Raw genomic sequence first — 56504 nt, 5'->3', positions numbered from 1 at the left:
ACTTGCCCTGTACATTTCCAAGATTAAGTCTGCGCCGCACCAGGCACATCATCCCCCGGTATGAAATGCCGCAGCACCACAAGAAGCAGGTTTTAACCCCAAGCCGTTTTCCGGTGCCCCGCCATGACCAAGTTCGGGTTAACACCATCCAGGGTGAGGCCTCCCGGGATAGCCGCACATAAGTAAAACGAGAAAACGGTAACTCCTAGCGTGAGCCAGAAGCTACCGAGGTATCGCCGAGTCATAAATTATGACGTTGGCGGAGACGGCGGGATTTGAACCCGCGGAGGTATTACCTCGCCGGTTTTCAAGACCGGTGCATTCGGCCGCTCTGCCACGTCTCCAAGTTGCGTATCGAAGGCAATCTCCTTGCCCAAGAAGCAACTTGGTCAGTCTACTAAATAGATGGCCTGGTTTCCCAAAAATCCACCTGTAGTTCTGAAATACAGCCCCTTTCGTGGCGCAGGACACATGAGCTCCGTTAGATTGGGCCCTATGACTACAACAAAGATGAAGGCAATCGTGCAGACCGATCCCCAGGAGCGTCGCTCCTTGGAACTCCAAGAGGTCGACGTTCCGCAACTGCAATCAGGCGAAGTGCTCGTCAAGGTGCAGGCAGCGGGCGTTAACCGCGGCGATATCCTGCAAACGATGGGAGCTTATCCGCCACCACCGGGGGCGTCGGAAATCTTAGGCTTGGAGGCAGCAGGCACCATCGCGGACGCCGGGGATACCGACTGGGAGGTGGGCACCGAAGTGGGCTGTTTGCTCGCTGGTGGTGGCTACGCCGAATACGTTGCGGTCCCACAGGGCCAGCTACTCCCTCTACCCCAGGGGTATAGCGTTGAGGAAACCGCGGCGGTAGTCGAGGTTGGATGCACCGTCTGGTCCAACTTGGGCATTGAGGCGAACCTCCACGAGGGCCAGCGCGTGCTTATCCATGGTGGAGGCGGTGGCATTGGTACTTTTGCCATTCAGGTAGCCAAGGCGCTAGGAGCAGAAGTGGCGGTAACGGCCGGTTCGCAAGAGAAGTTGGAGCGTTGCCGCGAGCTGGGCGCCGACATTCTCATCAACTATAAGAAGCAGGACTTCTTAGACGAGTTGAAGGGAAGCTGCGATGTCATTTTGGACATCATCGGCGCAAAATACCTTGAAAAGAATATGAAGTGCCTAGCTAAGGACGGCAAGCTCATCATTATTGGCATGCAGGGCGGCACCAAAGCAGAAATTAACTTGGGCGCCATGTTGCCCAAGCGTCTGACTATTCAGGGTACGACGCTGCGCGCCCGCGACTTAGACGATAAGGCCCAGATTGTGGCCGGCACGGTAGAAAATGTCTGGCCCATGTTGGAGGATGGCCGGGTAAAGCATGCGTTGCACGCCACTTACCCGCTTGCCGACGCCGCCCAAGCCCACACTGCCCTAGACAGCGGCGAGGTCACCGGCACCTTGGTGCTTGCCGTTTAAGCCAGCGAGGCTACGACGCGGATGAGATGCTCGACGTCGTGATAGGTATTGAAGGGGCCAAGCGCAACCGTCACGGCACCACCGATTTCTTCCACACCCATCTCCGTAAGCAACGGGGTCTGCGGGGCAAGCGTGGTAACAAGGCCGTTATCAAAGAGGCGCTTATAAACCGTCTCGGCCGGAACACCCTTTACTGCGAAGGTGAGGCGCGGCAGGCGATCGTCGGAGGCACCCGCGGCCGCTTCCCCGGTCACGCCAAGGATATGCACGGCGGGCAGGGTGCTCAAGAAGGAATAAAGGTCCCCGCGCAGGTCCTCGAGGTAGGCGCTAAGCGCATCCATAGAGGTGCGCAGGCGCTTGCGACGGGAGCCATTCTCCCCACCGGCGAGGGCGGCAAGATGGTCCACGAGTGGTCCGACACCGCCGGCCAGGCCAGAGGAAATTGGCGTTTCCAGCTTGCGAGCGCCCTTGCTGGCATGCACCGGATCGAGGGCATCGAGGCGGCGGAACATACGGGTATCGCGGAATACCAAGGCCGCTAGCTGCGGGCCGCCCAGCAGACCAAGGTCGAGACCCAAGATATCGGCACCGAGCTCATCGAAGTTGATGGGACGGTAGGGGGCGATCCCAGAGACGTCGAGAAGCGTCCAGGCGCGAGAGCGTTCATGCACGGTGTCTATGATCTCAGCCGTCGGGGAGACCGTACCCAAAAGCTCGTGGGCGGCAGAGAAAGCGACGAGTCGCGTGGAGCCGTCGACAAGCTCGGCGAATTGGAAACCCGGCAACTCACCCGTACCTAAGTCCGGCTGGGCCCAGCGGGTTTCTGCTTTAACCTCAGAAAATGCTGAATACAAGGAAGGCGGGTCCAGCTTTGAGAGCACTAGTGAGGAATTGCTGCCGAGCAGCGGGCGCGCCGCATGCGCCAAGGACTGGTATAGCACCGGCAGGGAGGGACCGAGCACCACGCGGTCTGCTTTGGAACCGGTCAGATCTGCTACGGCCATGCGCGCAGCGGTGTAATTCCCATCTCCTTCCAATCGCCCCGGGGCGGGTGTGGCAGAGTGGGCGCCGCCCGGCCCTTCCTGGGGCGCCACCGCGGTAGACATACGGAAAGAGCGGGCCACGCCGGAGGCTACTCTCTCAGAAATCTGGGGAACCGCGTGCGCGTTGAGGTAGGTCCAACCATCAGATAGCCCGGTGTATAAACCGCGCACACTGAATACGTCATAGTGCGCCGAAGCTCCTGCTGGCATTTCGGTCCCTTCTTTTTCGCGCTAGGCATCGCCACTCAGTGGCGGTCGATTCCCTACTGTATACGCGTTTGCCGCAAGTTTCCCAAATCTGGATTTTCGCTGAATATGGCCGTTTTCGCAGGCTAGCGGCGTGTAGTTCCCGTTTGCGCAGCCCGCGCGCTAGGGTGTTGAGCGTGCAAGATAACAATCAACTGCGCGCTGATATCGCCCGCATGACCTCCCAGCCAGACGGCGAGGCCACCCCAGCGTCCCAGTCCGAGACCCTCAAGGCCGCCTTCGCGGACCTTGCGCAGGGTGCACAGCAGCGCGAGCTGTGGTTCAAACTGGGTATTCAAGATATTAAGCAGCGCTACCGCCGCTCTGTCCTGGGCCCGTTTTGGATCACCATCGCCACCGGCGTGATGGCCCTCGCCTTGGGCCTTTTGTACTCCATGCTCTTCCAGATTCCCGTCGCGGAGTTCCTCCCCCACGTCACCGTGGGCCTTATTATGTGGACCTTCATTTCGGGCTGTATCAAGGAAGGCTCCACCGTCTTCATTGATAATGAGGGCTTGATTAAACAGCTTCCCGCCCCTCTTTCGGTGCACGTCTACCGCTTGGTGTGGCGCCAAACATTATTTTTGGGCCATAACCTCATCATCTGGCTGTTGCTTATCCTCATCTTCCCGCGCAGCCTGGGTTGGGAGTTCTTCCTCTTTATCCCAGGCTTGGCGTTGTTGTTGGTCAACGGCGTGTGGGTCACGATGTTCTTTGGCATCATTGCCACCCGCTTCCGTGACGTAGCCCCGCTGCTGGAGGCTTTAACCCAGCTCTTGTTCTACGTCACCCCGATTGTGTGGATGACCAATACCCTGAAGGATCAGGGCGGTGCCGTGGCCGGGCGAGCCCGCATCGCGGAGATCAACCCGCTCTATCACTACCTAGAAATCGTCCGCGCACCCATGATCGGTGAGCCGGTAGCCGCCTACCACTGGTGGATCGTTATCGGCTGCACCGTGCTCGGCCTGCTCATCGCCGGCTTGGTCATGCGCAAGTGGCGCTTCCGCGTCAGCTACTGGGTCTAAGCCCACGCCCTGTACTTGTGGAGATTCCTCGAAAGGATACTGACTGATGGTCTCGATTGATACGTATAACGCGTGCGTGGACTTTCCCATCTTTGATGCCAAATCTCGCTCACTGAAGAAGGCCATGCTCTCTTCTGCCGGTGGCGCCATTGGCAAAAATGCCCAAAACACCGTCGTGGTGGAAGCCCTGAAGGACGTTAACCTGCACCTGCGCGAGGGCGATCGTGTGGGTTTGGTGGGCCATAACGGCGCCGGCAAATCCACCTTGCTGCGCCTCTTGTCTGGGATCTATGAGCCCACCCGCGGTTCTGCCGATGTGCGCGGCCGGGTGGCCCCCGTTTTTGATTTGGGCGTAGGCATGGACCCGGAAGTTTCTGGCTACGACAACATCATTATCCGCGGCCTGTTTTTGGGCCAGTCCATCAAGCAGATGAAAAAGAAGATGGATGAGATTGCGGAGTTTTCTGAGCTCGGCGATTATCTCTCCATGCCGCTGCGCACCTATTCCACCGGTATGCGAGTGCGCTTGGCACTCGGCGTGGTGACCTCCATTGAGCCGGAAATCCTGTTGTTGGATGAGGGCATTGGTGCGGTCGACGCCGCCTTCATGGCCAAGGCACGCGTACGCCTGCAGGAGCTGGTGAAGCGCTCCGGCATCCTGGTCTTTGCCTCCCACTCCAATGACTTTTTGGCCCAGCTATGCAATACCGCCTTGTGGATCGACCACGGTGAGATCCGCTCGGTAGGCGAAGTTTCCGAGGTCGTCGGTGAGTACGAAGGACCTGAGGTGGGCGACTACGTCCGCGACCTGCGCGAGCGTTTTGAAAATGAGGACACCAGCGGCAACTAGCTGAGCATATGCAGCAGCGGGTCCCCCACACCCGTCACGTCCACCTGCACCCCTTCCGGCCGGTGATAGTCCGCAGCGCTTAGGCGCGCGCTGACCACCGGCCGGTTAATTTTTCCTGGGCCCGCAGGCTCTTCCTTTTCCTCGGTGCTAACGCGGTAGCCCAACTTTTCACTCACCCGGGCTGAGGCGCGGTTGGTTTTTATCCAACTGGTGCACAGCGAACCCGCATCGAGGTGCAAGAAGGAAAACGCCGCCATCGCCTGGCGGATAAGCGTGCCATAGCCTTGGCCTTGAAAGCGGTGCAGCACCCATGATGCAGTTTCTATTTCCCGTGCGGCCGCAAAATTTTCTGCCGCCAGGTCCACCACGCCTACTAATTCTTGGGTTTCTACCTGGCGAGCGATGAAATCCAAGGTCCACTTCTGGGGGCACAGCTTCGCTCGGTGCTCCCATCGGTGCTGGGCCATGGCGGCGGGGGTATTCGTCTTCTCATCAAAAAGCCAGGGAAATGCATGTTCTGGAATGTCGTCGCCATAGATATCTTCCGCACACACCTGCGCTCCCTGTGCGATGTCCTCATCGCGCATGACACGCAGGTCAACTCCGCGGCCCGTATCATCGCAGGCCCGAATGGTCACCGCAAAAGGCGGCCAGAAGTTTTCCATAGGCTTCACAGTATCCGCAAAGCTGCGCCTATATCCACTTTTCGCTCCACCAATGCGGAGTGTTTCTGCGCTGGTCCCCCACCCCGGTGGCAAGATGGAACCCATGACTGCCACCCTGACTTCTACCGGTTCTACCGCCGCCGTCATTGTTACCCATCAGCGCGCCGAACTGCTGCGGGCATCGCTCGAACAGGTGGTACACCAAACCCACCCCGTGCAGTGGGTGATCGTGGTGGATAATGGTGCGGAAAATGCAGTGCGTGAACTTGTCGAGTCCATGGCGGGAGACCGCGGCGTCTACGTGCCTTCGGAGACCAATCTAGGCGGAGCTGGCGGCTTTGCGCTGGGCTTTCTCACCGCCCTTTCTTTGGGCGCGGATGCCGTGTGGTGTGCCGATGACGATGGCCGCCCCGCCGATCACACGGTACTTGCGGAGCTGTATCGGGTGGCCGAGGCCAACCGTTTGCATGAGGTCTCGCCAGCGGTATGCAATATCAACGATCCCGACCAGCTCGCCTTCCCCCTGCGCCAAGGTCTGGTGTGGCGCCGGCGAATGGATGAGCTGGAGGGCGATTTCCTGCCTGGCATTGCATCGCTATTTAACGGCGCGCTGATTTCCGCAGCGGCCATGGAGATCATTGGTGTACCGGACTATCGGCTCTTCATCCGCGGCGATGAGGTGGAATACCACCGCCGGCTGGTCAATTCCGGGCTCTCTTTCGGCACGGCTCTGACCACGAGCTACCTGCACCCAGATGGATCGGATGAGTTCAAGCCCATTTTGGGCGGCAAGATGCACACCCAGTTCCCAGAGGGTGAGTTCAAGCGGTTTTTCACTTACCGCAATCGCGGCTATTTATTGTGGCAGCGCGGCATGCGCAAGCTACTGCCACAGGAATTCGCCCGCTTTGGCTGGTTCTTCCTGATCCAGCGCCACGATCCGGCCGGCTTTATCGAATGGCTCAAGCTTCACAACCGCGGGCGCAGGGAAGATTTCCGGCGCCCTAGCTAGGCCGATGCCGAACTGCAGGGGCTGGGCAAGGGGGGCATCGATAAGCGCGGCACATACCCGCCACCACCGAGAGCTTGACACCCCGCGCGCAGATTGGTCGGGCTCGATTCCCGTGGTGAGGTTATTTTTCTTTAAAAATGAAGGCCCTCTGAATGGCAAAATTGGTCACTGTGGCCACGCCCTGGGCGATGACAAAGGCGATGGTGTCTTTAAGCACGCCTTCTAAGCCAAGGGATAAAAGCGGCTCATTGAGCACCCAGTATAGGAAGTTTTGAACCGCGAAAGTGGAGGCGTACAAGATCCCCACGGTGACGGCTGTACGGCCAGAGACCTTGACCCCAAAGGTCCACCGCGCATTAGCCAGGTAGGCGGCAATGGTGCCAAAGACCCAACCGATGGCCTTGGCGGCGGAACGGTGCAGTCCCAAGTACGTCAATAAAAGCGTCAGGCCATAGTCAATGGCGGCGGCACCTACACCCACGGAAATAAATCGCACCAGTTGGGTGTGCAGCGAGGTGGACGAAGGTTTTACTTCTACGGCGTCATCAGCGGAGTTAGTCACGAGTGAGTAGCCTACCCGCGCAAGAGCGCTCGGTACATGTCCAACCGATCCACCGGCGCGGCGGATTCCGCACCATAGGCGCCTATCCCCGCCAATTGCTGCAACGATGCCGCACATAACTCCCGCACTTCAGCCCCGGTCAGCGCCGAGCCATCGTCATTGACCCAGCCGAGGGCATCCATGGTGGTCTCCACGACGGAATCGGTCAGCTCCGCGCCACCCATGCACGATAGGGCTAGTGCCATGGACCAAAAGGCGTCTTTGCCTTCATGGGTAACCTCGCGCGGCAGGCTGGCGAGCACGCGGGCAGTTTGCGGTGACAATTCGGTACCCCTGCTTAGGTCCATCGCCTGCAGCAGCGGAACAAAGTCATAGAGTTTGGTGCGCTCAATCAAATCACGCACAGGGGACGCTACCGCGGAAAGGACCTCATCGGTGACTTCTTGCCCGGTCAATTCCCGGTTGACGCTGGTTAATTCAAAGGGTGCAAAGAGCGAGCCCGAACCGCCTACGCATAGCGCTTCCGGGGTGCCATTATCGCGCGGATAAATTTCAGCTACCACCAGCTCGAAGTCCCATAGCCCCCAGGCGAAGTCGATTTGATCGCCTTCGCGCCAAAGGAATTCGGAGGCCTGACGTTCCGGATCGATGCGCGGGCCACGCGCCTCGGTGTGTTCATAAAAGTGCCAGGGGGATTCCTCCTCCGGCAGGCCAAAGCAAATGCGCAGCACACGGTGCAACTCGGTGAAGGTCAGGGCATCGCTAAAGCCAATCTGGCGGTGCACCTCGCCATCGGCGCGGATATTCGCGGCTTGGCAAATGATTGTTAGGGGCTCGCGTTTGAGGGATACCACGCTATTGGCGCGTTTGGCCCGCGCCTGTGCGATATCGGTGACCCCTGCGTTCATGAGCCCCACCATACGCAAGTTTTAGGCTGCTAGTTTTGCGATATCGCGCGCTTCCAACTCACTAATTAGGAACGTCAGTGCCGCACCAACGGCGCCCAACAGAGTCCAGGGCCGCTTGGCACCGCGCTTGCGCAGGAACTTTACCATTCGGCGGGAAATTGCAACGTTCATCCAGCCGCCTAGGATGAGCAGCAGTACCACCGCGGCAAAAATGGCCCAGGGTTTGAGGCCCTGATCGGATGCATCTTGCGGGGAGCGCGGCTCATCACCATCCTGTTCCGCGTGCGCGTTGGTATAGGCCACCAGGGCACCAAAACCAAAGAAAGACAAGGTATAGGCAGTAATCAAACCGCCTTTGGATGTGATCCAATCCGGATAAGAGGTCGCGATACCCACGGCAGCGGCTTGGGTAATGCGGCCCGCCAGGGTGTCATCGAGGGCGTAGTTGTCTTGGCGCTGATCTTGCGTCTCGTGGTTGTTGGTCATAGCGACCACTTTAAGCGGCGGTAAGCTAATGCGCATGTACTCGGATAAGACAGAGCACATGACGCCAGCGCAGCAGGCGGCTCAGGATGTGCGTGCGGAAGACGATAAGCGCAACGGCCACTTCGAGGCCACGGAACACACCGATGTGCCGTTGAGTCCTTTCATGACTCGCCTGATGGCAGAGGAATTGCCCATGCTGGATTCCTCCTCGCGCGCTCGTGTCTATGACCTTTTGCGGGAGTACGATGGCCCGATTATTGAATCTCAGGAAGAACTGCCGGAGGAAATCCGCGCGCTTATGGATCTATAAACGGACACATTCGGGCAGTACAAGCGTCCGTTTTGTTCTGAATATCACTCGCGCCACTCCGTCTACCCTCGTGTGAGCTAGGTAGGCTAGGGAGGCGACACAAATCCGTCGAGCAAAGAGTAAGAGATGGAATTACATACCACTGAAAAGTCCCTGCACGGCTGGGGCCGCACCGCCCCGACGACCGCCCATGTTCTCGCCACCGAAGACGTGGACGTGATCAAGAAGGCCGTGGCCCAGGTTGCAGAAGATAACTCGGATAAGCCCGCCCACCTGCGCCGTGGCGTCATTGCCCGCGGTATGGGCCGCTCCTACGGTGACCCCGCCCAAAATGGCGGCGGCCTGGTCATCGACATGCAAAAGCTCAATAAGATCCACTCCATCGACCCGGAGTCCGCTCTGGTGGACGTCGATGGTGGTGTCACCCTAGACCAGCTGATGAAGGCTGCCCTGCCTTATGGCCTGTGGGTTCCGGTTCTGCCGGGTACCCGCCAGGTCACCATCGGTGGCGCGATCGGCCCGGATATTCACGGTAAGAACCACCACTCCGCCGGCTCCTTTGGTGACCACGTGGTCTCCATGGAGCTGCTCGTGGCCGATGGCCGCGTGCTGCACCTGACCCCGGAAGGCTCCGAGGATGACCCCAGCGGCGACCTCTTCTGGGCCACCGTTGGCGGCATGGGCCTAACCGGCATCATCCTGCGCGCCACCATCCGCATGACCAAGACGGAAACCGCTTATTTCATCGCGGATACGGACCGCACCGATAACTTGGATGAAACCATCGCCTTCCACTCCGATGGTTCCGAGCACAACTACACTTATTCTTCCGCCTGGTTCGATGTCATTTCCCCAGAACCAAAGCTGGGTCGCTCCACCATTTCCCGCGGTTCGCTGGCCACCTTGGCACAGCTGGAAGAGCTAGCCCCGAAGCTGGCTAAGGATCCGTTGAAGTTCAATGCGCCGCAGCTGATGACGGTGCCGGATATCTTCCCGTCCTGGACCATGAATAAGCTTTCCCTCTCCGCTGTGGGATTGGCCTACTACACCATGGGTGCACCGGCCAAGAACCAGGTCAAGAACCTGACGCAGTTCTACCAGCCGTTGGATCTCATCGGTGAGTGGAACCGCGGCTACGGTTCCAAGGGCTTCTTGCAGTACCAGTTCGTGGTACCGACCGAGGCCGTGGAGCCGTTCAAGGAGATCATCCGCGATATGCAACGCTCCGGCCACTACTCGGCCCTCAACGTGTTCAAGCTCTTCGGTGAAGGCAACCGCGCGCCGCTGTCCTATCCAATGCCGGGTTGGAACGTCTGCGTGGACTTCCCCATCCGTCCGGGCCTGGGCAAGTTCCTGGATGACTTGGACCGCCGCGTGATGGAATTCGGCGGCCGCCTCTACTTGGCCAAGGAGTCCCGCACTTCCGCGGAGAACTTCCACAAGATGTACCCGGGCATGGAGGGCTGGCTGAAGACCCGCAATGAAATCGACCCGACCGGCGTCTTCGCCTCCGATATGTCCCGCCGCCTCGAGCTGCACTAATCACTGGAAATAACACCTTTAAGGAGATTTACTGACCATGCTTAATGCAGTAGGCCAAGCACAACACATCCTGCTTCTGGGCGGCACCTCTGAGATCGGCCTCGGCGTCGTCTCCGAATTCCTGCAGCGCGGCCCCGCCAAGGTCACCCTGGCTGCCCGCCCGGAGTCCCCGCGGATCGCCCAGGCCAAGGCAGACCTGGAATCTCGCGGCGCTGACGTAGAGGTTCTAGACTTCGACGCCACTGACTTTGACTCCCACCCAGAGGTAATCAATAAAGCCTGGGCACGTGGCGACGTAGACGTGGCCATCGTTGCCTTCGGCACCCTGGGTGACCAGGAGGAGCTGTGGCAAAACCACGACAAGGCCGTCGCCTCCGCGCAGACCAACTACACCGCCCCGGTTTCCGTGGGCGTGCTTCTGGGCGAGAAGTTCAAGCACCAGGGCCACGGCACCATCGTCGCCATGTCCTCCGTGGCTGGCATGCGCGTGCGCCGTTCCAACTTTGTCTACGGTGCTTCCAAGGCAGGCGTGGACGGCTTCTACATCAACCTGGGAGAGGCTCTGCGCGGCACCGGCGCCAACGTGCTGGTTGTCCGCCCGGGCCAGGTGCGCACCAAGATGTCCGCCGAGGCTGGCGACGCCCCGTTGACCGTCAACGTCTCCGATGTTGCCGAAGCCACCGTGAAGGCCGTGCTCGATGGCAAGCAGTCCATCTTCGTGCACCCGCTGTTTGAATACGTTTCTTTGGCATTCAAGTTCATTCCGCAGGCCATTTTCCGCAAGCTGCCGTTCTAAATCACCGCGGTTTCTGCACTGGCGCCTGCCAGCCGCCTCGCCCCCGCTCCTCCGTCTCGCTGCACGCCCGCGGCGGGGAGGGGCGGGGGCGGTGGTGTATAAGGGGGCGTCGGAAAGCAAGTGTTTTCCTGCCCGCGCCAAATCTGGGTTGTGGCGCTTGGGTATGCGAAACTAATGGGCATGACAAGCACAGCTATACCCACCCAGTCAACGCCCGTGAGCGAAAATCCGCGCACCGAGGCCTACCGCGCCGATGCGCTGACTCATCGCGCGACCCTGCTGGGTATTGTGTTGACCGCCCTAGCCAGTGGTGTGGTCACGCTGCTGGGCTGGTTTGCCTTCAAGACGGTATCTCTGCCTTCTTTTAATACCTCCATGGTCACCCGCGCGCTGAGCACAGTGGGCGTAGTGGTCACGCTGGCTCTAGCCGGCGGGCTGTGCGTGTGGTGGCTTTATGACCACTACAAGGATTGCTTTACTCGGCCGCGCTGGCGGGTCTGGCTGACCTACGCGGTCACCTACCTCTCCCCCGCGCTGCTGACCTTGGCTGCCGTGGGCCTGCCGCTGTCCGCCTCCCGTTTGTGGCTCGACGGCGTGCAGGTGGATCAGGCTTTCCGCACCCAGTTCCTCACCCGCTCAGTGGATGAGATGGGCTATGCGGATATGAACTACCAGGATATGCCGTCCTTTTACCCCATTGGCTGGTTCTGGCTGGGCGGCCGCTTGGGAGCGCTATTGGGCATTCCGGGATGGGAGGTCTACCAGCCCTGGGCGCTTATCTCCATCGCTGTAGCCGGCTGCATTTTGGTGCCCCTCTGGCAGCGCCTCACCAGCTCCCTACCGGTCGCCACCGCCATCGCCCTAGTCACCACCGCGATTACGCTCACCATCGCGGCCGAGGAGCCCTACTCCGCGGTCATCGCCATGGGCCTGCCCACCGTCGCAGTGCTCAGCGCCCGCGCCTTCCGTGGCTCTTGGCTCTCCACCCTGGGTGTGACACTCTACCTGGGCATTTCCGCCACGTTCTACACGCTTTTCACCGGTGCGGCCGCGCTCACCGTGGTCAGCCTCATCGCGCTCTTTACCGCGCTATATGAGCATACGTGGCGCCCCATCGTGCGCTTGGCGGTAATGGCGGCAGGCTCCATTGCCATTGCGCTCATCGCCTGGGGCCCCTATATATGGGCGGTCATGCACTCGCCAGTACCGCTGCAGACCACCGCGCAGCACTACTTGCCGGAGGAAGGCACCCAGATTCCGGTGCCATTTTTGTCCTTTAGCATTGTGGGCTTCCTCTGCCTTATGGGACTTATCTACATGGTCATTCGTCTCAATGACCAAGAGGTGCGCGCGCTGGGCATCTCCCTCATTGGCAGCTATCTATGGATCGTTGTGTCTATGGTGGCAACGCTGGCCGGCACCACGCTGCTGAGCTTCCGCCTGGAAATCATCGTGGTACTCCTTTTTGCTACCGCCGGTGTCCTAGCCTTAGCCGAGGTTCGCCTCTTGGGCGTACACCGCCTCTACCCGGCGCGCTTCTCCCATACCACCAATAAGCAAATCACCGCGGTCTTGGGCATTATCCTTGCCCTGGCCGGCGTCTTCTATGCGCAGCAGATTCCGGAGGCCAACGAGGACGCCATCGACCACGCTTATAGCGATACCGATGGCTATGGCGAGCGCGCCGACCGCTTCACTAGCGATTCTGCTCATTACTACCTGGATATCCACAACTTCATCCAGGACCAGGGCTATACGCCGGATGACACGGTGGTGCTTACTGATGAAAAGATCTTCATGTCTTACTACCCTTATTGGGGTTTCAACGCCTTTACCAGCCACTATGCCAATCCACTGGGTGAGTTCAGCACCCGCAATGAGCAGATTGAAACCTGGGCCAACGATTCCTGGGACATGAAGCCGGATGAGTTCCGCAAGGCCCTGGATTCCGCTGCGTGGCGCAGCCCAGATGTCATGATCTTCCGCGGTGATTTAGAAAATAAGGACGATGGTTTCAAGCTACATTTGGCAGAAGATATCTACCCCAATCAGCCGAATATTCGCTATCGCGCGGTCTTCTTCAACGCCGATGTCTTTGACAAGGGCTGGAAGCTAAAGCAGACCGGCCCCTTCGTAACAGCCGTTCGCACCAAGTAAGTTCACCCACACTTCCCGCCCGTGGCAGGGTGTGCCCGCGGGCGGAGAGGGTTATCTGACGTAGACTAATCGCCGTGTCAGATAGCCTCACTACGAATACCACCCAAGCGCGACCTGCTAGCTCCCGCTTCACCGCCGCCCCCGCGGGCCTGCGGTGGACCGCGATCATTGCCGGACTGATTGGTTTCCTGTGTTTTGTAGCCACCCCGCTACTGCCGGTGACCCAAACTCAGTCCTCTTATGACTGGCCGCAGCATGATTCCGTGCAATCCATCAACGCGCCACTCATTTCCGTGGCGCCGGAGGATCTTCAGGCCACTATCCCTATCTCCGCAGTTGATGAGCTGCGTGAGGGACAGTCCATGGTCTACGGCACCGTCCCGCCGGAGTCAAAAAAGGCCTCCAACCGCGGTCTTTTCGTCCGCGCGAATGAGGAGGGCCTTTCCGTTGTCTCCTTGGATGAGGTTCTGCTTACCCTCAACTCCAAAGAGGTAGCCAAGCTCCCTAAGGACGCCAAGATTGAGATTTCCGCTACGGGCGATGGCACCAGCGTGCGCGTGGGGGATCATGAAAAGACCACCGAGGAGGATCTTCGCCCGCAGGTCACCGGTGTCTATACCGAAATAGACGATAAAGCGGACGTGCAGGCCCTGCTTGACGACGGCCTCAATGTGCACGTCGATATCAACTCCCGCTTCACCTCCTCCCCGACGGTGCTCAAGACCATCGCCATGTGGCTGGGCACCGCCATGGTGGTCGTATCCCTGTTCTGCCTATGGCGCATCGACCGCCTCGATGGCCGCCGCTTTGGCTTCATGCCTAAGACGTGGAAGAAGGTGCGCCCGCTCGATGGCGTGGTGGCCGCCGTCTTGGGATTTTGGTATATCTTCGGCGCCAATACCTCCGATGATGGCTTCATCTTCTCCATGAGCCGCGTCTTCGATCACGCGACCTACATGGCCAACTACTACCGCTGGTACGGCGTGCCAGAGGCGCCCTTCGGCGCCCCCTATTATGACCTGGTTGCCGTTCTCTCCCAGATTTCCACCGCCTCGGTCTTCGTGCGCTTGCCCGGCCTGATTTCTGGGCTCATCATCTGGTTTATCCTCTCCCGCGAGATACTCCCGCGCTTTGGCCAGCTTGTCGACGGCCGCCGGGTCGCTCACTGGACCGCGGCGCTTATGTTCTTGGCCTTCTGGCTGCCCTATAACAACGGCACCCGCCCCGAGCCCATCGTGGCGCTTGGCGTGATGTTTACTTGGGCCTCTTTTGAGCGTGCCATTTCCACCCACCGCCTGCTCCCGGCGGCCGTGGGCACCATCGCCGCAACCATCACCTTGGCCGCCGGCCCCACCGGCCTCTTTGCCGTGGGCGTTTTCCTGGTCAGCCTGCCGCACCTCTTCCGCGCCATGGCCGAGCGCGTACCGTCCATGGGCGGTGGCACCTTGGGCTGGCTCGCGCTCATTGCGCCATTCCTTAGCGCTGGCACCGCCATCATGGTTGCCGCCTTTGGTGACCAGACGCTATCGACCGTGCTGGAGTCCACCCGCGTGCGCTCCGAGGTTGGCCCCTCCCTGCCGTGGTACGCGGAGTACGCGCGCTACTCCACCCTCTTCCAGGAATCGGTGGATGGCTCGCTCACCCGCCGCTTCGCGGTCTTCACCATGCTCTTCTGCCTAGTGCTCATCGTGGCGGCCTTCATCAAAGACCGCCGTGTCGTCGGTGCTGCCGTTAGCCCGACCCAGCGCCTGCTCATTATTGTGGCGCTGTCCATGTTCTTCCTCATGTTCACCCCCACCAAGTGGACCCACCACTTTGGCATCTACGCCGGCGTGGCCGGTGTTATCGCCGCCCTCGGTGCCGTGGTGCTCTCCCAATTCGCACTGCGCTCGCCGCGCGCTCGCACCTTCGCTATCGCCGCGGTGGTCTTCTTATTGGCCATCTCTTTCGCCGGCTGGAACGCTTGGTGGTACGTTTCCTCCTTTGGCATCCCGTGGTGGGACCGTACGGTGCAATTCAAGGCCATCGAGGCCAATAAGGTGCTCCTTGCCATCGCGCTGGTCATCTTCGCTATCGGCATAGTGCAGTCCCTGCGCCATAGCTACCGCAAGTCCCAAGCAGAAGAGGCCGGCACCCTGGCGGAATTTGAGAAAAATGCCGCCGCTAAGGTTTCGCGCTCCGCCGGTATCATGTCCGCGCCCATCGCCTTGGCCTGTGCCATCGTGATAGCGCTATCGTGTGCTTCCTTTGCCAAGGCCACCGTCTCGCAGGCGGATTCCTACTCCGTGGGCAAGGGCAACGTGGCCTCCCTGCGCGGCAATACCTGCGCTCTGGCGGATCAGACCATGGTGGAGACCAACACCAATGATTCCTTCCTGACCCCGGTTGAAGGCGACTTGGGCGATTCCCTGGTGGACCAGGACGAGACCCACAAGGGCTTCGATCCAAACTTCATCCCTGAATCCATCGAGCCGGAAAACCAGAATTCCGCCTCCGTAGGTGCCATCGCGGATGGCTCCAGCGACTCCTCCTCCGATAGCGCGGAGACCGCTACCTCGGGTGCGGATACCGAATCCGGCGGTAACAGCGATTCCGCGGATTCCCAGGAGACAAAGAATAAGCAAGACAAAAAGGACAAGAAGTCCAAGGAAACCACCAATACCTCGGAGGGTGGAGTACGCGGCACTGAGGGTGTCAATGGCTCTACCATGCACCTGCCGTTCAACCTGGATTACACCAAGGTCCCGGTGCTCGGCTCCTATTCCGAGGAGCAAGACTCCACCTCTGAAGTGACCACCAAGTGGTACAACCTGCCAGAGGCCAAGGACAATACTCCCGTGCTCGCCGTATCTGCAGCCGGCAATATCTACCACCACGACGTCAACGGGGTAGAGCAGGAAGGCATGAAGCTTAGCCTCGAGTACGGCACCATCGATGACTCCGGAAAGGTCACCAATACTGGCGAGGAAGAACTCTCCGCCGTCGGTGCCACGCCAAAGTGGCGCAACCTGCGCCTGCCACTGGATAAGTTGCCAAAGGATGCCAACGTGGTGCGCCTGGTAGCAACGGATGACTCCACCGATGAGGATGACTGGCTGGCCTTTACTCCACCGCGCGTCCCAGAGCTAGACACCATCAATAACCAGTTCTCCAAGGACACCCCGGCACTATTGGACTGGGCCGTAGCCCTACAGTTCCCGTGCCAGCGCACCTTTGACCACTTTGCCGGCGTTACCGAAATTCCGCAGTACCGCATCCTGCCGGACTCCTCGGCACAGACCTCGCTGACGGATTTCCAGTCCTTCTCCGGCGGTGGCGCCATGTCCACCGCGGAGGCGGTCAACTACTCCTATGAGATCCCGAGCTACCTCAATAATGACTGGGCCCGCGACTGGGGTGCCATCGAAAAGTACGAACTGCGTACCGATTCACAGGGCAATGCCCCAGTCCCAGCCGAGATTGATTATGAGGACATTACCCGTTCCGGACTGTGGAAAGACTCCGAGATGAAGATTCGCCCCGAGGGCGAGGAGTAACCTCCCCAGCGGCCGCGCCCCGATCCCGCTTCGGGGCGCGCAGGCGCCGCACGATCCAATCACCTACGAAAAAGAGCAATAGCGAAGCGCCAAAGAGCGGCGCGATGATTGAGTAGGCCACCGCCCCCGCCAGCACGGCGGGGGTAATTTTTAGCTCGGGCAGGCTGCGGCGCGGTTTCTTCCACCACATCCACAGGCCCGCAATGCTCACCACGAGCAGGCCGAGGGCGAGTACCGCCAATGCAACCTGGCTATAGATTCCAAAAAGCGTCCCCATGTGCAGCTGGATGAGCCACGAAGTAAGCTGCGCGGCAAGCGGCCAATCGGCGGAATTGATGCGGTCGATGACCTCGCCGTTCGGAGTAACCGCTACGGCGTCGCTGCGTAACTTGAAGGCCGCACGAGCCTCCCGCACGCCCCACGCATCGCCGGGCTTTTCCGGCGGAGTCATTTCCAGCACCCCGGTCAAACCCTGGCTACGGGCGGTCGATTCTGCAGTTTGGGCTCCGGCGAGTTCTGCGGCATCGTGGTTTCCCGTATGCCCAGCGTGCCCCGCGTGCCCCACGTGCTCGGCGTGGTTGGCATGCTCCCCCGCCCCAGTGCTAGCCCCCGCTTCTGCAACGGAGGTGGCCACGGACGGTTCCTTCCAATTAAGTTCCTCCCGCACCTTGCCAATACTTGTGCCCGCTACCAGCGACCATGTCAGGCCAGTAACCGTAAGAAAGAGGAAGCCCGGCAACAACCAGGCACCCACGCGGGCGTGCAGCGCCAGTACCTTAGAGGGCTGCTTCTTATTCCTTTGTTTACGCTTGAGCCACAGGTAGAGACCGAGGATGCTCAGCGCGCCGAGCCACGAGGCCGCAAGTTCGGCATAGAGACGGCCAGGCTCGCCCAACCATAGGGTGCGGTGGCCATTAGAGGCCCACGTACGGAAAGGCAGCGCCCGCGAGCCGCCATATTGTTGTAGTTCGCCAGTGATGTGCAGATCCACCGGGTCTACAAAGACGGCGTGGGTATAGCTGGAATTGGGAGCGGTGGGGTCGTCGAAAAGCACGCGGGTGGTCTCCTGCGGATCTTCGGAAGGCTCGACTCGAACCACGGTCCCATCCGGGTGCTGGCGCTGGGCGGCGGCAATCTGTTCATCAAGGCTGCGCGGGCTGCCTTGCGCGGTGGCTGTCACCTCATCGTGGTAAATCCACGGTTCAAAGGTGGGCGCCAAGGCATAGAGAAACCCGCTTAACGCTGCGACGATGAGAAAGGGCGCAATGATTACGCCGGTGAATTTATGCAGGCGCGATAGCGCGCCATGAGTGGATATGGTCATGCGGAACTAGTCGCGATCCTATTGAAACTAGTTCCCTTTTAGCATGGAACCGCCAGGGAATTGTTATTTTTCCAACTCCTCTGCCAGAAACGCGGCCGCATCCCGCACGCGCTGACGGGCAACCGCCGGGGTAGACACGCGGTGGGTGGAAACATAATCGCGCGCCACGGCGCCGGGCACAGAAACACGCGCAGCAATCTCATCCTCGGTCGCGGTCTGGACGAAAATATCCGTGCAGAGCTTAGAAAGGTCCGCAGGAATTGCATAGCCGGCACGGAGATCCTCAGGCAGATTTTCCAGGGCACCGAAATCGGGGAAGGTGAGCAGGAGGGCGTCGGCAGGCGCAAGCGCCGCTAGTGCCCCGCCGGAGGAATATCCCCAGGTAGTAACGCTGGAAGCATCCTGCGCGCGGGCATAGTCGATGGCCTGCTGCACGGCAGTGACCATCTCCGCCACGGTGTGCGCAGGCGCGAGCGGATAATCCACATCAATGATGGTGGTACCGGATAGCTGTGCGGCGGCTGCTACCTCAGGGCGCCACTGCATCTCCAGCGCCTGGCCAGCACCGCGCCACCAGCCGCCCGAGTGGAGCGACACCGCCCAGCGGCCGGTGGACTTTGTGGGCCGAAAAATGGTTCCCACCTCGGATTCTTCCACGCTGATGCCCTCCGTATAGGCGGTGCCCGGCAGCGCATGATCCACCGCAGTGCCGAGCACCATCATTGCCGCGTGTGTAATCCGGTCCGGCAAGAGCGCGCAATATTGATCCGCCTCAGGAGAGCCGCCCCCAGCCCACGGCGGGCGGAAATCCGGGGTGTCGTAGTGGGCATCGATATAGGCAACGAGCTGCTCAAGCTGCTCCTTGTCGTCCATCTGACGGTCCTGGCCGCCGATGTGCCACTCCTGTCCCGGCTCCAGCGGGCGGTGCGGATCCTGGTTAGCATCTGCGTTAGTCATGCCACCGAGCCTACGCGCACCGCCTACCGGCGGAAAGGTCTACCAAATGGTGACGCGATCCTCCGGCGCAATGTACATGGAAGAATCTTCTGCCACGTCAAAGGCCTCGTAAAACTCCGCAATATTGGCCGCAATGAGGTTGCAGCGGAACTCCGCCGGCGAGTGCGGGTCAATGGCTAGGTACTGGGTGGCCATCTCCGGACGGATGGCGGTGCGCCATACGCGGGCCCAGGACAGGAAGAAGCGCTGTAGGCCATTGTAGGTGTGCTCAGCCAGCTCTGGCTCGGCACCGTCTACCTCGAACTTTTCCTCCTTGCCCTGCAGGTCGATGCCCTTATCGGCGCAGTAGTTCTTAAAAGCCACCACGGCGATACCCAGGCCGCCTAGGTCACCGATATTCTCGCCCAGGGTAAAGCTGCCGTTCACCCCAGTAGATTCGATGCCGGCCTCCTTGAGCACCGTCGGTACCTGGCCATTGAACTGCTCCACCAGCTTGGCGGTGAGCTTTTCAAAGGCGGCGCGATCCTCATCGGACCACCAGGAGTTCAGGTTGCCCTGACCATCAAACTGCGAGCCCTGGTCATCAAAGCCGTGGCCGATCTCGTGGCCGATGACAGCACCGATGGCGCCGAAGTTTTCTGCGGCATCGGCCTTCGGGTTATAGAACGGCGGGCGCAGGATTGCCGCTGGGAAGGTGATGTCATTGACCACTGGGTTATAAAAGGCGTTGACCGTTTGCGGGGTAGTCACCCATTCATCGCGATCGGCCGGCTTGCCAATCTTGGCCAGCTCGAAGTCGTGAGAAAAGGCAGAGCCGGCACGCGCATTAGCCAACAGGTCCGCGCCCTTGCCGGAGACCTCGAGGCCGGAGTAATCGCGCCAGGAATCCGGGAAGCCAATCTTGGCCTTGAACTGGGAAAGTTTCTCCAAGGCACGCTCGCGGGTGGCCGGGGTCATCCACTCCAGCTGGGAGATGCGCTCACGGTAGGCGGCGATGAGGTAGTCCACCAGCTCATCCATCTCTTGCTTGGAGGAGTCCGGGAAGTGCTTATCCACGAATACCTGGCCAATCTCTTCGCCCACGAGGGACTCAGCCAGGCCTACCGCGCGCTTCCACCGGTCGCGCTGCTGGGTGGCGCCGGAGAGCTTGGTGCCGTAGAACTCAAAGTTCTTCGCGCCTACTTCCTCCGGCAGCATGGCCGCGCGGGAGCGCAGGATGTGCCAGGTGGCCCACAGCTGCCAATCGGCCATGCGCTCGGAGGTAAAAAGGCTCTCGAAGTGCTCGAGGTAGGACGGCATCATATTGACTACGCGGTGCTCCGGCAGGTTGCCGCCGGAGAGCACGGCCCGCGCCATGGCGGGCAGCTCGCCAAACTCACACGGGTTATAGGTCTTGACCGCATCGCGTGTGGAGACCACATCCCAATGGCCAGCGGCAAGTTCCTTTTCCAAGCCCACGATGCGCTGGGCGGCTACCTCGGCGCCTAGGCCAAAGAGGCGGGCTGGGTCGAGGAACTCCAGCATCTCTGCCACATGCTTTTCATAGGCGGCCAGTGTTTCGGCGTGAGCTTCCTCGCGGTAATAAGCCTCATCCGGCAGGCCCAGGCCGGATTGAATGACATAGGCAATGGCGTCCTCGGAACCAGAGTCCTTGGATACCCAAAAGGTCACCGGGGAGCCGACACCGGTGCGCTCGAGTTCACCCAGGCGTTGCGCTAATTCCTCTGGGTCGGCCGCGCTCAGGCGGTCCAGATCCGCATCCAATGGAGCCATGCCGGCCGCATTAACCCCTTCGGTATCCATAAAGGAGGCATAGAGCTTGCCCGGTCGGCCGGTGTCCTTTTCCACGATTTCGTGGACGAGTTCTTCAGCTTCGTCGCGCAGCGCGTGAAAGGTGCCGTCCACGCCGCGATCATCGGGAATAACGTGGCTTTCCAGCCAGGGTCCATTGACTAGTTGATAAAGATCTTTCATGCTTGCCACTCTAGGGCAAAGCGACAAGATAAGGTGTGGTCCATGAATTTTTATCGCTTTCCTCCAGCGCATCCGCGGCGCCTTTTCTGCGCCGTCATTGCGTTCGTGGCGGTGGTTCTTGCCCTGCCCATGATCGTGCAGGCGGCGCTGGGGGATTCTTCCGCAGACGTCGAGCAGGTCACCCTAGCCGAGCCCAGCCAGGACTGGGAGATTGACGTTCCCGATCTTTATTGCGAGCGCGACTATGAATCCCTCGCCAGCATCGGCTGGAACTGCGGCGATGTCAGCGTACAAGCCACCCTTACCGAAGATGCCAAAGACGATGCCACCACCTTGCGCCGCATGGTCCGCGCCCTAGCCATGGCGCCCTTGCCGGCCGATGCCCCTACCTTCGACGGCACTAACGGGGCACTCCTGCTTGCCGACGCCCCCTCCTCCACCGCCGCCCTCTCCCTCGACGGCACCGGCGAGGACGAAAACAAGGATTGGGTGGTCACCGTGACCGGCAAGGGTGAGCAGGCCCGCGCCACCGCCTCCCGCATTTGGCATGCCTTCGGCCAAAAGGATCTACCCGCCGATGCCGATTCAGAATTCGCTGATTTCTCCGGGGAGTTGATGTTCTAGATGTCTAAGCTCTTTCGCACCACGCTGTGGATCTTATCCGCCATTGGACTCATCGCCTTCTTTTTCCAGACGCTAAGCACATTTTTGATTTCTCCCCTGATGGGCCTGCTCAGCCTGCTCATCGCCGCCATACTCGTGGCGCTGGTCATCTACCTGCTGCAACGCAGCCCCATGTGGGCCCGCCCGGCGCGCCTATGGGCCACGCTGGCTTTCCTTTGGGGCGGCGGAGTAGCCGTTGCCTTGGCGCTTATCAGCGCTGGGCCGGTCATGCAGCTCGCCATTGGCTCCGGCTGGGTCGACGCCATGATGTCGTGGAGCGGTGCCTATCCGGAAGAAATTTCTAAGGCCACCGGCGTAATCTTCGTGCTCATGTCCTTCCGCCAGCTCAACCGCCCGTGGCACGGCTGGATGGTGGGCGCAGTGGTGGGCCTTGGCTTCGAGGCCTGCGAAAATATCCTCTACGGCGCCATGGGCGCCACCATGCATCCTGATAGCGATATCCAGGGGCTTTTTGAAATGTGGGGCCTGCGCCTTATCGCCGGTCCTGGCCTACACGTATTGCTCACCGCGCTGGCCGGCTGGGGCATCGGCTGGGCACTCTATGCCGCCGCCAAACCCTGGTGGTGGCGCATCGGAGTCTTCCTCGGCGCCCTAGCCGCCTCCTTTACACTGCACTTCTGCTGGAATTACCTGCACGATTCCGAGGTGGCCTCGATCATCCAAGCCGTTGTCGTGGCGCTTATTCTTTACCCGCTGAGCATCTGGCTGGTGCTGCGCGGTAATAAGCTTGCCAAAACCGACGAGAGCTACAGCCACAGCACCGCCGAAGACGCCCTCGCCTTCATCCGTTAAAGCCGCCTGCGCCATCCAACCCCAGCACGCTTTGTAGTTCTGTCGAGCTCTGCAAGTCCTAGTTGCACACACGCATCGGCGTTACCTGCGCCAATGCCTGGTTCGCGCTCGCGCAGGCTTGACGCTCGTAGCTCGCTGCCGTGCGGGTGGCATCGCGAACGGCCTGACGCGCGGGGCCTTGTAGATTCAAATCGCGTTCGATGCGCGCGCCAATAGCTTGGCTAGAACCGCCCGCTGCGGGTAGTGCGCCTGGGTCATTATGTACGGCCCGGGTGACATCTGCGGTATGAGTGCCCGCGTCACCGTAGGTATTGGCGGCTACGGTAAATCCAGGGGCGGTGGATACCGAGGCATGGATGCGGCGATTATCGGACCAGCCAAACTTGGTACCGATAACGCCCGGAATTCGTGAGGTACCAAAATCTTGGCGGTAGCCATCGGCAGCCACAGGGGCGGCGTTGGCCATACCGGTCATGATGGGTGCGGCAATGGGATCGTGCTGAATACGCGAGGTAAAACGCGCTACGTCCTCGGTGGACGTAGTGGTCGTTCCCCAATACCCGGTGTAGTGCGTTTCGCGCAGTCCAAACTCGTGGATGGTGCTGGGGATGGCTTGCGGGTAGCGGCGATCCAAGTCGGTAGCCACGTTGTCATCGCTGACGCGGATCATGTGCTCCACGCGGGCTTTGTCGGCCGGCGCACCGTATTTTAGGACCCAATAGCCCAAGTAGAGCTTGCTCAATGACAGCGCGGGACGAGACTCATGGGCATTAGCGGTGGACACAGTCGCGCCAGAATCATGCCGGACGGTGATCTGGGTGCGCGCGGGCACAGCGTGCGGATCGAGGGTGACAGCCTGGGCGGCAGGGGCGATTGCGAGGGAGAGTGCGGTAACCAGGGAACCTACCGCCAGCTTTTTCATCATGAAAATATAGTAGCGCCCCCGCAGGTGCTACGCACCAGCTTCTACCAGCAGCACTCCCCCGACGATCAGAACCACTCCGAGGGATTTTAACCAGGTGAATGGCTCCTTGAAGAGGAGATATGAGGCGACGGCGGTAAGCGCGACACCAGTGGCAGCCCAGATGCCATAAGCCACGCCCAAGTCCATGCCGGCCTTGAGCACGAGCGCCAAGAAACCATAGGCGCTGACATAACACAGGGCGACGAGCACAACCCAGAAGCGACGACCGGTCACCGCGGACATGCGCAGGCACAGCGTGCCGGTGACCTCAATGGCGGTAGCGAGGAAAAGCAGAAACCAGATCATTGCGGTGCCACCTCCACCGTGCGGTTTTCATCCTCGTGCGGTTTAGCGCCCATTTCCACGCAGAATACGCCGGCCATAATGAGCGCGATGCCAGCGAGTTTTACTGCTCCGAGCGGCTCGCCAAAGAGCGCGGCGGAAAGCAGCGCGGTGGAAATTACTCCGCCGGATGCCCAGAGGCCGTAGGCCACGCCCACATTGACGCCTTTTTGCATGACGCGGTGCAGGAGCACGAAGGCGAGGATGAAACAAAGAGCGGCAACACCGTAGATCCAGAAATGGTCCACGGCGTATTTCAGCGCGATGGTACCCACGACTTCGCTCGCAATCGCGAGAAAAAGGATGACCCAGGCCCTCACTCCATCAACTCCTGTAATTCGCGGGTGTCGATTCCGTGCTCGTGCATTTTAACGCGGCCGCCAGCGTGGGCGATGGCCTCCCGGTCCCAGTAGTCCGCCGCGCGGACGGGATCATGAGAGGTGCCATCGGCGCGGACCACGCGCCACCAGGCGGTACCGGCACCGTGGCGCTTTAACACGGTACCGACATTGCGCGCGCCGCAACCGGCCACCTTAGCCACCTCACCATAGGAGGTGACGTTGCCGGGTGGAATCACGGCCACGACCGCCAATACGCGCTTGACCAGTGGCGACTCACTCATCGCGATTACTGCGGGTCGAGCCCCAGCACGTCATCCGCTTCGGTTGGCTCCTCTTCAGGGGCGTCTTCGACCTCGGTGAGGGTGATGGTCGCACCAGTGGAATCGGCCAAGAGGCACATGCGGCCAAAGGGCGAATCCCATGGTTCGCGGATGACCTCGCCGCCTAGTTCCACGGCCTTCTTCGCAGCGGCGTCGATGTCACGCACGCCCAAGTAGGTCTGCCAGAAGCTCGGCACCTGCGGCGGGAACTGGCCCTCGGCGTTCCACAGGCCGGCAAACGGCGCACCGTCTTCTTCCGCGGTGGCGTAAATGAAGTTCCCATCCTCGGACTGCATGGCGCGAATTTCCCAATTGAAAAGCTCGCCATAAAAATCCATTGCGCGCTGGAAACCCGAGGTAGCGGTGAGCTCGTGCCATACCGGGGTGCCGGGCTCGCCGGCAGCGACAAAGTGTTCTGGGCCGGTGGGTTGAATGAGGCCGAACATACCGCCGGCGGCGTCGACAAGCAAGGCCATATGACCTAGCTGCACTTGCTGCGGCTGCACCAGGATGCGCCCGCCTAGGCTCTCGGCGCGCCGGCAATCACCTGCGATGTCCTTAGAGAGGAAGTAGGTCACCCAAGTATCCGGCATGGGTGCTTCTTCCGGTTGCGGGATAAGTCCGGCGATGGGCAGGCCCTGCAAGCGCGCCATCTGATAAGACTTTTCCTCCGCGGACTCGGCGGAAATCTCCCACCCCAGGACTTCCTCGTAGAAGCGTGCAGACTTGCGCGGGTCCGAGGTGGTCAGGTCAATCCAGTAGGGCATGCCCACTTCAGCTTCGAATGCTGGCATCTACATATTCCTCCACTTTTCCGGATCAAAGTCATCATCGGCCGTGGCCTCATCAAAGTAATCATCGTCATCGTCCGGCTCGCCCACACGTGCGCAGGCATCCTCGATGCACACTTCGTCACCCGGGTGGAGCGTGGCGCCCCGGCGCGTTTCGGGCTCGCCATTGACCGTAACCACGCCTTCCGCGATGAGTTCCTTGGCCTCGCCGCCGGTAGCCACCAAGCTGGCCAGCTTGATGAACTGCCCCAATTTGATGGAGTCGCCGTTGATAGGAATGTCTAGCATGCCGCCCAGCTTACCCAGCCCGCGCGCTGCGCTGACTACGGGTGGGCAATATGGAAGAAATCCAGCACCGTATCGGTGGTCCATTCTGCCTTAACTAAGCCGGAATGGTCCGTGGCCCCACCGTTCCACGTGTGCGTGCCGCCGTGGATGGTGTACTGCTCGGTGCGCGCATCACATACCCGCCAGGTGAAGTGCTCCACTGCTTCTTTCCGACGCCTCTTTGGAAACGGATTGCACCCATTCTCTTTCGCAATCCCGCGCAGCGATTGTTTGACCGAGTGGTAGTGCGCTCCGTGTTGGCGCCCACCGCCATATTTCATCAGCGCGTCCTTAGTGCCGTGGATATCCAGGTAATCGGTGGGCTCGCTGGCACAGTCTTTTTCCACGCGGTCATATTTTGCCGCCGAAACCGTGGCCACCGCATCGAATAGGCCCGGCCGCTTGCAGGTCACCGCGCGGGCGAATCCGCCGCCATTGGAAAAGCCCACGCCATAGGTGGTGTCCGTGGCGGGATAATGGCGCCGGACGAAATCAATCGTGTCATCCACGTACTTGAGGTCATCTTCCAAGCTGGTTACCGCATAGGGTGCCGGTGCCCACGCCTTGCCCGCACCTTGGACAAAGACGGTAATGGCATCGCCTTGGGAAAGGTCAGTGCCTTTAAACATATTTCCGGCGTCCATCTCATAGCCGTGCATCGCCACGACCACGGGCAAGCGGTGGTGCTTATCCGCATTAAACGGCACGTGGACTACAAAACTGCGATGATTTTGTAGGTTAATGATCTGGTAGCGGCCATTGGCCGTTGTGCCCTGGTCCGGCAGCGTGGTGATATAGCCATCGGCCGCGCCTTGCGATTCATTTGGCACGCTGCCCGGCTGCGGCGGTTCTTCCTCGCAACCCGCCATGAGTCCGGCGGCCGCGCATAACCCAGCGCACAGGGCCAGTGTTTTCTTGCCGATTTTAATCACGAGCGCGCAGCTTCACCGCCGTGCCAGTGGCCGTGACCATCAACATGTCATTCGACGTTCCCATGGGCGAATAATCGAAGGCGATGCCCACCACACCATCGGCCCCGAGCTCCTGACCGCGCCGCCACAATTCATCGAGTGCCGCTTCGCGTGCTTTGATGGCCTCGCTTTCGTACCCGGCGGAGCGCCCACCGGTGATATTGCGGATGGATGCCCCGAAATCCTTCAGCATATTAATACCGATGACGGTTTCCCCGGCGATAATGCGGATATAGTCCGTAATCTCATAACCATCAACGGTATTGGTAGTGGTAAAAATCATGGCCCCAGATTACATGGCTATAAGTCCACGCACGCCCTCAAAAAGGATGATGACACCCAGCAAGAGGAAGACCACACCGCTGACAATATCCACCCAGGCGGAGTTCTTAGCCATCCACTTTGAAACCGCACGAGTACTCAAAGCCACGCCCACAAACAGCACGAGGCTTTCCAGAATCAATACGGCGCCCACCATGAGAGTGGCGTCAATGCCCATACCGGGATCAATGAAATTGGCAAAGATGGCGCCGAAGAAGATGACCACCTTAGGGTTCGAGAGATCGCAGATAAATCCCATGCGGTAGGCAGTGCCCGCCTTGATAATGCCGTCCGGTGTAAACCCGCGCGGCTGCGGAGCGCGGGTTTCGGTGCCCACGACGGTTGCGGGCGCGCGACGCTCCTTGATTCCACCGGTAATGGCGGTATAGGCCATCCACAGCAGGTAACAGCCACCGAGAACCTGCAGCGCCACGAGGATCCCAGGGTGCGCGGAAATCAGCGCGGACAGCCCCGCCAAGGAGGCCACGGTCCAAATGGTAAGGCCGGTGGTACTACCAAGCGCCGCCCAGACGGCTGCGCGCGTAGAACGCGCACCTAAGCGAATGATTTGCACTACGTCTGGCCCCGGCGAAGCCATCGCCGCGAACCACACGCCCATCAGGGTCACTAGGGCGCTAATAGCCACCTAACACCTCCATACTCGCATGCCATTGGATCAACGCATGCCACTATAAGGACGCTCTCACCTGCAGCGAAACAGGTAAGTCCTGTGATTTAGGTAGCTCCTATATCAACTCTTTTATAGAAATCCGCCACCTGCACTAACCAAAGAGCTCGATGACGCCCTCCACGGCCATAACCAGTCCCAGCACCGCAAAGATAAGACCGGAAACGATATCGATGGCCGCGGAATGATGCGCAATCCAGCGCGATGCCGCGCGCACAATGAGAGCAAAGGTAGAAAACCACGTCACGGACATCGCCAAGAGGATCACCGCTACCGCAACGGTCCAAGCGGGCGACATATCAGGGCGAATAAACTGCGCGAAAACCGCGCCGAAGAACACGAGTGCTTTCGGATTGGATAGGTTCGTGACCACCCCGAGCTTATAGGCGCGCCACCCAGTCATGTCATTAATGCTGCCGGCCGCGATGGCCTGATCCGTATAATCCTCGGTGCCCACCACCACCGTAGGTGCGCGGCGGGAGGCGAAACCGGAGCGAACCGAAGATACACCCATATAAATAAGGAATAGCCCGCCAATGAGTTGCAGCGCACCCAACACACTAGGCCGTGCAGTGATCACCGCGGAGAGCCAGCCAACAATGCCGTGACCCAAAACACTGTGCCGCTGCACACCCCAACGCGCACATCAACCCGGCGCCGGTCGACCGCGGGGCCACGCGGATGACTTGAACCAAGTCGAGTTCAAGTTCAACGTGTAGCTAGGCCCCGGGGTTACCCACGCAGAACTCGTTGCCTTCCGGGTCCTGCATGACGGTCCACACCAATCCCGGCGCTTCGTGGGTGGTGAGTTCGGTGGCGCCTAGGTCTTTGAGGCGTTCTATTAAAGTTTCGCGCTCCGCCCCGCCAACGTCGACGTGCATGCGGTTTTTCCCAGGTGTCGGCTCCTCAACGCGCTGAAATCCCAGCGCCGGGGTGGAATCAACCATCACGAAATCGCCGTAATCCGCGGCGATTTCGCAGCCGGTTGCGGCGGACCAAAACTTGGCGAGCTTTGAGGGATCGTGGCAGTCGAAGGTGATCTGGCGGATCGTGAAGTTGGGATCGCTCATGGTTTCCATGATGGGCGCGCGTCAGCGCGCCTGCAACAATGCGGGGTGTTTCTGGTGGGGGTATCAGACCAGTTCTCTCCGGCCATGTCAGCCCCATACGTCATAATGGAGGCATGGCCGAGCTGGACCCCGAGTGGGCGATCAATGAGATAGACGCGTTCCTGCAAGTCACAGCGAAGGTAGTCCCCGACATGGGCCCGGGCATCGCCTACCTTGGAACCGTTATGAGTGGATCGCCGACTGAGGCTGCGGCACGCGCCCATGTCGTTGAAATGATCCTTGACCGAGTGCTTCCCGGGTGGAGACAAGGACGCCCGGTCCAGGACAAGGAGTATAGCTGGCTGAGGGGTCAAGCGGCCCGGGCCAAGACAGCGCTTGAACGTCGGTCTGAACTCGCTGAAAAGCTCGGAGAGAATACGCCAGACTTAGATGCAGCCAATCTGCATCCGTGGGCGTGGGAAAATGGCAAGGGTTACTGGAATCACGGACACTACCATCAAGCCGTGATGCAGGCTGCCATCCGCGTCAATGCAGAGACCCAAGCGAAACTGAACCGCCTAGACGTATCTGAAACAGCACTTTTCAACGAGGCGTTTTCACTCCATGATCCGAAGCGTAATGCGCCGCGCCTTCGGCTTATGGAAAATGATGGCAGTAAGACGTTTGAGAACCTGCATCGGGGCGCCCGCGCCTTTGCAGAGGGCTTGTACGCGGCTATCCGCAATCCCGGGATGCATGTTCCACACGACGGTGGTGAGGAGCAAATCGCGTTGGAGCAGCTCGCGGCTTTCAGTCTATTGGCTCGCTGGGTTGATAAGGCTACCGTCCTGGAGGGGTGACAACATCGGTTTACGGGATAGAAGTCCGCTTGAGCGAAGGATGTGGGGAGCACGAACGCCTGTGATGGAGGTGCCGGGTGCTCAGTCAGCAAGGCCGTCCAGGACCATCGCCGTAGTTTTGTGCAAGGTTAACGCCAGCGACTGGGCTGGGTCCAAGAATGAATCTCGCACCCGTTAAACTGCGCCGACACTCTGTGGAGTTCAAATTAAACGTGTAACGCGAGGCGTTGATGGCGCTTCGCGTTATTGGGGGGTAAGTTGAAGCGCGGTCTGTTCGTTCGCCGACGCGGCCGCCGCCGGATGCTCGGCGGCGATTCCGGCCCGAACCTCGGGGACATCCCCCATCTTCGATAGCTTTAGTGAGCACGACCACGACCATCTGATCTGGTGCGCTGGTTTTCGTTCGGCTCTCGGTCTATTCCGCCACCTCATGCGCGGCCGCGAAACCGCGGTGAAGAATCTGCATCTAGTCGGTTACGGCAACTGGAACGGCGAGGGCTCGTCAATGCTGATGAGGGTGGGGTCCTTTGTCAAACACACTGCCCAGGTAGTCGCAGGCTGTGTCGATGAGACTCGGCAACACTCCGAATGGATGTCCGCGGTATCAAGGCCGCTGAACTATTCAAGTTGCGGGACAAAAAGAGTCTCGCAGTGACGCTTGGTCCCTGAGCAAGTTCGATCCTTCCACGATCTGCGCTGGAGACGCCGAGCGCTCGGGGCCCTTGACCGGCTGGGGCACGTGCCGGGTGGTGGCTCGCCCACAGCCCCGTGCCCACACGCACCGAGAAGGGACAGATCACCGAGTACGATCCCGATTCCACGGAGACGGACCGTAAACTCGAATGACGTGCCTGGCCCATGGTGTGTCCGCTCGGCGTGTGTGGTTTAACCCTTATGAGACTTGCCGGTCACAGCCTCAGCGCTTCGCTTGCGCAGCCCGCAGGCCGTTCAAGATCACGATCACTTCGGCGACCTCGTGAACCAACACGACGGCGGCCAGGCCCAGCACGCCGCTGATCGCCAGTGGCAACAACACGATGATGATGGCCAGAGACAGCACGATGTTCTGGTTGATGATCCGGCTTCCTCGGCGGGCGTGCTGCAGCGCCTTCGGGATTAGCCGGAGGTCGTGGCCGGTGAAGGCGACGTCAGCGGACTCGATCGCGGCGTCAGAGCCGGTCGCTCCCATCGCTATGCCCACCGTCGCGCCCGCCAGTGCCGGCGCGTCGTTGATGCCGTCGCCGATCATCGCCGTCGGCGTCTTGGAGGAGAATTCGGCGACGATGCTTGCCTTGTCCTCAGGGCGCAGCTCGGCGCGCACGTCGTTGATTCCGGCGATTCCAGCCAGCGCCCGGGCGGTGCGAGTGTTGTCGCCGGTGAGCATGCTTACTTCCACGTCGTTGGCGTGCAGGGCCTGCACGGCTTCGGGCACCTCGGGCCGCAACTCGTCGCGGACCCCGATCGCCCCGGCGAGAGCGTCATCGACGGTGACCAGGACGCAGGTCTGGCCCTCGGACTCCATGCGCTCAACGTCCGCTTTCAGTGGCCCGGCGTCGATCCATCGGGGGCTGCCCACCAGCACCCGTCGGCCTTCGACGGTGCCGCCGATGCCATGCCCAGCTTCCTCACTGATGTCCGAGGCGGTGGGCGCTTCGGACCCCGCTGCCGCGATCGCCGCGGCGAGGGGGTGCGTCGATTGCTGCTCAACTGCTGCCGCGAAGGAAAGCACCTGCGTCCGATCGAATCCGTCTGCCGGGACCACTCCGGTAACCTCAGGCTGGTTGCGGGTAAGGGTTCCGGTTTTGTCCACTGCCAGGTGACGGATGCCGCCGAGTCGCTCGAACGCCGCGCCGGACTTGATGACAACTCCGAACTGGCTGGCCGCGCCGATCGCGGCCACGACCGTCAGCGGCACGGAGATTGCCAGCGCGCACGGCGACGCTGCGACCAGGACTACCAGCGCACGGGTGATCCACGTCTCAGGGTCGCCCAGCAGTGAGCCGATAACGCCGACCAGCACCGCCAGGATCATCACCCCGGGCACTAGGGGTTGGGCAATCCGGTCGGCGATCCGGGCGCGGTCGCCCTTTTCCGCCTGCGCTTGCTCGACTAGGTCCACGAGTGTGGTCAGCGAGTTGTCCGTTCCAGCTGCGGTCGTCTCGACCTCCAGCACCCCGGCGGAGTTGATCGCTCCCGCAGGCACTTCGTCGCCGGGCGCAACCTCCTCCGGAATGGATTCTCCGGTGATCGCTGAGGTGTCAAGGCTGGAGCGCCCGGACCGAATGATGCCGTCCGTGGCGATCCGCTCCCCGGGGCGCACGAGCATTAGCTCGCCAACCTCGAGGTCCTTCGCTGCGACCTCGGCCGCTGTGCCGTCGCGCAGCACCGTCGCGGTCTGCGGTACCAGCTTCAACAGTGCCCGCAGTCCGCCTTGAGCCCGGTCCATCGCCTTGTCTTCCAGTGCCTCGGCGATCGAGTACAGGAATGCTAGCGCCGCGGCTTCTCCGACGAATCCGAGGATCACCGCGCCGACCGCGCTGATCGTCATTAGCAAGCCAATGCCGAGCTTGCGCTTCGTGACAAGGTTCCGGATCGCTCCAGGCGCGAACGTGTAAGCGCCCAACAGCAGGCCAACCCAATACAGTACCGTCGCGGGCGTCTCCAAGTCGGACCAGTCCAGCGCCAGTCCTGTTATGAGGGCTACGCCGGAGAAGATCGGCAGCAGTAGCTCAGGGTCCTTCCACCATGGCCGATCGAGCTCGTCGATCTCCGTGGCGGGTTCGTGTTCGCATCCACATGCTGAACTCATACGTCCGCTCCTTTCTCGCCGCAGCCGGGCACCGAGCACTCAGTGTCGATGCAGGGGGCATTCTCGTCGACGGCCAGTGTCGCGTTGACTAGCGCTTCGAGCGCTGCCGCGACGTGCGGATCGGCGATTTCGTAGCGGGTCTTGCGGCCCTCCGGCTCAGCGACGACAATGCCACAATCGCGCAGGCAAGACAGGTGGTTCGAAACGTTCGAGCGGGTCAGATCCAAGCTTTGCGAGAGCACAGCCGGGTAGCTCGGACCGTCTAGTAGGGTTATCAGGATTCGGGAGCGCGTCGGATCAGCCATGGCCCGGCCGAGCCGGTTCATGACGTCGAGGCGCGAAGCAATAGTCAGCATGTGCTGAACTATACAGTGTGCGATGAACTATTTAAAATGGGCTGAACTAACAGTCACGCGAAAGTCCTGCGACCTGCAAGAATTAGTCGATGGGATAGCCGATGACTAGTCCTTCACGGTTCGCCTGCCAACCCAACGAGGGGCGACGTGGGCGGCGAAATTCTCCAGAATCTTCACGTGGATGTCCACACCCACCCCTGTGGGGATGGTGATGAACAGGGTGTCGGCGGACATGACGGCGGCGTAGGTGCGGCCAGCGACACTGACACCAGGTTCTCCATCAAGAGCTAGACACTCACGGACATTGCGTACGGGTCAAACCACACGTAGCGAAGCTTTCTAATAGCCAAATGACTATCTCTTTTCGCTGGTATCCGGGAATGATACTTCCTTGAAGTCGGCGGTGTTGGCTACCCCGCGTACGAAGTACTGGAACTGCTGCTTGGAAACCACTTTGGTCTACGAAGACATAGCCCTTCAAACTACATCGCAGGAAAATTCCATTTCACGGTCGGTATGGGCCTTTTGCAGTTGGTTAATTCGAAATTCGTTCACCATCTCCTTAGCCACCCGCACGATTAACGCGGTGTTTCGCCATCTTCGCGCGAGGAGAGCAGCTCCTTCAGGTGCCTATCGATGTCATCGAGCTTTCTCAGAACGGATACGGCGAAAACGATACTAATTACTAAGGCGATAATGCTGAGCATCAATGTCTTCCTTTACTCTGTCACTTCAATCCAGCGGAGCCGATTCCTTGCCCGACGATTAAACCATGGTTCTGGCCCAGCAGAGAGGTGCACGGGAAAGGGGGCGTCGACAAGCAAAAGCACCGCGCCCCAAGAATGGGAAACGCGGCGCTAGAGCAATCCGGCGGCAGGCTGCTTAGTGGTCAGCGCCCTGGATGGAGTGCTTGTGATCGCGGACTGCTTCGCCCTCAGCGTAGAGCGGCATATCGTGCTTAGCCTTGTACCACTCGGCGTAGTTTGGCTCCAGCGGGGTGCGGCCGGCGATGAGGTCGGCAGCCTTCTCGCCCACCATCATGGTTGGGGCGTAGATATTGCCGTTGGTCACGGATGGGAAGACGGAGGCATCCGCAATGTAGAGGCCTTCGACGCCCCATACACCCATGGTGTCCGGGTTAACCACGGCCATAGGATCGGACTCCGCGCCCATCTTGGCGGTGCAGGATGGGTGCAGCGCGGTCTCGCCGTCGTTGCGAACCCACTCCAGGATTTCCTCGTCGGTCTGGACATCCGGGCCCGGGCTGAACTCGCGGGCGCCTACTTCTTCCATGGCCTTGGTATCCAGCAGGGAGCGGGCAACGCGTACGGCCTCAACCCACTCGCGGCGGTCCTGGTCGGTCTTCAGGTAGTTGAAGAGGATGGACGGCTTGTCGTGGATATCGGCGCTCTTGATGTGAACGTGGCCCTTGGTATCGGAGAACATCGGGCCAACGTGCCACTGGAAGCCGTGCTTGACGTCCGCCTTCTGGCCGTCATAACGCACAGCCATCGGCAGGAAGTGGAACATGAGGTTCGGGTAGTCCTCATTCTCATTGGAGCGCACGAAGCCGCCTCCCTCGAAGTGGGAGGTAGCAACCGGGCCCTTGTGGGTCAGCAGCCACTGCAGACCCATGAACGGCCAACGCCACTTATCCAGGTAAGGCTGGGAGGACGCGGTGGACTTGGTGGTCTCATACTGGATGTAGACCTCGAGGTGGTCCTGCAGGTTCTCGCCCACACCCGGCAGGTGCTTGACGACGTCGATGCCGTGCTTCTCCAGAATCTCACGGTCACCAATGCCGGAGATCTCCAGCAGCTGCGGGGTGTTAATGGCACCGGCGGACAGCACGATCTTCTCGGCATAGACGCGGTGAACGCCGCCCTGCCACTCATACTCGACGCCGACGGCCTTCTGGCCCTCGAAGAGGATCTTGGTGGTGAAAGCGCGGGTGCGGATCTCGAGGTTCTCGCGATCCATGTTGGGGTACAGGTAGGCGCGGGCAGCGGACCAACGCTTGCCGTTCTTAATATTGCGATCGAACGGAGCGAAGCCTTCCTGGCGGTAACCATTGACGTCATTGGTCAGGTTGTAGCCGGCTTCCTGCACAGACTTGAACAGGGCCTGGAAGAGCTCGGAGGTAGCCGGACCGCGGGAGAGGTACAGCGGGCCATCGTGGCCACGGCGCGGATCGTTTGGCTCAGCCGCAGCGGCGGTTTCCATGCGGTTGAAGTACGGCAGGCAGTGGGCGAAGTCCCAGTTCTCCATGCCCGGGTTCTGGCCCCACTTCTCGTAGTCCATCGGGTTACCGCGCTGGTAGATCATGCCGTTGATGGAGGAAGATCCGCCAAGGACCTTGCCGCGAGCATGGTAGACACGGCGGCCGTTCATCTCTGGCTCTGGATCGGACTCATACATCCAGTCATAGTTCTTTGCGCCGATTGGGAAAGAGAAGCCGGATGGCATGTGAATGAACAGATCCCACAAGGAATCTGGGCGGCCAGCCTCAAGGACCAGCACGCGGGTGTTCTTGTCTTCGGTCAGGCGTGCGGCGATGACGGAGCCTGCGGAGCCACCGCCAACGACGACTACGTCGCTTACTTCATCGGTGACCTTTTTAGCGGAACGCTTCTTGGTCAGCTTGTCCATAAAACCCATAAATCCCCTTCTTTCTGTGAAATATTTCACACGTCAAGATTGCCCCACCGGAAGTGAAAATATTGTAATTTATACAAAAGTCTGTAATTATTCACATCGCCTTATGTGCGGGCACTGCCTCCAGAGTACACATCCCGCTAGAAGTTTGCCCATCTTAATGTATATTTACCTTGTCCGGATGGATTTCTCTGGAGATGAAATCCGCAGTCTTTGCGCATAGTTCGCCCGAATATGATTCATTTCACTCACCTATCTCTCCCTGCGATCTTGTGAGCATTTTGGGGCACTCGTGCGAAAGATTCGGCCCAAAACAACCAGCAATAGGAGAAGTAGATGGCTAACTTTGATCCTCACAATCCTGAGGAGTCTCTCACTTCACATAAAGACCCCCAAGAAGGGGGTAAAAACACCTCTCTCGCAACCCCCTCTGGAGAGCCCAAGAAGCGCAGCCCGCGCTACCAAGTCCGCGCCCTCGTCGGCAGCTACAAGGCCGAAACCGGCGATGCCGTAGGCGCGGATCAGGTCCCTGCTCCCAAGACAAACTGGCCGGTATTTATCATCTCTGGCGTCCTCATTATTGCCATGGCGCTCTATGCCGGGCTCGGCCGCGATTCCGCGGCAGAAACCCTCGCCAGTGTGACCGGCTGGATCGGCCACAACCTTGGCTGGTTCTACGTTCTCACCGCCACCATCGCCGTGGTCTTCGTGCTCTATATTGCCTTTTCCAATGCCGGCAATATCCGCCTCGGCCCGGATCACTCGCGGCCGAAATTCAATACCTTCTCCTGGGCGTCCATGCTCTTTGCCGCCGGCATCGGCGTGGACCTCATGTTCTTCGCCGTGGCCGAGCCGGTCACCATGTATATGCAGCCACCGGTCGGTGACGGCGAGACCATGGAGGCCGCCAAGGAAGCCGTGGTCTATGCCATGTTCCACTATGGCCTCACCGGCTGGGCGCTTTATGCACTTATGGGCATGGCCTTTGGCTACTTTGCCTACCGCCTGAACATGCCGCTGGCTATCCGCTCCGCGCTCTACCCGCTCATCGGCAAGCGCGTGCACGGTCCTATCGGCTCCGCGGTAGACATCGCCGCCATGTTGGGCACCGTCTTCGGTGTGACCGCCTCCCTGGGCATCGGCGTGGTGCAGCTGTCCTATGGCTTCCACCTCATCTTCGGCATCGAGCAGGGCCTTGGACTGCAGTCCGCCCTCATCATTATTGCGGTGGCCATTGCCACGCTGTCGGCTGTATCCGGCGTCGATAAGGGCATTCGCTTCCTCTCCGAGCTCAACGTCTATTTGGCCATCGCACTGATGGTCTACGTCGTGGTCTTTGGCAAGACCGCCTACCTCTTCGATGCCATCGTGACCAATATCGGTGACTACGTCGCAAAATTCCCATCTTGGACCATGGAGACCTTCGCCTTCGCCGAAGACCAAGCCAACGTAGATACCTGGATGCAGTCCTGGACCCTCTTCTTCTGGGCATGGTGGATCGCCTGGGCGACCTTCGTCGGCCTCTTCCTGGCCCGCATCTCCCGCGGCCGCACCCTGCGCCAGTTCATCTTCGGCACCCTGACCTTCCCATTCCTATTCATCCTGATGTGGATGTCCTTCTTTGGTAACACTGCCTTGGACATGGTCCGCTCCGGTGACTACCCCGAATTCGCCGAGAACGCGATTAACGTGCCAGAGCAAGGCTTCTACGACATGCTGCACGAGTTCCCAGGCTCTGGCATCGTCATTTTCTTGACCACCTTTATTGGCCTACTGCTCTATATCACCTCGGCCGACTCCGGCGCGCTGGTGATGTCCAACTTCACCTCTCGCATCACCGATAACCGCCAGGATGGCGCACGCTGGCTGCGCATCTTCTGGTCCGTAACCGTAGGTGCGCTGACCCTTGCCCTGCTACAGATCGATGGCATCGCCACCGTGCAGTCCGCGACCGTCGTGATGGGCCTGCCCTTTGCCTTCGTGGTCTACCTCATCATGTTCTCCCTGTGGAAGTCGCTACGCCTTGAAAACGTGCAGCGCGAGGCCCGCACCACCGCTATGCATGGCGTGATTTCCTCCCGTACCGAGCGCGAGCCTTCGGATTCCAACCTGTGGAAGAACCGCCTCGACCGCGCCAATACCTTCCCTTCCAAGAAGGAGATGGATACTTACCTGCGCGATACCGCCACCTACGCCTTGGAGCAGGTTGCTACCCACATGCGTACCCGCGGCTACGACGCCATCTTGCTCACCAGCGAGCTTCCCGACGTCGAATTGCCCCAGCTCGACCTAGAGGTAAAGCTGCACAATGAGCGCATGTTCCGCTACCAGCTCTTCCCGGTCGCGGCCGAGCGCCCCGATTTCAGCGCGGGCGAAGGCGACGAGTACTACCGCCTCGAGGTCTATGACATGACTGGTTCGCTGGGCTATGACGTCTACGGCTATTCCGAGAATCAGATCATTAACAATGTGCTGGATCTTTATGAACGCCACTTGGCCTTCCTCTACATGCAGCAGACCCAGCCGGGCGACTCCGATGTCTCCGATGGCGCCGAGCCTGAGCGCACCTGGCGCGAAGATAGCTAAGCTGGCCACTACAACTACCTCTATGAGAGAAAGGTTGCTTTTCACTTGAGCACCCAGAACACTTTGTTCGACCCCACCCAGACCGAGCTGCTGAAGGGCGTGCATACCGATGGCGCCCCGAAGTCCCTGTTCATCAACGGTAAGTGGGAAGCCGCCCAAAGCGGCGAAACCCGCACCATCATCTGCCCGGCCGATGGTTCCACCGTCGGTTTAGTCTCCGAAGCATCCGACGAGGACACCGAGCGCGCCATCAAGGTTGCCCGTGAAACCTTCGATAACGGCGAGTGGGCCAATACCCCGTCCGCCGAGCGTGGCAAGCTGGTTATCCGCGTGGCCGATTTCATCCGTGAACACAAGGAACTTTTCGCTCAAGCCGAGTCCGCTGATACCGGCAAGCGCTACGAGGAGTCCTTGGGCGATATGGATGACATCGCCAACGCCTTTGAGTACTTCGGCACCCTGGCCCAGCACCAGGCCGGCCGCGTAGTCGACCCGCAGGATCCCAACCTGCGATCCCGCATCGATGCCGAGCCCGTCGGCGTCTGTGGCCTGATTACCCCATGGAACTACCCGCTGCTGCAGGTCTCCTGGAAGGTCGGCCCGGCCCTGGCCGCCGGCAATACCTTCGTCCTCAAACAGGCGGAGCTCACCCCACACACCGCGATGCTGCTCATGGCCGCCCTCAAGGAGTGCGGTCTGCCGGACGGCGTAGGCAACCTCATTACCGGTGCTGGCGCTAACTGCGGTAACCCGCTCTCCCAGCACCCGGACGTGGACATGGTCTCTTTCACCGGTGGCCTGGTCACCGGCAAGATCATCGCCAAGAATGCGGCTGAGACCGTCAAGCGCACCGCGCTTGAGCTCGGCGGCAAGAACCCGAACGTCATCTTCGCCGATGCCGATTTCGATGTTGCCGTGGACAACGCCCTCAACGGCGCCTTCTTCCACTCCGGCCAGGTCTGCTCCGCAGGCTCCCGCATCGTCGTGGAAGAGTCCCTGCACGATAAGTTCGTCGACGCCCTCGTGGAGCGCGCCAATAAGATCAAGATCGGCGGCCCGACCGATGACAAGGCCGAGACCGGCCCGCTCATCTCCGCCGAGCACCGTGAGAAGGTCGCTGCCTACGTGGACAAGGCCCGCGAACAGGGCGCCAAGATCCTCACCGGCGGCCGCGCAGCTACCAGCGAGGACACCAATGGTCAGCACGGCACCGGCAATACCGACTTGGGCGCTGGCATCTACTACCTGCCGACCATCATCGATGGCGCCACTACCGAGATGGACTGTGTCTACGACGAGGCCTTCGGCCCGACCGTGACTATCGAGACCTTCACCACCGAGGAGGAGGCCATCGAGATCGCCAACGACACCGAGTACGGCCTGGCTGGCGCCGTCTACACTTCCGACGCCGGCCGCGCCGAGCGCGTCGCCCGCGCCCTGCGCCATGGCACCATCTGGATCAACGACTTCCACCCATACCTGCCGCAGGCAGAGTGGGGCGGCTTCAAGCAGTCCGGCAATGGCCGCGAGCTTGGCCCCACCGGCTTGGCCGAGTACCAGGAGCACAAGCACGTGTACCAGAACCTCTCCCCTGCCGCGTGGGATCAGTTCGGCCTGCAGTAACTAAACCGGCCACATAGCATTCAGCCCCCGCGCTCTTCGTGAGCAGCGGGGGCTTTGAAGATTTACTCCGAAAAAGTCGCTCAACTATTGTGCAAACCTCTGCAATCTTTCCAATAACGACTATGATCGGCAGCTGCACTAATCCCAACCTAGATTTTCAGGATCTCGCATGAAAGATCTCAGCTCACTCGAGTTAGAAATAGAGAACCCCAAAACACGGGCGCTGCTGTCCGAAGCTATTAGTTGCTACCAAGCAGGCGCCCACCGGGCCTCGTTAGTTTCGCTGTGGATCGCAGTTGCTGTAGATCTAATCCATAAACTTCGATATCTAGCAGATTCTGGTGCTAACGATGCACGCCAACACCTAAACAAACTAGACACCGCGATTAGGGATAAAAATGTGGGTCGAGCTCAAGAGTTCGAAAGGAAACTTCTCGACGAATGCGAAAATAAGTTTAATCTTCTGACCCATCGAGAAAGCGAAGAACTCCGGAGGCTCAAAACAGATCGAGACCTATGCGCTCACCCTGGTTTTATCGACAACGAGACTTTATTTGAACCCTGTGGAGAACTGGTCCGGTCCCATATTATCGCCGCACACCGTGCAACCTTCTCTCATCCACCGATAGCAGGTAAGGCTCAGCTCGATCTTATGGAGAAAGAAATCATAAGCGACGGCTGGCCCGACGATGAGGATTATTTTGTGGACCGTTTCTACCGGCGTTCCAGAGAGTCCACCCAATTTAACCTTTGCAAAATTTTGGTCAAGTGGAGCTTAATGCCGCCCGAGAAACTCCCAGAAGAAGATCCGAAGGTAGGTTCACGTGCACGATCGTCAGCTTGCAGCCTTAGCACGGCAGCACCTAGAGACTTCGAAAGAGCGCTTAATGACGTTCTTTCTAATTGGGAGACGAGCGGGAGTCTAGATGACACCACTCTCATCCGTGCGGTCGGAGCATACGGCTCCCACCAGATATTTTGGGATAGCCTCCCCGAGACTGCCGAAAAGCGTCTATCAGCGGTAATCACCACAACTAATGACTCCGAGCTCTTTTCAAAAGGTTACTTGGTTGGCAACCCACCGCTCAAACAGATATATAGGGATCGTTGGTCTCAATTAATCAAGACCTTGGATGCAGATCAACTAGCCATGTCGCATGATTCGATTTCCGATCATGAGGCTTTAATTCAAAGAGCTTTAGTTTTAGTCGAAGACTCGGGAAGTTTTCGCGATGCTGAGAAGAATCTTCGCACCTTGGAGCTCTTTGCAAAATACCTAGATAGAAAGCATATAGAGCAACTGTTCCAAGCGATAAAAAATAATAAATTTAATCAGGTGCGTCTCGCAGCGGACACTGAAGCAATTCTTATCAGTATTTTTGACCAACAAAAAGATATAGATGAGTCACGGGACACTTGGAGGTCAATTGCCGATTGGCTAAGTGAACGTGGTGCGGAAGACTCAGATAACTACTATTTATACTCAGATTTATCTAAGGTCGTTAATGATCTGGACCACTAGCCCCTAAGGACAAGCAAAGGAACCCTATGAGGTACTAATCCCACTGAACTTCAATTTTTAGTCAATATTTCCCAGCCTAACGGTGGTTCGCATATTTGCCGCGATAAGAGGCTCCGGCAGTCGGTGACAGTAAGTCACACTCGCCGAATCAGCTCTATCTATATCTAAGTTTCTCAGCAAGAGGCCTCGGCAGATCCCGCTGGTAAACTTTTGTCGCTCGATTTCCGCTCTGCTACTCCCGCTCAAGACGTTGCTGTGACCTAGTGTATTCCAGGTTTAAAGTGTTGTTACAGCAACAAGTCTCGGAGCAGAGAACCGCGACCATAACAGGTTTGCGATCATTTGCCGCGCGTTTTATATCTTTAGTTAGCAATTCTCTCCTTTGGACGCACTCGCTCTTACAAAACAGACAGAAACCACGAATACCCAGCCAGAGAACTAGAGAATTAACCAAAATGACTTAACTCTGTATGGGCAATTAGATGTTCACCGTGCTCACATTAACGGAAGTCGGCTGGGTGGCGCCCCAAGCGGATTGCCTCGACGGAATCTTAACAACAAAGGTCGACAGGACAATCGTAAAGCGCAACCGCGCCGCTGCTCGTCGCAGACAATCGCAACACCAGCAGGAGTTCCAACCACCAAGCTGAAGTGGATTTCGGTAACGGGTCCATTATGATTTTCCATCCGCAATGCGCGGCTTCTAGCACAGTATCGCCTAGCGGTTCCTAGTCCTTTTCGCCACCACCTTTAGCAACCTAGGAACCCGCTCGTTCTTAATGGGAGCAAAACTCCTTAACGAAAGCGTAAACTATTACGCCCATTTCAAAAGATGCACCACCGGTGTCTCCGGCGAATTTATCGATTACGCGCCCCAATAATCTGCAACCTATTGGGGTCAAGGAACGAGCGAATGTATACGTGATTCCGGAAGCAAAATCAGCTACTAATCCAGTTTTTCCTCGCCCATTCCTTCTAATATTACGCATTCAAGGAAGTTACAAGGAGTCTTCCAGCTCGGCCAACAAGGAATTGGTGCGTTCCACCTTGGCATCTACAGGGCGGAATTCGCCTTCGGTCCAGTCAGTAAAGAAGCCGAAGTCGAGCTGATTGCGCAGCTGCGGCATGGAGAAGTTGACCACGATGGTGCGCCATGCTTCCACACCGCGGATTGCGCCCGTTGGACCGTAACCGGCGAACGCAACCGGCTTACCGGTCCACTCCCCGGCCAAGCAGTCGAAGGCATTCTTGAACGGACCCGGCACGGAGCGGTTGTACTCCGGGGTAACAAATACGAAGCCATCGCAGGCATCCACCGCATCAGACCAAGCTTGCACCTTTTCATCCGCATACTGCTTATTGGCGGTGGCAGGAATGACGTCAGTGGTCAGCAGCGGAACATCAAACTCCTTGAGGTCCAGCAGGGTGTACTCCACCCCATCCTGGCACCCCTGGGCAAGATCATAAAGCCACTCACCTACTACCTTGCCGGCCGAGTTATCGCGGGTGGTACCGATGATGATGCCGATACGAGACATAAGAGAACCTTCTTTCCTTCAAGCTTTATGTAACATCCCTAGCTTACCGCCCGCGCAGATACTTGTCTGATGGTGATGTTGATACGTCCTTCACTCAATCCGCACCCCTCCGGCAATGTGCCGTCATTAACGCGCACTACCCCGTGGTAGGCAAAGCGCTTTGGCCCACCAAAGACCACCAAATCCCCAGAGCACAGCGTGATATCATCCCACGGCCGCGTGCGCGACTCGGTATGACCCATGCGGAAAAGCGCCTCATCCCCAATGGAGAGCGAAATCACCGGGGCGGGTGACTCCTCCGAATCATCCACATGCATGCCCATGGCCGAGCCCGGCGGATAGTAATTAACTAGCGCCATCTCCGGCACGAAGTTCTCCACCCACGGCTCTAGCTCAGGTGCTACCTCAGCCGCGGCGCGCAGTGCCCCCGGAGCAATCCGCCGCAGGCTCTCCGGCACCGGCGGAACCCGCGTGCCGTCCATATTGTCCACATACCGATAGCTGGGATAATGCCAATACCTGCCCAGATGCAACTGAAAAACGCTCATTTGCCCGCCGGATTTCAACCGCGGCCGCACCATCGCCATCGGTGTCGCCGCATACCCGCGCGCAATGCCACGCATCTCTTCTACCAAGGCCTTCTGCTTATCGACGCCCACCCATCCCGGCACATGCCCCACCCCCGGAGCCACACGCACGCTCGGCCGCGGCAGCGAATCAAAAAGCATGACCTCACCCTAAACCCCTAACCACCTAGAATTAAACCAGCCCAGTTTCAAGGGCTAGTTCAGCAGAGTTATTCCCACTTTGGATTTAGGACAATGCCATTACGCCCAAAAGATCATTTCGATTTAAAAGACGCTGCATTCTATTTGGCAGAAATCCTGACTGAGGATGCCTTGAGTGAAAATAGGTTCAGAATGGAACCTGCCGCTTCCTTGCCGAAGTTTCATGGCGTTGCGGCGTGGATCGATAAATTTCTATACATCATCCTGAAAGTAGAAACGCCTAGTGGGACGGCCTTTGTAGGCTTTGAAGCCATCTTTCAGCCTAGGGGAACTTTTCACCAATACTCGGTCGAGTATGAAAATGTCCACGACCTATGGGCGTACGACATTGCCGGAGAGTCAATCCTCAAGTACCTAGATTTTGATGATCCGGGTCGAATTATGTGGTTCAAAACTGATAGCAAACATTTCGTTCCATCTACATGGAGCGATGTGCTGGATCTGGAACTTACCTCGAAACGAATATGGACACGGGATTAAAAGACTACGAGGTTACCCACAAGGTCAAGTCCATGGAAGTGGTGTATCAGTTCTTTCTAGATCGGGGTCGGTGTCAGTGTTGGGGACCGGCTCGGGGGTGGTGTCGGTTCGCTAGGATGCTTCTTCGATAGTCTTCGTGTTACTGGCATTCAATGCTTGTCTACCTCACCGCGATCCATCACCAGGCGGATAAGGTTCCCTTGCCTCCTGATCACGCTTGATGGGCATACTCCAAGGGCCCCAACCAGTCAGAGAAAACTAGGGGCGTATCACCCTCTACAATGACACCCATGGATGCACAGGAGCGGCAGGACTTGGAACGCTACGGCTCATGGGAGCGGATGACCGGTGGGGAGTGGTTCTTGCCGAGCATGCCGGAGGCGAAGGAAGAGCACCAGCGCACTTTTCGCTTGGTTAAGCAGCTCAATGAACTACAGAATACGGACCAAGAGCGTGCCGAAGGCATCCTGCGCGAGATACTGCCGGAAGAATCTGCGGTGCCGGGCCTGCACGTGCCGCTCAACCTGGAGTATGGCTGCAATCTCGTATGCGGCGAGCGCGTCTTCATTAACTTTGGCGCTACCATTTTGGCCCAAGCCCAGGTGACGCTCGGCAATGGTGTCATGGTGGGTCCCAATTGCTCCCTGATTACGGTGGGGCATCCGGTAAACGATCATGAGATGCGCGCCGGCGGCTGGGAGATAGCCAAGCCCATCACCATCGGTGATAATACGTGGCTCGGTGCTAATGTCACCGTGCTGCCGGGCATCACGATTGGAAAGAACTGCGTTATAGGCGCAGGCACGCTTATTACCACCGATATCCCGGATAATTCGCTGGTCCTGGGATCACCCGGCCGCGTGGTGCGCAAGCTGGAAGACAATGAGGAGGCCTGGGAGCGCCAGGATCTCAACGGCCCCGTCGAGAGTTTTGGAGCCGCCAACTAAATGTTTGATCTCGCTCGCATCGGCGCGGGACTTCCCGTAGCCGAGACCATCGATTCGCTACCTAGCACCGGAAACGTCGTCATCCAGGCCCCGCCCGGCACGGGTAAGACCACACTTGTGCCACCGGCGCTGGCCAATCACGCGGCAGGGCGCGGCAAGGTCATCGTCACCGCCCCGCGACGTGTGGCCGTGCGCGCGGCCGCGCAGCGTTTAAGCACCCTCAGCGGTAGCCCGGACAAGGTCGGTTTCGCCATCCGGGGCGAGTCCCGCAGGGGCAGCGACGTCGAGTTCGTCACGCCGGGCGTGCTGCTGCGCCGTCTGCTTAAGGATCCGGAACTCGAGGGCGTAGCCGCCGTCGCCATCGATGAGGTTCACGAGCGTCAGCTCGATACAGACCTCGTGCTAGGCATGTGCCTGGAGCTGGCCGAATTGCGTGCGGACTTTCGCGTCATCGCCATGTCTGCCACCGTGGATGCGCAACGTTTTTCCCAGCTTATGGATGCGCCCGTCCACGTGACCGAGGCGGTCACCCATCCGCTCGACATCCAATACGCCCCCATGCCGGGCAGGGCGGCGGGAACGAGGGAGTTTTACGGGGACGTCGCCAAGCAAGCAGCCCGCCAGCAAGAATCAACGCTGGTCTTTGTGCCCGGCGTGCGCGAAGTCAACCTCGTGTGCGATGCGCTGGAAGACCACAATGTTTTCCCGCTGCATGGCAAGCAAACCACCGCGGAGCAAGACGCCGGGCTGTATACCGATGAACAGCGCATCGTCGTGGCTACCTCTATCGCGGAGTCCTCGCTTACCGTGCCGGGTGTGCGCGTAGTGGTCGATGCCGGGCTCTCCCGCGTTCCCCGGCGCGACGCCCAACGTGGCATGTCCGGACTGGTGACGGTTTCTACCTCAAAGTCGAGTGCTGATCAGCGCGCTGGTCGTGCCGGCCGTGAGGCGCCCGGCACCGTAATTCGCTGCTATTCGCAGAACGATTACCAGCACTTTTCCCCACACACCACCCCGGAGATACTTTCCGCGGACCTCACCCAGGCGGCGCTGTTTTTGGACTGCTGGGGCGCGGGCCCAGACTTCCCGCTGCTCGATCCGCCCCCGGCCCAAGCTCTGGCATCCGCGCAGGCAACCCTCAAGCGCATTGGCGCCACACAGGAACTCGCCCTCCTACCCACCGATCCGCGCCTCGGCGCCTCCTTGCTCCGCCACGGTAGCCAAGCCGCGCCCATTATCGCCTCGCTTGCCGACGCCCCCTTAACCCCCAATCTCACCCGTCACCGCCCACCCCAAAAAGAAGTCAAGCGGCTCGCCCGACTGGTAGACGATCTCGGCCCTGCTGATCCCGGCGAGGTTGTCGCCACCGCCTTTCCCGAGCAGGTGGCCAAGCGCATGGGCGAGGATTACTTGCTAGCCAGCGGCACTCGCGCCCGCCTGCTCGATAACTCAGGTTTGGCCGGAGCGCCGTGGCTTGCCATCGCGGAGGTGTCCTTGTCCAACGCGGGCAATGCCATCATCCGCTCGGCCGCCCGCATCGAGGAAACCGCAGCCTTGGCTGCCATCGGCGTCACCGAAGAAACCCGCGCCTTCCTGCGCGATGGCCGTGTGCGCGGCGTCAAAGTCAAGGCCGCGGGCGCCATCACGCTTTCTGAAACCCCTGTCAAGGTCACCGGCCCCGCGGCCGAGGAGGCCCTTGCCGCCGGCATCCGTGAAGAAGGCCTAGGTCTCTTTACCTTTAGCGAGAAGGCCCAAAGTTTAAAAGACCGCCTGCGCCACCTGCACGCCCATTTTGGCGAGCCGTGGCCCGATGTCGATTCCGCGGATCCCGCCGAGTGGCTCGGACCCGAGCTCCACCGTATCGCGGAAGGAACTCCCGCCGCCAAGCTCGACATGTACCCCGCGCTGCAACGCCTTCTGCCTTGGCCGGAAGCCACCCACCTCGACGAGCTCGCCCCCGAGCGCCTCCCGGTTCCCTCCGGCCGCGATGCCATAATCGATTGGTCCGGCGATCGCCCCGTAGTCCACATCAAGCTGCAGGAATGCTTTGGACTGGCCGAATCCCCCGAATATTGCGGCCACCGCGTGCAATTCCACCTGCTCTCCCCCGCCGGCCGCCCGCTCGCGGTCACCGATGACCTCGCCAGCTTCTGGTCCGGACCTTATGCTGGCGTGCGCGCCGATATGCGCGGGCGCTACCCCAAGCACCCGTGGCCGGAGGACCCGTGGAATGCGATTGCTACCGCGCGCACCAAAAATCGAATGTAGTTAGCCCCATTGCTGCCAGCCCAGGTAGCAGCTCATGACCACCACCAGAGTAAGTAACGCGTAGCGGATGAATTTGGCACCGCCGCCGAGCACGGTACGAGCGCCGAGAAGTGCGCCGGCGATATTGGCTACGCCGAGCACGATGCCGAGCGTCCACCACACGTGCCCGCCAATAATAAATACGATGAGCGCACCGAAGTTGGTAGCGGTATTGACTACCTTGGCCATGGCCGCAGAGGTCAGAAAGTTCTGCGCAAAAATAGAGGTGAAGGCCATGATCAAAAACATTCCGGTACCCGGGCCGAAGATGCCATCATAAAAGGAAATGATGCCGGAGAGTAACAGGACCACGACGGTCCGCCAACCGCCACGGGTCCCGGCCGAATCGCTACTGCCAAAATCTGGTTTGAAGGCAACAAAGATGCCCACGGCCACCATGAGCACGATAATGATGGGGCGCATGACGTCTTTATCGAGGCTCGAGGCCACGCTGGCCCCCAACCCAGAACAGACCAGCGCGATGAGGATGAACCGCGCCATCTCCGCCTTGTCCAGCTTCACCTTGCGCGCAAGGGTCACAGCAGCGGATCCGGTGCCAGTCACCGCAGCAAGCTTGCTAGTGCCCAAAGCGGCGGCCGGAGCAAGGCCCGGCAGGACCGCCAGCAGCATCGGGATCAGGATCAATCCGCCACCGCCGATGACCGCATCGACCCACCCCGCGGCCGCGGTACCAAAGAAGAGAATTACCCACTGCACCACATCAATTTCCATGCCCCCGATCATAAATCTTGAATGATGTAAGGTGATAACCCGCCTACCGGCCTCCCCATAGTGGAGTAAAAGAAGGCATTATACTTTTGTCGCAGCAGAACGAGGAGGCTCGCATGGCCGCACAGCAGGAAGGCACCGGGCTTAGTGCCCATACCGTGGCACGGTGGGCCCTTGTCGTTCTTGCTTCCGTCGTGCTGGGCTGGCTGTTTAGCATGTGGCACGTACCTGCTGCTTGGATCTTGGCAGCGATCCTCTCCTCCGGCGCCATGGCGCTTTTTACCGGGAAAGATCTGCACGTAAACCGGAGTTTTTATAGCCTGTCGCGTGGTTTTATCGGCATGATGGCTGCCATCCCGCTGACCGTTGTGCCGGTGAGCCAATTGCTTGGCTTCCTGCCTGCCGCCCTGACGATGTCCTTTGTCACTTTGATGGTAGGCGTTATCGGTGGCCACCTCTTACACCGCGCGCAGCCAGACGATGTCTCCTCCGAAACCGGCATTTTATCCATGCTGCCGGGCGGTGCTTCGCTGATGCCCGCGCTTGCCGACGAACTCGGTGCCGACTTCCGCTACGTCGCCCTCACCCAATACCTGCGCCTGTTAGTAGTCTCGGTATCGCTACCGGCCGTGGTCGCCTTATTGGACACGCCCTCCGGAGAGGGGGCAGATCTTTCAGTCGACGGCGAAACCACCTGGTGGATAGTTGCCCTAGTGATTGCCATTGCCTGCATAGGAGAAAAGGTAGGCAAGTTCCTCCATCTCCCCGCCGCCGCGGTACTCGGCCCATTGCTGCTGACGGTTCTAGCCTCTTTCGTGTTGCCGGAGGGCCACACGCTCGAACCGCTCTATGCCTTTAAGGTGATGGCCTTTTTGTCCATTGGTTGGGTCTGCGGCGGTGGGCTTTCGCTGCCGGCGCTCAAGGCCTTTGCCAAGCAATTGCCCGCCACGGTTCTTTTCATCGTGGTCATCATCGGTATCTGCGCGGCCACCGCCTGGCCGCTAACCAAGTGGCTGCACATCACTTACTTCGAGGCCTACCTGGCTACCAGCCCCGGCGCGCTAGAGACGGTGCTCGCACTCTCGGCGGAGGGCGGGGCCGGCCCAGCGGTCATCGCAGTCCAGCTCACCCGCCTCATCGCGGTACTGGTCGTAGCGGGCTACTTGCCACAGCTGCTACGCTTGGCCCAGCGACTGCTGCGCCGCTAGTTGTCCAGAACGGCCTCGCGCAGCACGGACATCGGCACGGAACCAAGGGCGAGGGCCTCGGAGTGGAACTCGCGCGCACTCATCCCCTGCTTCTCGGCCGCGGCGCGGGTCTCCTGCCACAAGCGCTGGCCCAAAGCATAGGACGGCGCCTGGCCCGGCCAGCCGAGGTAGCGATTGACCTCAAAATTGAGGTTCGCATCATCCATGGCGGTATTCTCACGCATGAAGGTCTTCACGTGCGCCTTGTCCCACACGCCGGACGTCGAGCAATCCGGCAACTGCTTGCCCAAGTGCAATCCGATGTCCACGACGACGCGGGCGGCGCGCAGGCGCTGCGCATCCAACATGCCCATACGGAAGCCCGGATCGTCCATGTAACCCAGCTCGGCCATAAGCTGTTCGGCGTAGAGAGCCCAGCCCTCGCCATGACCAGAATTCCACGTCACCGCGCGGCGCCACAAGTTGAGATCCTCCTGCACCAGTGCGGAGCCTAGCTGCAGGTGGTGGCCCGGCACGCCCTCGTGGTGAACGGTGGTCAGCTCTTGCCAGGTGTGGAAGGTGTCTTGGCCTTCTGGCACGGACCACCACATGCGGCCCGGGCGGGAGAAGTCATCGCTCGGCGGGGTATAGAAGATGCCGCCGGTACCGGCAGGATCGATGCAGCACTCGATCTCTTCTACTTCTTCCGGAATATCAAATTCTTTGCCGTTAAGCTCTGTAATGACGCCATCGGCAGTAGATTGCATCCACTCCACCAAGGCATCGGTGCCGCGCAGGGTATAGCGCTCCTCGTGGTTGAGCTTGCGCATCGCCGCGCGTACCGAGCAATCGGAACCATAGAGCTCGTGGGCTATCTTTTCCTGCTCCGCCCGCAGGGTGCGCACCTGATCAAGGCCCCATTCATAGGCCTCATCGAGGTTGACGGCATCGCCTACAAAGAGCTTGGAAAAGCGTTCGTAGCGCTCGCGGCCCACGGCATCCTTCGTGGGGGCTTGAGGCTGCAGGTCATTGGAGAGCCAATCGGAAAACTCGCCAAAGGCCTCCTTGGCCTGCTGTACCTCGGCGGAGTCGGCGTCGAGGCCGAGGGACTCGAGCATGGAGTCGGCGTCGGCAAGCCGCTCGCACTGCACAATGACCTCTGAAATCTGGCGGTGTGGTGCCACCATGCCGTGGGAGGCCGCCTCTTCCAGGGAGCTGCGGTAGCCGGCCAAAGAGTTCTTCACCTTGGATAGGCGGGAGCGAATGGCATCGCGGTCCTCCTCCGTATCCTGCGGCATGAGTAGCAGGGTATCGCGAATGGTCTGCACCGGTGAGGCGATATTATTTAGGCAGCGCACATCCTCGCTGTGGTGGTGCAGATCTAGATCGAGGCACAGGCGATCACGCAAAACGGCCGCGGTGACGTAGTCCACCTCATCAAAGTCATCCTCATCATCGGATTCATCGGTGGTGTCATCCAGGGCGTCCAAGTCCGCAACCATCTCACGGGTGCGATCCGCGATGGCGGTGAAGTATTCGGGAGAGAAATCCTGCAATTCGCCCTCGTAGCCGTCAATGCCCCACGCGGTGGCATCGGTGGGGGAAAGCTCGGCTAGGTCGTGAACGAAGTTATCGCACGAAGCGTCCAGTAGAGAGGGCTGGCGCTTGGCGGTCTGCTCAGAACTCATAACGAGGAAGTCTATCCCTAAGTATCGGCTATAGGCCACCCGGGGAGGATGAAGTTGCGAACTTGTTAGCTAATCGTTGTCCCACTTTGTGCCGGGATAGTTCCAGTGGCTGAATTCATCCAGGATGTCCTGCGGTTTCTCTTTCATTACCAGCGCGTCTACAAAGCGCGGCAAGATAAAGCCAGATTCGGCCATGGCGGCGTACATGGCGTAGAAGGGGCACCAAAAGTCCGCGGTATTAACTAGGCCTACTGGGCCGCGGATGTGGCCCAGCTGCTGCAAGGTGAGTACCTCAGTAAGTTCTTCAAGGGTGCCAACGCCGCCGGGGAGGCAAATATAGGCATCGGCAAGCTGCTCCATGCGGGTCTTGCGCTCGGCCATGGAGCCCACGACCTCTAGGGTGGTCAGGCCGGGGTGGGAAATCTCTAGATCCACCAGTGACTGCGGCATCACGCCGGTGACGGTGCCGCCGGCGGCTAAGCAGGCTTGCGCCACCTCGCGCATCAAGCCGATATTGCCGCCGCCATACACCAGGTTCAGGCCGCGTCGGGCCAGTTCGGTGCCCAATTCCTGTGCCGCCTGAGTATAGGCCGGGGAGTTTCCTGTTGCTGAACCACAATAAACCGCTACTGACTGCATGCTCTCCAGCATAGATATCTGCGCCCCCACCACCACCTTTAGACCATTCGGTACATGAAAAATTTATCAGGTTAGACAAAGCAGTCTGGGATGCTTATACTCCTTTTTATGATCAAATCTGGCCCAGTGTTCACGCGGCCCCGCACGCCGGCCGCAAAGTGCCTCCATTTGGTGCGCCTGAACCCGATCATCACCCGGAGCGAGTTGGTGGAAGCCACCGGGCTTTCCCAGCCCACCATCACGCGCGCCACTACTTCCCTACTCAACGCGGGCCTTATCCAGGAACGCACCGACCTCACCCAGTCCCGTGGGCGCGGCCGGCCAACTGTGCCGCTTGAGGCGGCCGATAATGACTGGGCGCTCGGCGGCATCTCCGTGGGCACTAAGCAGACCTACATCGGCCTCTATGACATCAAGGGCCGCACCTTAAGCGAAGAAGAGTTGGCCACGCCGGTAGCAAACCTCAGCGAGGATGACTTCCTCGAGCACATCATGGCCGGCATCAATCGCATGATGACCAACCTGAACCACCGCTTGGTCTCCCTCGGCGTGACCACCTCCGGCACCGTGGATGACAACGGCTTGGTCACCGCTGAAAACCTCAATTGGCACGGCGTGGACATCGCCGAACGCCTGCGCTTCCAGTTCGGCGTACCCGTAGTAGTCTCCTCCGCGATCCCAGCTATTTTGGGTTCCGAAACCCAAGCGGCCGAGATTGGCACCAGCGAGCGAGTTCTGGTGCTCTTTGCAGATGATTCCATCGGCTCGGCACTCTCCGTCGAAGACGAGGTCAGTCCCATTATTCCCGTACCGCAAACGCACTCTGAACTCCTTGGCCACGGCGCCTCCGATCGCCTGCTGGCCACCCGGCACATCCTCGAGGCAATACGGCAGGAGGGAGTGAAGGCTGCCTCGCTTACCGAGGCCGCCCAAATCGCCGAATCCAATCCCACCGTCCGCACCATTCTGGACGAGCGCGCCCGCCAATTGGGCACCATCACCGCGGAACTGGTCAAAGCCCACTCCCCGGCCACCGTGGTCATCGCCGGCGGCGCGTTTACCGACGACCCGAAGGCCCCCAAGCAATTCGCCGCCACCGTCCGCGCCTCCGCAGGCGATGAGTTGCAGCTGCGCATGATCCCCAGCCATAAGGAGATTGTCCGCGCGGTAGCCCGCACCGTGGCCACCGACCAGCTCCTGCGCCAACCGCTGGAGCTAGGCCGCTCACTCCAGTGTGCTTAGCACCTCACGTACCGAGTCGATACCGCGAAAGAGGTGGGCATTGAGACCACAGTAGCTAGCGCCCTCAACGTAGTCGATGCGGTCATCAAAAAAATAGGTATCTTTCGGCTGCGCGGACAACGCATCCACGGCTACGCGATAAGCCTCCGGGTGCGGCTTTGCCAGCCCAATATCGCAGCTGAAGGTCACCGCCGCGCAGTCCTCTAGCCAGGTATGCTTCTCGCGCACCTGCCCCGCCAGCGTGGTGGGAATATTGGACAAAATGCCTACACTATAGCCTTCTCCGATAAGTCCCTTGACCAAAGCGACCATCTCCTGGTCGGCCTCCAGCAAACCGCGGTTTTCACACGCTACCGCCTCCGCTACGGGTACCTCCCCCAACCCTGCGCGGGCCGCTACCTCATTCCAAAAGTGGCTATCGCTAAAGATGCCGGCATCATAGTCTGGGCGATAAAACCCGTAAGCCTCCCACATCGCCTCCGCATCGGATGGTGCGAGGAGGCGCTCCAAGGCTGCATGACTTTCTGGGGTAGCCGGGCGCATGAGCACGCCATACATATCAAAAAGGAGTTTGGGCATAACGAGAGCCAGTTTATGCGCGTTTCGGCGCCTGGGTCAGCACGGCTGCGATTCCCACACCGGCGCCGGCCACAAAAACGGGCAGCATCGCGGAGACCTGTTCCATAGACAAGGCGAAAATGCCGCCGATCGCACCAATGAGCAACATGCCACCAAGGCTATACAGCGAGCGCGTGACCAAGCCGCGCTTGCCCGCGGCACCGTACACCAGCAACGCGAGCCCGGCGAATGGACCGAGCATGAGCGCCGCAGTGGTCAGGAATACCCCCAAGGCCACGTGGGTGGACATAATCGCCGCTCCCACGATGAGAAAAAGCGCCAGAATCAAAAGCGTCATGGCACAGAAAGCCTTGCGTTGTGTTGACATAGAAACAATCCTCCCACGGCACTGCAGTGCCGTGGGAGGATTGCTCTAAATCTTGATGGGTTTGTTATTCACCCAGGCGCGCTTAGGCAGCGCCGCCTTCGGTGCGACCAGCCAAGCGCTCATCGATGCGTAGCAGGCCAGAGCCGTCATTTCCTACCAGCTTGATCTGATCCAGAATCTCAGAAACGGTAGCTTCTTCTTCCACCTGCTCGCTCAGGAACCAGTCAACGAGCTGGCGAGATTCCAGATCCTGTGCGTCCAGCGCCGCGCGAGCGATGGTGCGGATTTCCTCGGAGACCTTCTGCTCGTGCTCCAGGGAAGCCTGGAAAGCATCCTGCGGGTTAGCGGCCTTCACCGAACCAACCGGAATGTCATTGAGCTCTACGCGATAACCGCGGGAAAGCAAATGATCCGCAATCTTCTCGGCATGCACGCGCTCTTCAGCGGCTTGGCCCATAAACCAATCGCGCATACCCGGGAAGGAGAGGTTGTCCATCTCGAAGGCCAGCTGGGTATAGACCATGGAAGCGCCGTACTCGCTAATGACCTGGTTATTCAGGAGGGTTTGCAGTTTCTCGTCCATTGTAAAAACCTTTCTGTGCAGGGAAATCAATAAGTGCTAAGCACCACACTACCGAAGATTCTCCCGCAATCCAGCAAGGCCTACTTAAGTAAACTTGCACGTCATTATGCTTTTTTAGATTGGATAACCTAAGTTAGCCAAGACAAAGCTTGCCGCCACACGCAGGCAAAGTTCCCCTAAGAACGCGAGGTCATCGCAGATCCTCTGCATTTACGCCAACGTGAACTCAAGGTCTGTTCGGCGCCTACTACTTAAGCCCCCGCACCCCAGTTCATAAATGTGATGTTAGTCACCTAGGCGGCCGCTAAGGCGATTAAGGCGCTGCGCACTAGCTCCCTCCAGGCCGCGAAACTCTACTTCGATGCCCCGATCGGCATATTTCTTCTGCACCGCATCCAGCGTCGCCACCGTAGAGGCATCCCATACCTCGGCCCCCGTCATATCTACCACCACGCGCTGGGTGTCCAGCGTGTAGTCGAAGGCGTAGACCAAGTCATTGGAGGAGGCGAAAAAGAGTTGGCCGCGCACCGCATACTCGGCATCGCTTACTTGTTTTACCTCCACCAGGTGCGCCACGCGGCGGGCAAAGCCAATGGATGCTGTCACCACACCGAGCACCACGCCGACCGCCAAGTTGTGTGTGGCCAGCGTGCCTACGACCGTCACCAGCATCACCAGCGTTTCTGATAGCGGCATGAGCTTAAGCGTGCGCGGGTGAACCGAATGCCAATCCACCGTAGTTGCGGCCACGATGATCATCACCGCCACCAGGGCGGCCATCGGAATGCGGCCGACGGTCTCGCCCAGAAGAAGGCAAAGGATGAGGAGGAAGGTGCCCGCGAGGAACGTCGACAAGCGCGTGCGCGCCTGGGATGCCTTCACACCGATCATGGTCTGGCCAATCATGGCACACACGCCCATACCGCCAATGGCTGCGGCGAGGATATTGCCCACGCCCTGACCAAAGGACTCGCGCGTTTTATCGGAGTGGGTATCCGTAATATCATCCACCAGCTTGGCCGTTAGCAGCGATTCCATCAGCCCCACCAGTGCCATACCGAAGGCATAGGGCGCTATCAGCTGCAAGGTATCCAGGTTCCACGGAATATCCGGCACGAAAAGCCCCGGCAGCGAGGTAGGCAACTCGCCTTGGTCCGCCACATCGGGGACCTTCCAGCCGGCCGCGACCGCAATGATGCTGACCACCACAATGGTAACGAGCGGGGCGGGAATCACCGTGGTCAGCCGCGGTAGGCCCAGCATGATGGCTAGGCCAATGGCCACCAGCACATAAACCATCCATGGCACATCGATAAGGTGCGGCAGCTGCGTAGTAAACATCATGATTCCCAACGCATTCACAAACCCCGTCATCACCGAGCGCGGGATAAAGCGCATGAGCTTGGCGACGCCCACCGCGGCCAGCACCACCTGCATGATTCCCGCCAAGAGTACCGCGGCGACCACGTAGTCATGCCCATGTTCATGCGCGAGCGGTGAGACAACGAGTGCCACCGCGCCGGCCGCCGCGGAAATCATCGCCGGCCGGCCACCGGTAAAGGCAATGGACATTGCCATCACGACGGAGGAAAACAATCCCACCCGCGGGTCCAAGCCCGCAAGGATGGAAAAGCTTAAGACCTCCGGGATCAAAGCAAGCGCCACCGCGAGTCCGCCGAATACCTCTTTGCGCAGGCGCGCGGGCGAGGAACATGCATAACGGAAACTGGCGATGACGCCGGTTGGGGCAGGCTGTTCTTTAATCACGCCTGCACATCCTAGTGGACTTTAGGAGCCTTCCTTAAAGGAGCCATCTGCAGTGATAACGGGCAGCACGGACCAGGCGAAGTTGATCCACTGATCGGTCTTCTTCCACGAAAAGTCCGGTTCAAAAATGGTCTTCGGCTTGGTGTAAATGACGGCCGAGCGCACCTCGTCTGCGGTTTCCTTAAGCAGATTTACCACCAGATCCAGGGTCTTGCCGGAGTCCGCGACGTCATCTACGACCAGTACCTTCTTGCCCTTGAGCGAATCCGTGTCCAGCTGCGGGGACAAGATGATCGGCTCTTCCAGGGTCTGTCCGATATCGGTGTAGAACTCCACGTTGATAGCACCCATGGCCTTGACACCGATGGCATAACCGATAGCACCGGCTGGGATGAGGCCGCCGCGGGCAACACCCACGATAAGGTCAGGGAACCAACCAGATTCCACAATCTGTTCCGACAGGTTACGGCTCGCCTCGCCGAAGACCTCCCAGGTGAGGTTTTCCCGGTCCGGGTGGATCCAATTTTCAGTCACGATTGTGTGGCTCCTTTTGCGTCATGGGATTTCTTTGTAGTTTAACGAGCATTGCCTGCCAAAGAAAAGGCACCTACCGGAATGGAACCTCGCCCAAAGTCCGGCGCAGCTTGCGAGTGCGCAGGCGCTCCGGATTTTCGGCTAGATGCTCCATCGCACGCACCGCGCACATCACGTGAGCTTCCTTCGAGTTGGAGTAGAAGGCCTGCGCCTGGGCCGGCAGCTTCGGCACCGCATGCAATGGCAGGTCAGAGACCGAAAGCAG

General features: G+C 59.6%; 55 protein-coding genes and 1 tRNA gene (1 of these 56 cut by a window edge). 20 read left to right on the top strand and 36 right to left on the bottom strand.

Annotation, left to right across the window (positions count from 1 at the left end; translation table 11 throughout):
* Positions 1-257: 257 nt before the first annotated feature.
* A tRNA-Ser gene (locus ACLI1M_RS00835) sits at positions 258-344 on the bottom strand.
* 166 nt (positions 345-510) lie between these two features.
* Here ACLI1M_RS00835 and ACLI1M_RS00830 point away from each other — a divergent pair.
* Complete coding sequence (locus ACLI1M_RS00830; RefSeq protein WP_200288994.1) at positions 511-1467, top strand: NAD(P)H-quinone oxidoreductase; 957 nt, start codon at positions 511-513, stop codon at positions 1465-1467.
* Here ACLI1M_RS00830 and ACLI1M_RS00825 read toward each other — a convergent pair.
* On the bottom strand, positions 1464-2720 hold the full coding sequence (locus ACLI1M_RS00825) for an aminotransferase class V-fold PLP-dependent enzyme (protein WP_248099287.1): 1257 nt from the start codon (positions 2718-2720) through the stop codon (positions 1464-1466). The two genes, ACLI1M_RS00830 and ACLI1M_RS00825, sit on opposite strands and share 4 nt — an antisense overlap.
* A 212-nt stretch (positions 2721-2932) precedes the next feature.
* Here ACLI1M_RS00825 and ACLI1M_RS00820 point away from each other — a divergent pair, with 212 nt between their 5' ends.
* Positions 2933-3784, top strand: coding sequence for an ABC transporter permease (locus ACLI1M_RS00820; RefSeq protein ID WP_051138321.1), 852 nt, complete (start codon positions 2933-2935; stop codon positions 3782-3784).
* A 46-nt stretch (positions 3785-3830) separates the two neighbouring features.
* Positions 3831-4634 (top strand): ABC transporter ATP-binding protein, encoded by an 804-nt coding sequence (locus ACLI1M_RS00815; protein ID WP_023020351.1) that lies wholly within the window; start codon positions 3831-3833, stop codon positions 4632-4634.
* Here ACLI1M_RS00815 and ACLI1M_RS00810 read toward each other — a convergent pair.
* Positions 4631-5299, bottom strand: a complete 669-nt coding sequence (locus tag ACLI1M_RS00810; protein WP_411706613.1) for a GNAT family N-acetyltransferase — start codon at positions 5297-5299, stop codon at positions 4631-4633. The genes ACLI1M_RS00815 and ACLI1M_RS00810 overlap by 4 nt on opposite strands.
* Before the next feature lie 94 nt (positions 5300-5393).
* Here ACLI1M_RS00810 and ACLI1M_RS00805 point away from each other — a divergent pair, with 94 nt between their 5' ends.
* The gene (locus ACLI1M_RS00805) at positions 5394-6311 is read left to right on the top strand and encodes a glycosyltransferase (RefSeq protein ID WP_200288995.1); all 918 of its coding nucleotides are present in this window, start codon (positions 5394-5396) and stop codon (positions 6309-6311) included.
* A 121-nt stretch (positions 6312-6432) separates the two neighbouring features.
* Here the strand turns inward: ACLI1M_RS00805 and ACLI1M_RS00800 are convergent, their stop codons facing one another.
* The 3 genes from ACLI1M_RS00800 to ACLI1M_RS00790 are packed head-to-tail and all read right to left on the bottom strand — an operon-like array spanning position 6433 to position 8267.
* On the bottom strand, positions 6433-6873 hold the full coding sequence (locus ACLI1M_RS00800; RefSeq protein WP_023020348.1) for a GtrA family protein: 441 nt from the start codon (positions 6871-6873) through the stop codon (positions 6433-6435).
* A gap of 11 nt (positions 6874-6884) precedes the next feature.
* Positions 6885-7793: a plasmid pRiA4b ORF-3 family protein gene (locus ACLI1M_RS00795; RefSeq protein WP_239206303.1), complete on the bottom strand. Its 909-nt coding sequence runs from the start codon at positions 7791-7793 to the stop codon at positions 6885-6887.
* A gap of 9 nt (positions 7794-7802) precedes the next feature.
* The gene (locus ACLI1M_RS00790) at positions 7803-8267 is read right to left on the bottom strand and encodes a hypothetical protein (RefSeq protein WP_248099291.1); all 465 of its coding nucleotides are present in this window, start codon (positions 8265-8267) and stop codon (positions 7803-7805) included.
* 34 nt (positions 8268-8301) lie between these two features.
* Between ACLI1M_RS00790 and ACLI1M_RS00785 the strand changes: the two genes are divergently transcribed.
* The 5 genes from ACLI1M_RS00785 to ACLI1M_RS00765 all read left to right on the top strand — a co-directional run bounded on the left by ACLI1M_RS00785 (position 8302) and on the right by ACLI1M_RS00765 (position 16608).
* Positions 8302-8577: a hypothetical protein gene (locus ACLI1M_RS00785; RefSeq protein ID WP_034656156.1), complete on the top strand. Its 276-nt coding sequence runs from the start codon at positions 8302-8304 to the stop codon at positions 8575-8577.
* 126 nt (positions 8578-8703) lie between these two features.
* Positions 8704-10119: an FAD-binding oxidoreductase gene (locus tag ACLI1M_RS00780; protein ID WP_005329755.1), complete on the top strand. Its 1416-nt coding sequence runs from the start codon at positions 8704-8706 to the stop codon at positions 10117-10119.
* Between the two features lie 37 nt (positions 10120-10156).
* A complete protein-coding gene (locus ACLI1M_RS00775) occupies positions 10157-10915 on the top strand; it encodes a decaprenylphospho-beta-D-erythro-pentofuranosid-2-ulose 2-reductase (protein ID WP_023020343.1) in 759 nt (252 codons plus the stop codon).
* Between the two features lie 180 nt (positions 10916-11095).
* Positions 11096-13072: a galactan 5-O-arabinofuranosyltransferase gene (locus ACLI1M_RS00770; protein ID WP_248099293.1), complete on the top strand. Its 1977-nt coding sequence runs from the start codon at positions 11096-11098 to the stop codon at positions 13070-13072.
* Between the two features lie 74 nt (positions 13073-13146).
* Positions 13147-16608, top strand: a complete 3462-nt coding sequence (locus tag ACLI1M_RS00765; RefSeq protein WP_411706612.1) for an arabinosyltransferase domain-containing protein — start codon at positions 13147-13149, stop codon at positions 16606-16608.
* Here ACLI1M_RS00765 and ACLI1M_RS00760 read toward each other — a convergent pair.
* The 3 genes from ACLI1M_RS00760 to ACLI1M_RS00750 form a co-directional block, all read right to left on the bottom strand.
* On the bottom strand, positions 16547-17932 hold the full coding sequence (locus ACLI1M_RS00760) for a PepSY-associated TM helix domain-containing protein (RefSeq protein ID WP_248099294.1): 1386 nt from the start codon (positions 17930-17932) through the stop codon (positions 16547-16549). The genes ACLI1M_RS00765 and ACLI1M_RS00760 overlap by 62 nt on opposite strands.
* A gap of 63 nt (positions 17933-17995) precedes the next feature.
* Complete coding sequence (locus tag ACLI1M_RS00755; RefSeq protein WP_023020339.1) at positions 17996-18889, bottom strand: alpha/beta hydrolase; 894 nt, start codon at positions 18887-18889, stop codon at positions 17996-17998.
* A 39-nt stretch (positions 18890-18928) separates the two neighbouring features.
* Complete coding sequence (locus ACLI1M_RS00750; RefSeq protein WP_023027794.1) at positions 18929-20863, bottom strand: M13 family metallopeptidase; 1935 nt, start codon at positions 20861-20863, stop codon at positions 18929-18931.
* Between the two features lie 42 nt (positions 20864-20905).
* Here ACLI1M_RS00750 and ACLI1M_RS00745 point away from each other — a divergent pair, with 42 nt between their 5' ends.
* Entirely contained in the window at positions 20906-21487 is a 582-nt protein-coding gene (locus tag ACLI1M_RS00745) for a hypothetical protein (RefSeq protein WP_023020337.1), read from the top strand.
* Complete coding sequence (locus tag ACLI1M_RS00740) at positions 21488-22339, top strand: PrsW family intramembrane metalloprotease (protein WP_023020336.1); 852 nt, start codon at positions 21488-21490, stop codon at positions 22337-22339.
* Between the two features lie 58 nt (positions 22340-22397).
* Here ACLI1M_RS00740 and ACLI1M_RS00735 read toward each other — a convergent pair whose 3' ends face one another.
* The 11 genes from ACLI1M_RS00735 to ACLI1M_RS00685 form a co-directional block, all read right to left on the bottom strand.
* Positions 22398-23264, bottom strand: coding sequence for a hypothetical protein (locus tag ACLI1M_RS00735; RefSeq protein WP_248099296.1), 867 nt, complete (start codon positions 23262-23264; stop codon positions 22398-22400).
* Positions 23265-23291: 27 nt separating this feature from the next.
* Positions 23292-23609: a DMT family transporter gene (locus ACLI1M_RS00730; RefSeq protein ID WP_023027792.1), complete on the bottom strand. Its 318-nt coding sequence runs from the start codon at positions 23607-23609 to the stop codon at positions 23292-23294.
* Positions 23606-23965, bottom strand: coding sequence for a DMT family transporter (locus ACLI1M_RS00725; RefSeq protein ID WP_023020326.1), 360 nt, complete (start codon positions 23963-23965; stop codon positions 23606-23608). Before ACLI1M_RS00725 ends, ACLI1M_RS00730 begins: the two co-directional genes overlap by 4 nt.
* A complete protein-coding gene (locus tag ACLI1M_RS00720) occupies positions 23962-24267 on the bottom strand; it encodes an MGMT family protein (RefSeq protein WP_023020325.1) in 306 nt (101 codons plus the stop codon). Before ACLI1M_RS00720 ends, ACLI1M_RS00725 begins: the two co-directional genes overlap by 4 nt.
* A gap of 5 nt (positions 24268-24272) precedes the next feature.
* The gene (locus ACLI1M_RS00715) at positions 24273-25100 is read right to left on the bottom strand and encodes a VOC family protein (RefSeq protein WP_248099297.1); all 828 of its coding nucleotides are present in this window, start codon (positions 25098-25100) and stop codon (positions 24273-24275) included.
* Positions 25101-25385 (bottom strand): RNA-binding S4 domain-containing protein, encoded by a 285-nt coding sequence (locus ACLI1M_RS00710; RefSeq protein ID WP_150851437.1) that lies wholly within the window; start codon positions 25383-25385, stop codon positions 25101-25103.
* Between the two features lie 35 nt (positions 25386-25420).
* Entirely contained in the window at positions 25421-26356 is a 936-nt protein-coding gene (locus tag ACLI1M_RS00705) for an alpha/beta hydrolase family esterase (RefSeq protein WP_248099298.1), read from the bottom strand.
* Positions 26349-26678: a YbjQ family protein gene (locus tag ACLI1M_RS00700; RefSeq protein ID WP_049358954.1), complete on the bottom strand. Its 330-nt coding sequence runs from the start codon at positions 26676-26678 to the stop codon at positions 26349-26351. The genes ACLI1M_RS00705 and ACLI1M_RS00700 overlap by 8 nt, the downstream gene beginning before the upstream one ends.
* 9 nt (positions 26679-26687) lie before the next feature.
* Positions 26688-27362, bottom strand: a complete 675-nt coding sequence (locus tag ACLI1M_RS00695) for a LysE family translocator (RefSeq protein ID WP_248099300.1) — start codon at positions 27360-27362, stop codon at positions 26688-26690.
* 136 nt (positions 27363-27498) lie between these two features.
* The gene (locus ACLI1M_RS00690) at positions 27499-28035 is read right to left on the bottom strand and encodes a LysE family translocator (RefSeq protein ID WP_411706611.1); all 537 of its coding nucleotides are present in this window, start codon (positions 28033-28035) and stop codon (positions 27499-27501) included.
* An 88-nt stretch (positions 28036-28123) separates the two neighbouring features.
* Positions 28124-28474 carry a VOC family protein gene (locus tag ACLI1M_RS00685; protein WP_034656146.1) on the bottom strand — a complete coding sequence of 117 codons (351 nt, stop codon included), beginning with the start codon at positions 28472-28474 and terminating at the stop codon, positions 28124-28126.
* Positions 28475-28587: 113 nt separating this feature from the next.
* Between ACLI1M_RS00685 and ACLI1M_RS00680 the strand changes: the two genes are divergently transcribed.
* On the top strand, positions 28588-29313 hold the full coding sequence (locus tag ACLI1M_RS00680; RefSeq protein ID WP_023020317.1) for a TIGR02391 family protein: 726 nt from the start codon (positions 28588-28590) through the stop codon (positions 29311-29313).
* Between the two features lie 916 nt (positions 29314-30229).
* Here the strand turns inward: ACLI1M_RS00680 and ACLI1M_RS00675 are convergent.
* The 5 genes from ACLI1M_RS00675 to betA all read right to left on the bottom strand — a co-directional run bounded on the left by ACLI1M_RS00675 (position 30230) and on the right by betA (position 35136).
* Complete coding sequence (locus ACLI1M_RS00675) at positions 30230-32122, bottom strand: heavy metal translocating P-type ATPase (protein WP_248099304.1); 1893 nt, start codon at positions 32120-32122, stop codon at positions 30230-30232.
* Positions 32119-32478 (bottom strand): Cd(II)/Pb(II)-sensing metalloregulatory transcriptional regulator CmtR, encoded by a 360-nt coding sequence (cmtR, locus tag ACLI1M_RS00670; RefSeq protein WP_248099305.1) that lies wholly within the window; start codon positions 32476-32478, stop codon positions 32119-32121. Before cmtR ends, ACLI1M_RS00675 begins: the two co-directional genes overlap by 4 nt.
* A 105-nt stretch (positions 32479-32583) precedes the next feature.
* Positions 32584-32712 (bottom strand): hypothetical protein, encoded by a 129-nt coding sequence (locus ACLI1M_RS00665; protein ID WP_282439181.1) that lies wholly within the window; start codon positions 32710-32712, stop codon positions 32584-32586.
* A 344-nt stretch (positions 32713-33056) separates the two neighbouring features.
* Positions 33057-33185 (bottom strand): hypothetical protein, encoded by a 129-nt coding sequence (locus ACLI1M_RS00660; RefSeq protein ID WP_023020313.1) that lies wholly within the window; start codon positions 33183-33185, stop codon positions 33057-33059.
* Between the two features lie 175 nt (positions 33186-33360).
* Positions 33361-35136 (bottom strand): choline dehydrogenase, encoded by a 1776-nt coding sequence (betA, locus tag ACLI1M_RS00655; protein ID WP_248099306.1) that lies wholly within the window; start codon positions 35134-35136, stop codon positions 33361-33363.
* A gap of 333 nt (positions 35137-35469) precedes the next feature.
* On the opposite strand from betA, the gene betT reads away from it, so the two are divergent.
* From betT to ACLI1M_RS00640, 3 genes are all read left to right on the top strand, one after another.
* On the top strand, positions 35470-37719 hold the full coding sequence (gene betT, locus ACLI1M_RS00650; protein WP_248099307.1) for a choline BCCT transporter BetT: 2250 nt from the start codon (positions 35470-35472) through the stop codon (positions 37717-37719).
* Positions 37720-37764: 45 nt separating this feature from the next.
* Positions 37765-39342, top strand: coding sequence for an aldehyde dehydrogenase family protein (locus tag ACLI1M_RS00645; protein ID WP_248099308.1), 1578 nt, complete (start codon positions 37765-37767; stop codon positions 39340-39342).
* A gap of 169 nt (positions 39343-39511) precedes the next feature.
* Positions 39512-40864, top strand: a complete 1353-nt coding sequence (locus ACLI1M_RS00640; RefSeq protein ID WP_248099309.1) for a hypothetical protein — start codon at positions 39512-39514, stop codon at positions 40862-40864.
* A gap of 998 nt (positions 40865-41862) precedes the next feature.
* Here the strand turns inward: ACLI1M_RS00640 and ACLI1M_RS00635 are convergent.
* Positions 41863-42402 carry an NADPH-dependent FMN reductase gene (locus ACLI1M_RS00635; RefSeq protein WP_411706610.1) on the bottom strand — a complete coding sequence of 180 codons (540 nt, stop codon included), beginning with the start codon at positions 42400-42402 and terminating at the stop codon, positions 41863-41865.
* A gap of 38 nt (positions 42403-42440) precedes the next feature.
* Positions 42441-43130 carry an alpha-ketoglutarate-dependent dioxygenase AlkB family protein gene (locus ACLI1M_RS00630; RefSeq protein WP_248099311.1) on the bottom strand — a complete coding sequence of 230 codons (690 nt, stop codon included), beginning with the start codon at positions 43128-43130 and terminating at the stop codon, positions 42441-42443.
* A gap of 93 nt (positions 43131-43223) precedes the next feature.
* On the opposite strand from ACLI1M_RS00630, the gene ACLI1M_RS00625 reads away from it, so the two are divergent.
* The 3 genes from ACLI1M_RS00625 to ACLI1M_RS00615 all read left to right on the top strand — a co-directional run bounded on the left by ACLI1M_RS00625 (position 43224) and on the right by ACLI1M_RS00615 (position 46885).
* Positions 43224-43670 (top strand): hypothetical protein, encoded by a 447-nt coding sequence (locus ACLI1M_RS00625; protein ID WP_248099312.1) that lies wholly within the window; start codon positions 43224-43226, stop codon positions 43668-43670.
* 281 nt (positions 43671-43951) lie between these two features.
* On the top strand, positions 43952-44617 hold the full coding sequence (locus ACLI1M_RS00620; RefSeq protein WP_248099314.1) for a sugar O-acetyltransferase: 666 nt from the start codon (positions 43952-43954) through the stop codon (positions 44615-44617).
* Positions 44618-46885, top strand: coding sequence for an ATP-dependent RNA helicase (locus ACLI1M_RS00615; RefSeq protein ID WP_248099315.1), 2268 nt, complete (start codon positions 44618-44620; stop codon positions 46883-46885).
* Here ACLI1M_RS00615 and ACLI1M_RS00610 read toward each other — a convergent pair whose 3' ends face one another.
* Positions 46886-47656 carry a TSUP family transporter gene (locus tag ACLI1M_RS00610; protein ID WP_200288417.1) on the bottom strand — a complete coding sequence of 257 codons (771 nt, stop codon included), beginning with the start codon at positions 47654-47656 and terminating at the stop codon, positions 46886-46888. It abuts the gene before it with no gap.
* A gap of 113 nt (positions 47657-47769) precedes the next feature.
* Between ACLI1M_RS00610 and ACLI1M_RS00605 the strand changes: the two genes are divergently transcribed.
* On the top strand, positions 47770-48861 hold the full coding sequence (locus tag ACLI1M_RS00605) for an AbrB family transcriptional regulator (protein WP_248099316.1): 1092 nt from the start codon (positions 47770-47772) through the stop codon (positions 48859-48861).
* On the opposite strand, the gene ACLI1M_RS00600 is transcribed toward ACLI1M_RS00605, so the two are convergent.
* Positions 48858-50528, bottom strand: a complete 1671-nt coding sequence (locus tag ACLI1M_RS00600) for a DUF885 domain-containing protein (protein WP_248099317.1) — start codon at positions 50526-50528, stop codon at positions 48858-48860. The genes ACLI1M_RS00605 and ACLI1M_RS00600 overlap by 4 nt on opposite strands.
* A 69-nt stretch (positions 50529-50597) precedes the next feature.
* Positions 50598-51167, bottom strand: coding sequence for a TIGR00730 family Rossman fold protein (locus ACLI1M_RS00595; RefSeq protein WP_248099318.1), 570 nt, complete (start codon positions 51165-51167; stop codon positions 50598-50600).
* Between the two features lie 108 nt (positions 51168-51275).
* On the opposite strand from ACLI1M_RS00595, the gene ACLI1M_RS00590 reads away from it, so the two are divergent.
* Positions 51276-52409: an ROK family transcriptional regulator gene (locus tag ACLI1M_RS00590; RefSeq protein ID WP_411706609.1), complete on the top strand. Its 1134-nt coding sequence runs from the start codon at positions 51276-51278 to the stop codon at positions 52407-52409.
* On the opposite strand, the gene ACLI1M_RS00585 is transcribed toward ACLI1M_RS00590, so the two are convergent.
* The 6 genes from ACLI1M_RS00585 to amn form a co-directional block, all read right to left on the bottom strand.
* Complete coding sequence (locus tag ACLI1M_RS00585; RefSeq protein ID WP_248099320.1) at positions 52392-52988, bottom strand: HAD-IA family hydrolase; 597 nt, start codon at positions 52986-52988, stop codon at positions 52392-52394. The two genes, ACLI1M_RS00590 and ACLI1M_RS00585, sit on opposite strands and share 18 nt — an antisense overlap.
* Before the next feature lie 13 nt (positions 52989-53001).
* Complete coding sequence (locus tag ACLI1M_RS00580) at positions 53002-53355, bottom strand: hypothetical protein (RefSeq protein ID WP_248099322.1); 354 nt, start codon at positions 53353-53355, stop codon at positions 53002-53004.
* A gap of 82 nt (positions 53356-53437) precedes the next feature.
* Positions 53438-53938 (bottom strand): ferritin, encoded by a 501-nt coding sequence (locus tag ACLI1M_RS00575; protein WP_023020290.1) that lies wholly within the window; start codon positions 53936-53938, stop codon positions 53438-53440.
* 285 nt (positions 53939-54223) lie between these two features.
* Positions 54224-55705 carry a SulP family inorganic anion transporter gene (locus ACLI1M_RS00570; RefSeq protein ID WP_248099324.1) on the bottom strand — a complete coding sequence of 494 codons (1482 nt, stop codon included), beginning with the start codon at positions 55703-55705 and terminating at the stop codon, positions 54224-54226.
* Between the two features lie 21 nt (positions 55706-55726).
* Positions 55727-56239 carry a phosphoribosyltransferase gene (locus ACLI1M_RS00565; protein WP_005326355.1) on the bottom strand — a complete coding sequence of 171 codons (513 nt, stop codon included), beginning with the start codon at positions 56237-56239 and terminating at the stop codon, positions 55727-55729.
* 73 nt (positions 56240-56312) lie between these two features.
* On the bottom strand, positions 56313-56504 hold the end of the coding sequence (gene amn, locus ACLI1M_RS00560) for an AMP nucleosidase (protein ID WP_040425539.1). It continues 1212 nt past the right edge of the window; only the last 192 of its 1404 coding nucleotides appear in the window; the start codon falls outside the window, past its right edge — the gene reads right to left on this strand; the stop codon is at positions 56313-56315.

This window comes from Corynebacterium sp. LaCa54 (assembly GCF_046717495.1).
GTDB lineage: Bacteria > Actinomycetota > Actinomycetes > Mycobacteriales > Mycobacteriaceae > Corynebacterium > Corynebacterium kefirresidentii.
This window is presented reverse-complemented; position numbering and strand designations above follow the sequence as displayed.

Coding starts and splice junctions, on each gene's coding strand:
- ACLI1M_RS00830 (WP_200288994.1), top strand. CDS start 511: ATGAAGGCAATCGTGCAGACCGATCCCCAGGAGCGTCGCTCCTTGGAA.
- ACLI1M_RS00825 (WP_248099287.1), bottom strand. CDS start 2,720: ATGCCAGCAGGAGCTTCGGCGCACTATGACGTATTCAGTGTGCGCGGT.
- ACLI1M_RS00820 (WP_051138321.1), top strand. CDS start 2,933: ATGACCTCCCAGCCAGACGGCGAGGCCACCCCAGCGTCCCAGTCCGAG.
- ACLI1M_RS00815 (WP_023020351.1), top strand. CDS start 3,831: ATGGTCTCGATTGATACGTATAACGCGTGCGTGGACTTTCCCATCTTT.
- ACLI1M_RS00810 (WP_411706613.1), bottom strand. CDS start 5,299: ATGGAAAACTTCTGGCCGCCTTTTGCGGTGACCATTCGGGCCTGCGAT.
- ACLI1M_RS00805 (WP_200288995.1), top strand. CDS start 5,394: ATGGAACCCATGACTGCCACCCTGACTTCTACCGGTTCTACCGCCGCC.
- ACLI1M_RS00795 (WP_239206303.1), bottom strand. CDS start 7,793: ATGGTGGGGCTCATGAACGCAGGGGTCACCGATATCGCACAGGCGCGG.
- ACLI1M_RS00790 (WP_248099291.1), bottom strand. CDS start 8,267: ATGACCAACAACCACGAGACGCAAGATCAGCGCCAAGACAACTACGCC.
- ACLI1M_RS00785 (WP_034656156.1), top strand. CDS start 8,302: ATGTACTCGGATAAGACAGAGCACATGACGCCAGCGCAGCAGGCGGCT.
- ACLI1M_RS00780 (WP_005329755.1), top strand. CDS start 8,704: ATGGAATTACATACCACTGAAAAGTCCCTGCACGGCTGGGGCCGCACC.
- ACLI1M_RS00775 (WP_023020343.1), top strand. CDS start 10,157: ATGCTTAATGCAGTAGGCCAAGCACAACACATCCTGCTTCTGGGCGGC.
- ACLI1M_RS00770 (WP_248099293.1), top strand. CDS start 11,096: ATGACAAGCACAGCTATACCCACCCAGTCAACGCCCGTGAGCGAAAAT.
- ACLI1M_RS00760 (WP_248099294.1), bottom strand. CDS start 17,932: ATGACCATATCCACTCATGGCGCGCTATCGCGCCTGCATAAATTCACC.
- ACLI1M_RS00755 (WP_023020339.1), bottom strand. CDS start 18,889: ATGACTAACGCAGATGCTAACCAGGATCCGCACCGCCCGCTGGAGCCG.
- ACLI1M_RS00750 (WP_023027794.1), bottom strand. CDS start 20,863: ATGAAAGATCTTTATCAACTAGTCAATGGACCCTGGCTGGAAAGCCAC.
- ACLI1M_RS00745 (WP_023020337.1), top strand. CDS start 20,906: ATGAATTTTTATCGCTTTCCTCCAGCGCATCCGCGGCGCCTTTTCTGC.
- ACLI1M_RS00740 (WP_023020336.1), top strand. CDS start 21,488: ATGTCTAAGCTCTTTCGCACCACGCTGTGGATCTTATCCGCCATTGGA.
- ACLI1M_RS00735 (WP_248099296.1), bottom strand. CDS start 23,264: ATGATGAAAAAGCTGGCGGTAGGTTCCCTGGTTACCGCACTCTCCCTC.
- ACLI1M_RS00730 (WP_023027792.1), bottom strand. CDS start 23,609: ATGATCTGGTTTCTGCTTTTCCTCGCTACCGCCATTGAGGTCACCGGC.
- ACLI1M_RS00720 (WP_023020325.1), bottom strand. CDS start 24,267: ATGAGTGAGTCGCCACTGGTCAAGCGCGTATTGGCGGTCGTGGCCGTG.
- ACLI1M_RS00715 (WP_248099297.1), bottom strand. CDS start 25,100: ATGCCAGCATTCGAAGCTGAAGTGGGCATGCCCTACTGGATTGACCTG.
- ACLI1M_RS00710 (WP_150851437.1), bottom strand. CDS start 25,385: ATGCTAGACATTCCTATCAACGGCGACTCCATCAAATTGGGGCAGTTC.
- ACLI1M_RS00700 (WP_049358954.1), bottom strand. CDS start 26,678: ATGATTTTTACCACTACCAATACCGTTGATGGTTATGAGATTACGGAC.
- ACLI1M_RS00685 (WP_034656146.1), bottom strand. CDS start 28,474: ATGAGCGATCCCAACTTCACGATCCGCCAGATCACCTTCGACTGCCAC.
- ACLI1M_RS00680 (WP_023020317.1), top strand. CDS start 28,588: ATGGCCGAGCTGGACCCCGAGTGGGCGATCAATGAGATAGACGCGTTC.
- ACLI1M_RS00675 (WP_248099304.1), bottom strand. CDS start 32,122: ATGAGTTCAGCATGTGGATGCGAACACGAACCCGCCACGGAGATCGAC.
- cmtR (WP_248099305.1), bottom strand. CDS start 32,478: ATGCTGACTATTGCTTCGCGCCTCGACGTCATGAACCGGCTCGGCCGG.
- ACLI1M_RS00665 (WP_282439181.1), bottom strand. CDS start 32,712: ATGTCCGCCGACACCCTGTTCATCACCATCCCCACAGGGGTGGGTGTG.
- ACLI1M_RS00660 (WP_023020313.1), bottom strand. CDS start 33,185: ATGCTCAGCATTATCGCCTTAGTAATTAGTATCGTTTTCGCCGTATCC.
- betA (WP_248099306.1), bottom strand. CDS start 35,136: ATGGGTTTTATGGACAAGCTGACCAAGAAGCGTTCCGCTAAAAAGGTC.
- betT (WP_248099307.1), top strand. CDS start 35,470: ATGGCTAACTTTGATCCTCACAATCCTGAGGAGTCTCTCACTTCACAT.
- ACLI1M_RS00640 (WP_248099309.1), top strand. CDS start 39,512: ATGAAAGATCTCAGCTCACTCGAGTTAGAAATAGAGAACCCCAAAACA.
- ACLI1M_RS00635 (WP_411706610.1), bottom strand. CDS start 42,402: ATGTCTCGTATCGGCATCATCATCGGTACCACCCGCGATAACTCGGCC.
- ACLI1M_RS00630 (WP_248099311.1), bottom strand. CDS start 43,130: ATGCTTTTTGATTCGCTGCCGCGGCCGAGCGTGCGTGTGGCTCCGGGG.
- ACLI1M_RS00625 (WP_248099312.1), top strand. CDS start 43,224: ATGCCATTACGCCCAAAAGATCATTTCGATTTAAAAGACGCTGCATTC.
- ACLI1M_RS00620 (WP_248099314.1), top strand. CDS start 43,952: ATGACACCCATGGATGCACAGGAGCGGCAGGACTTGGAACGCTACGGC.
- ACLI1M_RS00615 (WP_248099315.1), top strand. CDS start 44,618: ATGTTTGATCTCGCTCGCATCGGCGCGGGACTTCCCGTAGCCGAGACC.
- ACLI1M_RS00610 (WP_200288417.1), bottom strand. CDS start 47,656: ATGGAAATTGATGTGGTGCAGTGGGTAATTCTCTTCTTTGGTACCGCG.
- ACLI1M_RS00605 (WP_248099316.1), top strand. CDS start 47,770: ATGGCCGCACAGCAGGAAGGCACCGGGCTTAGTGCCCATACCGTGGCA.
- ACLI1M_RS00600 (WP_248099317.1), bottom strand. CDS start 50,528: ATGAGTTCTGAGCAGACCGCCAAGCGCCAGCCCTCTCTACTGGACGCT.
- ACLI1M_RS00595 (WP_248099318.1), bottom strand. CDS start 51,167: ATGCAGTCAGTAGCGGTTTATTGTGGTTCAGCAACAGGAAACTCCCCG.
- ACLI1M_RS00590 (WP_411706609.1), top strand. CDS start 51,276: ATGATCAAATCTGGCCCAGTGTTCACGCGGCCCCGCACGCCGGCCGCA.
- ACLI1M_RS00585 (WP_248099320.1), bottom strand. CDS start 52,988: ATGCCCAAACTCCTTTTTGATATGTATGGCGTGCTCATGCGCCCGGCT.
- ACLI1M_RS00580 (WP_248099322.1), bottom strand. CDS start 53,355: ATGTCAACACAACGCAAGGCTTTCTGTGCCATGACGCTTTTGATTCTG.
- ACLI1M_RS00575 (WP_023020290.1), bottom strand. CDS start 53,938: ATGGACGAGAAACTGCAAACCCTCCTGAATAACCAGGTCATTAGCGAG.